Genomic DNA, 57,671 nt, shown 5'->3' on the forward strand with positions numbered 1-57,671 from the left:
TGTCCTCGGCCTGGCAGGTGTGCGGGGCCACCACCCGGCAGACCTCCGGGGAGCTCGTCGTACGGACCCGGCTAGCCCTCGGCGCCGCCGACGGCGGGCGTCCGCTGGGCTCCGGCGAGGCGCTCCTCGTCCAGGGGCCCGACGGGCGCCGCTCGCTGCTCCTGGGCGGCGAACGCCACCTCCTCGACGAGACGACGGGCGCGGCCACCTCCCTCGGCTACGGCTCCGCCGCCGCCCACCCCGTCTCCGCGGCCTTCCTCGTCGCCCTGCCCGCGGCTCCCGACCTCGCCGCGCCCGCCGTACCCGGGCGCGGCGAGGCGGGACCCGCGCTCGACGGGCAGCCGACCCGCGTCGGCCAGGTCTTCAGCGTCGAAGTCCCGGGCGCGGCGGGCCAGTTCCACCTGCTGCGGCGCGAGGGCCTCACCCCGCTGACCGAGACCGAGACCGCCCTGGTCCTCGGCGACCCGCAGACGCGCAAGGACGCGTACGGGGGACAGACCCCGGCCGCGCGCCCGCTCGGCGCCGAGGCCGCCCGGGGCCACCTGGCCTCGGCGGCGGGCCGCCCGGCCGGTGGCGGCCTGCCGGCCTCGCCGCCCCGCCTGGTCCAGATCCCGGGAGGCGCCGAGCCCTGCGCCGTGGTCCGGCCGAGCGACGGCACGGCCATGGGCGTCAGCGTCGCCTTCGCACCGGCCGCCGTCGCCGAGGACCACGTGGCGCAGCCGCCGGCCGACGGGGTCGCCCCGGCCTGCCTGCCCGTGGACCGGGTGGAGGTGCCGCCGGGCAAGGGCGCCCTGATCCAGGCGCTCAGCAGCGCGGGCACCCGGATGGGCGACACCGTCTTCCTCGTCACCGACTCGGGCGTACGCCACCCGGTCGCCCCGGGCGGGGCCCTGGAGGCCCTCGGCTACACGGCCGCGGACGTACGGGGTCTGCCCTCGGCCCTGCTCATGACCCTGCCGACGGGCGCGTCCCTCGACCCGGCGGCCGCGGCCATGCCGCCTGCCGCGGACTCGGGCGCGCCGCAGCGGAGTTGCCCGGGCGCGGCCGACGCCCCCTCCGGCTCCCAGGAACCCACGCAGGCCGTCAACGCCTCTGCGGAGTAAGGGAGTTGACGTAGATCCGGACTCCGGGACGGCAGCTACGTAACGCGACGCATGCGTCCGGGGACGGCCGGAGGCAGGCTCCGATCCCAGGACACGACACGGCACGACCCCACCACGGAAAGGGTGATCCCTATGGCCGATGACATTCCCGGCGGCTCATACAAAACCGTAGCCGAGGCGAACCTCCGGGTCGCCGAGCTGATGCAGGGCGCCCACGACGACATCACCCGGATCCGGGGCATCGTCCGCACCTCGGCCAACGAGCTGGTCGGCCCCGGCGGCTACACGGGCGCCGACGGCAAGGCGTACCAGGACCTCCTCGCCGCGTGGGAGGCCGACGTGACGAAGGTCGAGCGGGGCCTGGAAGGCGTCAAGGAGACCATGATCAGGAACTCCGGCCGGCAGTCGGACCTCCAGGACACCAACACCAGTCAGATCACGCGCATGCAGAACGCCATCTCCGGCCTCAAGGGCTGATCCGCCCCCCCCTGATCCGACCGCCCCCGGCCGATCCGTCCGCCCCTCCCCGCGGACCCGGAACCATCCACGCAGACGAAGGAGGACCTCGTGCCCGAGGCCAGTTACGACCACGGATCCATCAACATCAACTACGCCGCGACCGATGGCGTGACCGCCCAGCTCATCAACGCGAGCGAGGCGATCGACACCGTCCTGAACAACCTCCAGCAGGCCATCACCCAGTGGCAGGACAGCTGCCGGGGTATGGACAAGGGCGCCTTCGGCGAGAAGTTCGTCGAGTGGCACGGCTACGTCGACCACGCGGCGCAGGCCGTCGCCGGCAGCGGCAAGCTGCTCAGCGACATCGCCGAGGGCTACGGCGTGCTCGACCGCGGCCTCGCCTCGGACTGGGGCAACCTCCAGGTCTACTGACCACCCCTCCGGACCCAGGGAGCATCCCGGTGCCCACCCAGGCGCAGCTCACCAAGCTCGACACCCCGGCGATCCAGGCCTTCATCAACGGTCCGCTCACCGAGTTCCTCAACGCGATCGTGGAACTCGGCAAGGACTCGGGCACCGCCCTCTCGCCCCGCAACATCGCGCGTGGCTACACCAACCCGGACACCTTCGCGCTGATGAAGCCGCTGGCCATCGGGCTGATGTCGGGGGACGACACGGTGCACGGATCGACCCTCAACTCCACCACGCTCAAGTTCACCCAGAGCATCGACACGATGCTCCAGCAGATGACGAACCTGTCCGAGGAGATCAGGGACACCCTCCTCAAGATGATCGACGAGTTCCTCAAGAAGCAGGGAGGGACGCTGGACGACATCAAGGCGCAGGAGTTCCTGAACACGATCAAGTCGTCCGGCAGCTCGCCGAACAACCCGACCGGGCTGCCGAACGACCCGACCAAGACCGGCGCCTGAGCCGCCGGACCGGAAGAGAAGGAAGAGCGGAGGGCATCCATGCCTGTCGACCTGTGGGCCACAGCGGTCAGATTGCTGACGGGCTACCCGGTGCCCGAACGCTCCACCCTCTTCCAGGAACTCAACGGCACCGACGACAAGGTGCCGTTGATGAACGTGAAGGTCGAATCGCTCGGCAGCGTCGCCGCGTCCGAGAAGCTGCCGACCGTCGGTCCCAACGTAGAGGGGCACTCCTATGTGCTCGGCTACTACACGACCGGCGGCGGCGCCCTCGACCTCAAGAAGATCACGATCGACTTCCTCTGGAACCCGTCCGAGCGCCCCGCCCAGCCGGGCACCCCGCTCGACAACTACATCTTCGGTCCGTTGAGAATGCTCAACGGGATCGTGAACAACCCCTTCTCCACGCAGGGCAGTTCCTACGGCGGTCTGGTGATCGACCCGCAGAACGCCGTCAACCTGCGGACGTTCTCCGATGTCGCCGGCGCCTACGACCGCTCGTCCCTGTACTTCGGTGAGCAGGAAGCCATCCTCAAGCAGTGGGCCGACTCCCTCGGGCACGAGGACGCGGACATGCGGGGGACGGCCGCCGACGCGTTCGCGGCCCTGATCAGGCGCATGGAGGAGAACTACAAGGGCTACAAGGAGCAGCTGTCGCCGCCCGGCTTCTCGGCCAAGAACTTCGCCCTGCTGCCGGTGAACGGCCGGGGCGGCTCCCTCACCAAGCAGGGTGATGCTCTCATCGGCGCGGCGAACGCCGTCCACCAGTCGGCCTACGACCTGGCCATGGCCTGGTACAGGTGGGCGAGCAACTCCTTGTCCAACCCTATGCAGATCCTGAACACGCTGATCTTCGATGCCGCCCTCTGGATCCACGGGAGCAATCTCAGCCAGGTGAACATGGAGGTCAGCACCTACGACGTCGGATACTCCACCAGCTTCCAGGCCAACGGCTCCTTCCAGCAGAACCACCCGACCTGGGGCGACCTCAGCCAGATCGAGAGCTGGACCAAGATCGGCGAGCACGCGATCTACCGCTGGAACGAACACATCAACGCGGTGCTTGTGCCGGCCGGCAACGAGCAGCTCAGCAAGGTGAACAACGCCTTCGTCGACGCGTCCTCCGTCCTGACCAACCCGATCACGACGCGGAACACCTCCCCGCTCGGCAGTGACGGCAAGGGCGGCGACGACGGCACGGGTGGAAACGGCGAGAACAACCCGGATATCCAGGACATCCTGGACAAGCTGGGGCTCGGCGGGGACGGTGGCGGCGACGGGAGCGGCGGCGACGGCTCCGGCGGGAACAACAGGGACCTCCCGCCGCCCCCGAACCTCAACGATCTCGGAAACGAGGGCGGCAACGGAGCAGGCGACACGGGCGGGAACGACGGTACGGGCGGCCAGGGCGGCGGGAACCGAGGGGTGCCGGACCCCAATACGTTCCTGGCCAACGTGCCCCCGCCCAATCTGAACGGCCCCGGCGGCAACGGCTCCGGGGGCGGGCTCAACGGCTCCGGCCTGAACCTGCCGGACGGTGTGCCGGGCCCCGGAGGCCTGCCGGGGACCACCGGTTCCGGAGGCCCCGGCGGCACCGGGAACCCGACCAGGACCTCGGTGAACGTGCCCGCACCGGACCTCGGCGGCCTGCCGGGGTCGGGCCTGCCCGGTTCCGGCCTCCCCGAGTCGGGTCTCCCCGGTTCCGGTCTCCCCGGCTCGGGACTTCCGAACACGCGCGTCTCCGTGCCGGGCGGCGTACCCGACTTCGGCGGGTCCGGTTCGGGCCTCCCCGGTTCCGGTCTCCCCGGCACGACCGGCCCCGACGGCACCCCCCTCCCCGGCCTCCCCGGACCGAACGGCACGTCGAGCACCGGCGTCAAGCCGCCGAGCCTCAACCGGGACGGCTCGGGTACGCCGGTCGCCTTCCCCGACGGCAGCACCCGTACCGTCCTCCCCGACGGCAGTGTCGTCACCACCAGCCCCGACGGTACGAAGATCACCCGGAGCCCCGACGGCACCACCCTGACGGAGAAGCCCGACGGTACGAAGATCACCGCCGAGCCCAACGGGACCACCACGACCGAGAAGCCGGACGGCAGCAAGAAGGTGCTGCACCCCGGCGGACTCGTCACCCTCACCACACCCGACGGCGACACCTCGTACCTGGGACCGGACGGCAAACCGCTGGGGGAGCGCCCCGACATCCCGCTGACCACGCTCCCCACCCTCAACAGCCCCGGCTTCGACCTCCCCGGTGTCTCCGCGACCGACGGCTACGGCACACCGGGCGGCGGGGTGACCGGCGGCAGCGGCGGTACGTTCGGCGGTGGCGGCGGGGGCTCGCTCCCCGCGAACCCGCCCGCTTACGAGGAGGCGGGCTACGACCTGTCGACCGACTTCCCCGCCTTCGGCGTGGACGCCCTCGGCGGCAGCCCCAACGGGGCCCTCGGCGGCATGCCGAACGGCTCCCCGACCGGGACTCCGCCGATGATGCCCGGCATGGGAGGCGCCGGCATGGGCGGCGCGGGCGGCATGGGTGGCGCGGGTGGCGGCATGGGGGCCGGCGGCGACCGCGTCCGCGAGTTCGTCAACGACCCCGCGGCCTCGCCGAACCGCATGGCCCAGGGGACCGGCGCCCAGGGAACCGGCGGCACACCCCCGTACATGCCCCCGCCCGGCGGCGGCCAGAACGGCGCCGGCCAGCAGACCCAGAGCTCCGACCGCGAGCGGGCCAACTGGCTCGCCGAGGAAGAGGACGTCTGGGGCACCGAGGAAGACGTCAACCCGGCCGTCCTCGGCCGGGAAGAACCCGGCGGAACCGGGGGAGCGAAGAACAACGCCTTCATGACGGGAGAGAGCCGATGAGTTCGCCGAAGCACTCGATCGAGGAGCGCCTCGCCATGGCGATCGCGGACCTGGAGGCCTCGGAGCGCGCGGCCGCCCAGGCCCAGGAACAGGTCCGCGGCATGAAGCTCTCGGCCACGTCCAAGGACCGCAGCGTCGAGGTGACCGTGGCGGGCACGGGCGAGATGGCGGCCATCCGCTTCCTGGAGAGCAAGTACCGGAGCATGGCCGCCCCGCAGCTGGCGGCCTCCGTGATGGAGGCCTTCGGCAACGCCCGGGCCCTCGCCTCCCGGGACGTGACCGAGATGGTCAAGCCGCTCACCGACAGCGTGAACGCCCTCAGCGCCATGCCCGGCATGCCCGACCTGCCCGGCATCCCCGGCACGACGGCCGACTGGGGCGCCCTGATCGGCCAGTTCCTCGGCCCTGCGGCGCCCCCCGAGCCCGAGCGGCAGGCCGACCGCCAGGGCGGCCGGCGCAGGAAGAGCCGCGCCCTCTACGACGAGGTCGACGGCGACCCGCACGACTGAGCGGGGGCCCGGCCGACGTGCCTGAACCTGGTCATGACGTACGTCAACTGACGCAAGCGCCCGGGGACTTCCGCGCGCAGAATTTCCTCACCACCGCACCACCGCACCGCCGCACCGTGGCAGGACACCGGGAGTAGGCCATGCCCTCAAGTTTCGACGCGGACGCCGACGCCGTCATGACCGCGACCAGCATGTTGCGTTCCTTCACGACGCACATCGAGGGCATGAAGCAGCGGTTCAGGAACGGTGTGAACGACACCATCACCTGGTACGGGACGGGCGAGGACGAGTTCGCCAAGAAGCAGGGACCGATCTACCTGGAGACGGTCGACAACACGTTCAAGACGCTGGACGCCCTCACGGAGGCCTTCCTGTCGCTCGCGAACGGCACCATGGAGAACGCCAACGTGTTCCTCAACCGCCAGAGTGACGTCCTCTCTTCCATCAAGCAGGAGAGTGACAGCCAGTCCGGGCCCCGCGGATGAGCCCTTCGCTGGACCCCGGCCTCGGCGGCTGGCCCGACTGGGCCAGAGAACTGATCATGATCCTGACGGGGGACTATCCGCCGAGCGGTCTTCCGCAGATGGCCTTCGACGCCGGCACGCACTACGACCGCCTCGCCCGCGACATCGACAAGATGATGGAGCTGGCCAGGAACGTCACCCTGAAAATCGGTGACGGGATGCCGGAGGAGGCCCGCAAGCAGTTCGAGGGGGTCGTCGACAGCCTCACCTCCGGCCGGGGAAAAAGGTACCTGGACGGCTTCCTGGAGCAATTGGGCGGCGTGCGCCTCGATCTGGAGGACAAGGGCCGCCAGCTCTACGAGATGTACTGGCAGGTCATGGCCGCCCTGATCCAGCTGCTCGCGCTGCTGGCCTGGGTGGCGTTCCTGGCCGCGTTCGGCTTCGGCAGTCTGGGAGGTCTCCAGGCGGCCATCATGAACCGCGCCCGGGTGGCCGTCCTTGCCTCGATCGCCCAGCTGTTGCAGCGCATCAAGATCCTGCCGGGCGTCTTCGAGGCGTTCGAGGAGGCGCTGCTCGCGTTCGCCGTCCAGGTCGGCAACATGGCCTTCGGCAACAAGCTCTTCAGGCGGGAGTCCCTCGACTGGGGGTCGATCGGCAAGGACGCCCTCTTCGGGTTCTTCGCCGGCGCCATCGGCGAGGTGTTCGGCAAGGTGTTCAACAAGGGCGAGGGCTTCCTGTCCAAGTTCGGCCGGGACACTCCTGACTTCGGCGGCAACAGGAACTCGTTGGACTGGGAAGGGTTCAAGAGGGAGGCCTTCGGCAACGCCAACGACTTCGTGTCCGAGGGCTTCGGCGAGAGCCTCGGCGCGGCGGCGATGAGCCTCTTCTTCGGCGGCCCCGGGTTCACCTGGGCGACGTTCCTCTCGGCCGGCGCCAGCTCCGTCGTCGAGCGCAACCTGGAGCAGGGCGCGGAGGAGGCGGCGCGCTGGCTCCGCAGCAAGTTCGTCGACCTGCCGGACACCCCGGACGGGGTGAACTCCGGCCCCGGCACCTGGCCGCCCCGAAGCGCGAACCCGGACGCGAACGCCAACCCGAACGCGAGCCGGGACCCGAACCGGGACTCGAACTCGGGCTCCGGTTCGCCCCGGAACACCGACAGGGACAACGGCAGCAACGGTGGAACGCGCCGTCCGCCCGTCCTGACGTCGGGTCCCGACCGGGACGGGACGGGCGGGGGAATCCCCGCCCGCAACGGAAGCGGCAGCTGGAACGGCAACGGAAACCCGAACACCAGCGGAAGCCCGAACACCAACGGAAACCCGAACACCAACACCAACACCGGTACTGGTTCCGACACCGGCACCGGCTCCAACGGCAACGGATCCGGCCGCCCGCCGGTCGTGGTGACCAGCACCCAGGACGTCCCTGACGTCTCCACGTACCAGCCCGGCGGCGAGACTCCCTCGCAGGCGCCCTCGATGCCCACCCCCGCTCCGGACGTCGTTCGGAGCGGCCCGGGCCAGGACACCTGGCAACTCCCCAACCAGCCGCAGCAGTTCGTCGCGGACCCGGCGGGCACTCCCGGCGCCACGACCCCGCCCAACGGCCAGCAGGGTGACCGTACGCTTCCGGCGGGCACCCCGGGATCCACCGGAACCCTGCCGAATACGAACCCCGCGGGAACGCCGCAGCCGCCACGGATGCCGGAGCCCACGGTCGAGGGGAACAACCCGGTCCGTACGCTCGGCACCGACCCGGTTCCCGCTCCCACGCCCGGTACCACGCCAGGTACGACCCCGGCGAACACGTCGGACCCGGTGACGACTGCCGGACCGCGCCCCGCGCCCGAGCCCAATGTCATCGAGCTCGGCGACCTGACCGTCGAGTTGCTGGATTCCCAGACCGCCAGCGACACCAGCAGCGATACGTCCAGTGACACCGCCAGTGACTTCAGCACACGCACCAGTACCACCGAAGCCACCGATCCCACCCCCGGTACCCCGACCACCACCCCCGGCACGCCGACCATCACCCAAGCGCCCTCCTCAGTCCAAGAGATCCCCGGCCAGCGCGACCTGAGCGTCCGTCAACAGGACGTCATGATCGGCCAGGGTGTGATCCCGCGCGCCTCCGCGCCCGGCGAGGACAGCCTCGTCCTGGCGCTCGGCGCCGGCGCCCCCGACCTCGTCACCGGAACGCCGGGCGACATCCGCGCCCGCCTGTCGGACGCCCTCGTGGCCGAGCTGGACAGGCCCGCCGGCGCCGGTTCCCGCTCGCTGTGGGATGCCGTCGACGCCCAGGCGCAGGCCGCCGTCGCCGACGACCGTACGGCGGACAGGATGCGGCTCGGGGAGACGCTGACGCGTCAGGAGGTCTACGCCCAGGAACTCCTGGCCGTGCACAACACCTGGGGCGACGACGAACGGCGCTCGCTGGCGGAGGCGATGCGCACGTACACCACCGCGTCCGACGCCACGGACGAGATCCTGCCGCTGGTGGCCGGTCAGGTCTACGGCCTTACCGTCAACGTCGTCCAGCCGAACGGCAGCACCATGGTCGTCGGCGCCCCGGACGCCCGCCCCGTGACCGTCGCACGGCTGCCCAGAGCCACCCGCAACAACAAGAAGAGGGGCAAGAACCGCGACCGGTGGCTGGGGGCGGCCAGGCCCGAGGAATCGCCCAGGCCCGCACAGCTGTCGGACGCGGACTTCCAGGCCCGCTGGGAAGAACTCCCCACGGACACCGTCGGGTTCGCACGCGCCGTCGACAAGGCCCGCTCCCTGCTCACCGAGCTCGGCCGGGTCACCGACCCGCTCAGCTCCACGCCGTACGCCCAACTCGGAGGCGACGACCGCGCCCTGCGCCGCCTGGCGGTCCTCCTCTTCGAGGACAGCGACCTCCGTCAGAACGACGCCCGTCGAGACGAGGCCCTGGCCCGGGCCCTGGACCTGCTCGACGACGACCCCGCTCCGGCCCGTCCGGAGACGGAGTCCTCCGTGGAACCCGAAGCGGTGCCCCAAGCGGCGCCCGACGCCGTGTCCACGACCGGGTCGGACCCCGACACCCTCGTGGAGGACGCGCGGGACGAGCGGGACGACGACGCCCCCGGCCCCGGCGGTCGGCTGTCGGAGCGCTCCTTCCAGCGCCGTTGGGACAAACTCAAGTCGAATTCCCCCAGGTTGGCGGCGGCAGCAGCCGCGGCACAGTCCCTGTTCGCCGAACACGGCCGGGTCACCCACCCGCTCTCGGACGCTCCGTTCTCCGACCTCGACCGCGCCGACCGCGCGGCCCGCCGGCTCACGGAGATGCTCCACAGCGACCCCGGTCTCCAGACCGACCCCACCCGTCGTGAGGAGGCCCGCGCCTGGACGCTGCAACTGCTCGAGGACCCCCTGTTCCCGGTCCCCGCGACGGACTCTTCCGGGCTCTCTGACGACGAGAGCGACACCTCTTCCATCTTCTCCTCCGTCCCCTCGGTCTCCTCCGTCTCTTCCGTCTCCTCGGACAAGGGCTGGCAGACGCTCGCCACCGAGCAGGAATCGCCGGCGTACGAGGAGCGCGACACATCGCCCACGGAGCCGGAGCCGAAGCCGGCGCCGGCGCGGGAGCCGGAGCTGCCCGCCTACTCGGAGGGCGACGCGGCGCCCTCGTACCCGGCGCGTGACACGCGCCCCGAGCGTTCTCCCGCTCTGGTTCCGACCATCTCCAAGCACCTGCGGACCGGCCGGCGACGTACGAGCCGGCTGCTCCGGTACGAATGGTTCGACGTCAAGGCCACCGACCGGCTGCGACAGGAGATCGGGCTGCGCAAGAGCACCGACATCCTCGAACTCGCCGAGACCATCGGGCGGATACCCGACGACCTGCCGCGGATCGCCGCCGACCTCGGGCTGACACCCAAGGCGCTCTTCAAGATGGCCGGCGATCTCGGCGCGGACCCCCGCCACCTGTCCATTGTGCTGGGGCCGACCCTCCGCGAGGGCGGGAACGTGGTGATGCGTGACCTGACGCGTCTGGCGCGTTGGAGCTTCGCCAACCGCGACAACCGCCCTCAGGAAGTGGCCGACGCCCGGCGCAGGGCGGGCTGGCTCCTGGCGGTCGCCGCCCACCATCAGGTGGACTGGCGAGAGCTGACGGACCCTGAGCGCGGCCTCGCCCGCTATCTGGACGAGGACCCCCTGTCCTCTCCGGTCCTGACCAGGGCGGACCACCCCGGCCTCACCAACCTGGTGAACGACTGGCGCCGCAGCCCGCGGTTCGACCCGCGCGCCGAAGCCGCCCCGGACCTCACCACCCCGCCCGCCGCCGAGGAAACAGCCCCGTCAGCGCGGGAGCAGGCGGCACAGGTCGCCAGGGTCTCCCAGCAGGCCGGGACCATCGTGAGCGACCTCCTCAAGGACCGGGGCGTCACGGTCCCCCCGGAGCAGCGCGCCACGCTCATCGACACCGCAGCGGCGCACCTCTTCCGCGACCCCGCCGACCCCGAGGGAGCCCGGACGGCCGCCGCGCGGCTCCTCGACGAGGCGGACGACGCCGCGAAGACCGCCGCACGGCGCACGGACCCGCCCTTCGACCCGGTCGCGTTCGACCAGCTCTGGGAGAGCGTCCGGGAGCAGGTTGGCGGGGAGCAGGACCTGGAAGACTCGCTGGCCGACGCGCGCGCCCTGGTGGGCCCGCTGCGCAGGCTCCCCCCGTCGTTCGACCGGGACACCGACCCGTACATCCGGCTCAAGTCCGAGGACCAGGTGGCACGCCGCGTCGCGTACCACCTCTACACCTGGCCCGGCGACACCGAGGGCGCCCGCGTCCTCGCCCAGCGTCTGGTGTCGGACCTGCCCGAGGCCGCGCCGGATCCGCTGCTGCGCGTCGGCGGTGCCAAGGGCAAGTCCAAGAAGAAGCCGAGGAGGCAGGCCACCACCACCGAGTCGGAGAACCAGGAAGCAGGCAGCTCCACCGGGGCCGGTACGACCGCCGCCGATGCCACCAGCTCCGAGGAACCGCCGCCCTACGAGGCGGGGGAGCCGTTCGACAGAGCTCGCCTGACAGCCGAGAACGCCGACGAACTCGTCGGCGACGCCTTCGATCAGTGGCGGGCGTGGAACTCCGGTACCGACCACGCCTTCTCCGAGTCGCGCGAGGACTTCCTCGCCGGTGCGGTGCCGTCCTTGCTGCTCCACGCCGACCAAATGGCCCAAAGCCACCCGGAGTTCGTTTTCGACGGAGCCGTCGTCGCGTTCCTCCTCTCCCACCAGCGGCATCCCGACAGCCCGTACACCGTGTCCCCGGAGACGCTGATCGCGCTCGCCGGGGGCCGGGAGGTCATGGTCGCCGCCGGCCGCTCCGCGGACCTCGCGAAGGCCGTCGCCGACCACCCCGGGCTCATCGCGCTGCTCGGCGTCCATCCGGATCTGCTGGACACGCTCGGAAACCCGGATCTGCAGGCCGATGTCGGGCCGTTGCTGAGCGACGGCGACGCCGTGACACGGATCCTGGGCGACCGGGACGTCCTGCGCGAGCTGGAGTCGGACCGCAACCTGCGCGGCATCGTCCTGCGTAACCACCGCGCGGTCATGGGTCTTGACGGCGACATCGAGCTGGCACGGCTCGTCATGGGGCTCGATCAGCTGTCCCTGACGGGCTACCTCGTGTCCGACGTACCGCAGTTCGCGGCCCTGATCACCGAGCTCGACGACCAAGGCCCGGACGGAAGAGCGGAGTTGTTCCGGGTTCTCGGCGCCGTCAAGGACAACCTGGACCTCCAGTACGAGATGTACGACCGCGCGGGCGGCTTCACCGACTCGAACGAGATCCACCGGCTCCTCACCGACGGGCCCCTGCTGTCCGCGTTGCGCACCCACCCGGCACAGATCAAGGCCGTGTTGAGCGTCCCCGGCATGCTGGCGGCGGCGCATCGCGACCCCGGAACGCTCGCCGTGCTCGCCGGCGATCCCGCCCTCTCGGACATCCTCCTGGACGTGCCTGAGCTGGGTGAGCGGCTGGCCGGTGACCCCGGGCTGCTGCGGACCGCGTACGCCAACCCCCGGCTGGCGGCGACGCTCTCGTACGAGCCGGACGCCCTCGCGAAGGTGCTGTCCCTGAAGGACCGCGCGGCCCTGGAGCGGGCGCTCACCTCGGCAGCCCCGGCCGCCGCACGCAACAGGACCGCTCTCCCGCCGGACGTCGTCGCGAGCCTGAAAGACCAGCCGCGACTGGCGGAGATCCTGACGGGGAACCCCGAACTGCTCACCGCGCCCCACGAATACCGGCGCCTGCTGCATCCGTCGGGCGGCAGGGACGCCCGCTCCCTGCTCGAGAACCACACGGACGCCCTGCTCGTGCCCGGCATGCTCCGGGCACTGCTCCGCCACCCGTGGGTCCAGGGGCTCAGCCATCAGTACTCCGCTCACTTCCTCGTGTTCGCGCAGGTGGTGCGGGGCCGCCCCGATTCGGCGGAGGCGTACCTCCGCAGCGGGGCCTGGATGATCCGGGCCATGATGAGCCCCCACTACTACGCCGTCGCGACCGCGACGGAGGGGTTCGCGGAGGCCGCCGGCCAGGACGGTCTGCTGCTCTCGGTGTTCAACGCGCACGAGGACCTCATGCGCCTGCTGCACGGGGCGCCGGACACCGTGGCCGCGCTGCGGGCGGGAGACGCCGCGCTCCTGGAGCTCGCCGCGCGCTTCCCGCTCGTCGTGAACGCGCTGCTCGGCACGCCCGCCGCCGCCGGGGCGGGCGGCCGGCACGGTCCCGTACTGAAGGCGCTCGCGGCCGCCGCCGCGCGGACGCCCGAGACGGTGCCGACCCCGGGGTCCACCGGGTCCACCGGTCCGACGGGACCCGCGGGGCCCACCCCCACGCGCACGGCGGGACACTGGTCGCGCCTCCTGCTCTCCGACGCACTGCTCGACGCCCTCGCCAAGGAGAAGGCCAGACCTCTCCTGGAACTCCTCGCCGCCGACGCGGAGATCTTCAACGCGGTCGTGGAGCGGCCCTCCCTCGCCCGGATCGTCCGGGAGACCCCCGAGCGCCTCACCTCGCTCGTCGGCGACCGTGCCGGCCTGCTGAGCGAGATCAAGGCCCTCGCCCGGACCATGACCGAGACCGGCCTCGACATCTCGCCGCACGACGCCGTCCGGTTGCGCACCCTCGCCCTGTCCCACGACGCCGCCCGGAACATCCTGAGCGAAGCCCATGACGAGCCCGGCCTGCGGGTCCTGGAATCCCTGCACGAGGCGTACGAGACGGTCCCGGGACTGCGGGAGGCCGTCGCGGCCGACGAAGGCCTCCTCCACCTGCTGTACGCGAACGAGGAACTGCTCCCCACCCTCCGCCACCGGAAGGAGGAGCTCCTCCGCGTCCTCGCCGACCCGTCGAAGCACGCCCAGCGCGCGCTGCACCTCAACACGGAGCTGACGAAGGCGCTGCGCACCAACGACCCGCTCCACCACGCCTTCGTCCACGACTCCTTCCTGGTCGAGGAGTTGGCACGGGACTGGGGCGCGGGGCAGCAGATCGCCCGCAACCGGAACCTCTTCCGGTTCGTGCGGATCCCGCATCTGGCAGGTGCCTTCGGCTACCGGTCGGCGGCCGACCGCTTCGTCGAGCTCAGCGAGGCCCTGACCGACGCGCTGCTGCGCGACGGCGTCCGGCTTCTCCCGCCGCTGCGGGACAACGACGCCTTCTTCGAGGAACTGCTCGAACTCCGGGGCGACGGCGCCCCGGAGCGGGTCCACCGCGTCGACGCGGTCGTGCGTGCGCTGACCGCCGACGCCGACAGCCCGATCCTGGCAGCCGTCGCGGGCACCCCGGGCCTCGCCCGTACGCTCTACGACGCGCCGATCCTGACGGCCACACTCACGGCGCACCCCCGCTCCTTCCGCCACGTCGACGAGGTACGCGGCCTGCTGTCCGACGCCGGCCTCGTGGCCGACCTGGAGCGGGCGCACACCGTGACCCAGCAGATCCTGGCCTCCCGCGACCTGCTGACCGCGGCCGCCGACGAACCGCGGCTGCCCAAGGCCATGCTGACGGTCCCCGGCTTCGCCGACCTGCTCGCCCACCACCCCGAGCTGCACCCCCTCGGCGCCATGGGCCTGGCGACCGACGTCCTCGCCGACCGGAACCTGGTGCCCGCCCTGCACGGCCTGCAGGGCCTGACCGAGGCCCTGATCGCCGTACCGACCCTCTCCGGCCAGCTGCGCAAGCCCGGGGTCCTCGCTCTGGTCCGAGGCCACCGCGTCCTCGTCCACCACGCCCATCAGCAGTCCCGGCTGTGGCGGGCCCTGGACCATCTGCCGGGGCTCGTCACCGCGATCACGGCCGATCCCGCGCTCCTGGCGAAGGCGGCCGGCCGGGCGATGCTGCTCGACAGCCTGGCCGAGGCCTCCCCGGAGCTGACCGGCGAGGACCTGCGCGCCCTCTTCGCCGACCAGGCGTTCACGACCCTCCTGAACAACCAGCCCTTGCTCGCCAAGGCTGTCTTCGGCGACCCCGAACTGCTGCGGTACGCCTTCACGCAGCCCCACTTCGAGGCCGCCGTCCTCGCCCTCGGCACCGGCAAGAAGGGCGGGCTCGGCAAGGCGGCGAAGGCCGGCGCCGCCAGGATCCGGGAGGTCGTCGACGCGTACGGCGAGAAGCTCGCCCAGTCCCGTGTTCCCGCGACCGCGTCGGACCCCCTGCCCGACGCCGGACCGGCCGCCGCCGATCCCGTACCCGCACCGGCGCCGGAACCGGTGGCCGACCGCCAACAGGACGCATCCACCGCGCAGTTGGCGGCCCTCGCCGAGGCCGCCCCGGAGGTCGCCTCCCTGCTGGCCAGGGACCAGGACCTGACCGACTGGCTCGTGGACCGTCCCGCGATCCTGACCCGACTGCCCGGCCAACCGGAACTGGCCGCCCTGCTGCTCCTCCGGCCCGACCTCGTCGAACTCCTGGCGGAGCAGCCCGAGGACGCGTCCATCCTCACCTTCGCCCACCACGCCGCGCGGGAACCCCTCAGCGGCGACCTGGACCGGGACGTGGACGCGTACCTCGGCTCCATCGACGTGGCCCTGGCGGACGGCAACCGCGCGCTCCTGCGCGACGCGGTCCGGCCGGCCTGGCGCCGGGCCGACGACGCGCGCCGCGCGGCGGTGGAGGAGCGGATCGAGCGGGTACGCGCGCGCTTCTCCGCCCTGGACCCGATCGCTCCGACGACCTGGGAGTTCAGCGGCCGGATCCGGTACGCGAACGGGATGCACGAGGGCCTGTTCGGCGGACACGAGGGGCTGCTGTCCCGGCTGGCCTCGGGAGCGAAGGACCCGCAAGAGGGCTCCGCGTACCTCAACGGCTCCCTGCACGCCCACCTGGGTCGCGGCTGGGGCGGCATCTCCTACACGTACGTCGCGAATCCCGAGGACGGCACCGTGGACCTGCTGGTCTACTCGCGGGCCACGCGGCGGGCCCATTCGGGCAATGGCTACGTCTGGGAGAGCGGGGGCGGCACGGCCATGAACGGCCCGTTCCCCGTCGAGAGCGCCGGGGACCCTCCCCAGTGGATCCGCTCCGTCCACCTGGTCAAGCTGCTAGGGACCCGGGGCGGCGTCGACATGCTGGTCGACGCCTACCGCGCCAGGCAGGGCGGGACGGGACTCCGTACCTCGCAGGCTCCGGACTCCGAGCGGACCAGCCAGGGACCTTGGGCGCCCGGGCCCGCCACGACCGCTTTGCGCGCCGACGCCGCGTGGGCCGCGCGCCGGAACGACGCCCCGAAGGTGTCCCTCAACACGGAGCGGTTCGACCCCGCGCGCACCATGGCGGAGGGGCGCAGGACCCTGATCCGGTCGCAGATCCGGCGGATCCAGGTGACCTCGGACCACTGGGTCCGCGACGTGACGCTGGACCTCCCGGTCACCGGCCTGAGCACGGCCGAGCGCGAGGTCTTCGAGCAGCGGCTCCAGGGCATCATGGACCGGGCGCTGAACGACCACGGGCGCAGGCTCCCGGACTCGGGCGACCAGCTGTACGTACGCGTCGAGTTGAAGCGCGGCGACACGGACGACGAGGCGATCACCGTCTCCTCGACCCCGGTGGGGGAGCGCCTGCCACGACCGGACCAGCTGCACCTCGACCTCGGGGACACCGACGGGTTCCTGCTCCACGAACTCCTGCACTACCTCGGTGAGTCGGACCGCTACGTCTCGGACGACGCGGTGTTCCGCTCGTCGACCGACTCGGCGGCCGTGCGGGAGGACGGGGTCATGACGGACCCCGAGAGCGGACTCGTCGTGTCGGACGACGCGCTCGCCGCCATCGAGGCGACGCACGCCTCGGGGCCCGTCCTCGTGGACCACCCGCTGGAAGGGCCCGCCCAGCCGCCGGCGACTGCTCAGGACGAGACCCACAACGTCCTGTTCACCAAGGACGTACGGATCAGCGCCGCGCAGACGAACGCGCTGCGCCCGCTGGCCCGGAGGCTCGCGACCTTCGCCCACCAGCGGGGCGGCGACGAGCGCGGGGCCGTACCGCACATCAGCATCGTCGGCTACGGCAACGGGCAGATGCTCGCCATCAGCTCGGCCGGCGCCCAGCAGAAGGGGGAGCGGCGCGCCCAGACCGCGGGTACGGTGCTGCTCCGTCTGGTGTCGGAGGAGCTCGACGCGCTGGGCGCGGAGCCGGGCTCGGCGGACCGGTTCCGGTTCACCACGAGCGGCGAGGCCACCTCCCACGGCGCGAGCGCCCTCCTCAAGCCGGAGCTGCGTACGAATGGCCGCAGCGCGGTCATCACGGTCGCCTATCCGGCGACGCCGGACCTGGAGGCGGACTCGGTCCTGGGCCTGGGCACGGACCTGGACCTGGACCTGGACCTGGACCTGGACACGGTCCCAGTCCCGGACCCGGTCTCGGACCTGGCCACCGTCTCGGCCGAGCCGGACCCGGATACGGTCACGACCGAGCCGGAGCCAGAGGCCGTCCGCCCGGAGCGCCGCGTCCCGCCCGACACCCCGCTCGTGACGGACGAGGCCGACGCCGAGCAGCACCCCCCGCTGACGGAGCTGACGGAGCCGACCGCGGCGGCCGACCCGAGCCCGCAAGGGCTGTTCCGCGCCCTGGAGGCCCGCGACGCCCTGGAACCCGGGCTGCGCGGGGACGACGGCCGCCCCGACCTGGCCGGCCTGCGCAGCTGGGTCGTCCGCGCGATGACCCAGGACGACCTGTCGCCCGAGCGCGTCGACGTGAGCGGTCCGGCCATCACGGTGAGCGAGCTGAAGGCTGCCGGGATCGGTCTGACCCCGAAGCAGAACGCCCAGGCGCTCCTCACCGCCACCGGCTCCCTCCCGCCGACCGCGCTGGAGGGCCTCCAGCTGACCCGCTACGCCGTGGCCACGGACCCGGAGTGGTCCGACTCCGTCTCCCAGGCCGCGTTCAACACGGCCTCCCGCGTCCATGGCATCCCCCTGGCGGACCTCCACCGCGACTCGGCCGAACCGGACCCCAACCCCACCGATCCCCTCACCGACCCGCTCGGGGCCGTGGGCGACCTCACGCCCGAGACGGCCTCGCACGAGCCCGTCGACGGGGTCGCCGAACAGGACGCCGCCGACGACCTGTTGGTCTTCGCGCCGCCGAGCCACCTCACCGACGCCGACTTCCGCCTCGCCACCGGGAGCGAGGGGTACGAGATCGTCGACGACGCGCTGCTCACCACCGTGCGGGACGAAGTGCTCCAGCTGCTGCCGCAAGCCCTGCGCGCACAGGCCGGGCCCGCCCTCGACCGGCGCCTGAGCGGGCTCGCGTCCGGCAACGACCTGCACGCCGCGATCAGTGACGCGCTCATCCTCCCCATCGGCCGCGGCGATGCCGCCTTCACCCTGATCCTGCGGGCCCGTCCGGCCGGCTGGACGCAGTTGACCAACCCCCGTGGCGAAGTCCTCGCCGGGGCCGACGTGTTCGACACGACCACGCGCGAACTGCGCGAGGAGGACGGGGGCAGGCAGGCCCGGGTCCACGGGATGACCGACCGGCGCGCCACCCAGTTCGCCGTCCGCACCCGGACCGGTACGGCCGAACAGGACGCCTCGATGTCCGGCGCCTCCGGCCTGAGCGGGCCCCTGAGCGGGGTCGGCGCGCTGCTGCGCGGTCCGTGGACGATGGGGAACACCGCCGAGACCACCTTCGCCGGCTCCACCGTGCTCGACCACCAGGGCGTCAAGCACTCCTCCTACCGGGCCGTGACCTTCCTGGCGGGCCTCGGCCTGGACACCGTGGTCCTGCTGCCGGGCGGCGGCCGGAAACAGTGGAACGACTTCAGGCCGAACGCGCTCTTCATCAACGTCGCGCGCGAATCCGCCCGTTCCCGGCCCCGTGGCGAGGACGGACTCGCCTACGCCACCTCGGAGTCCTGGTACGAGCAGACCGGCGCCCGGGAGGCCGACGCCGAGCTGCTGCGCACCGCACTCGCCACCGCCTCCCAGATGCGGCTCGACAGCACGGCGACCGGTCAGCAGGACTGGCAGGCCTGGGAGCCGGCCGACACCCCGGTCCCGGCGCCCCCGACCCCGGCCGCGACCGCCCCCGTACGGCTCGGCAGCCGGGCCCACTTCGAGGTGCTCCAGGGCACCGCCGGCTTCCGGTCCGCCGTGTTCCGGCTCGCCGGGGCCGAGTTCACCGACGTGGGGCACCCCAGCCACGCCGTCCTCATGGAGTTCGCCTCCTTCGACACCCTGATCGCCGGCATGCACGACGCCACCGACGGGTTCTTCCGCTCGCCGGAGTACTTCTCCGCCGACGGCGCCCGGCACGGGGTGATCAGCGTCGCGGCCCGCCACGTGAACCCGAGCGTGGTGCGCGACGACGACTTCAGCCGTACCGAGTTCGAGCGGGCGCACGTCACGACCGCCGGCCGGCAGCTCACCAAGACCGACCGGCTGCAGCTCGGCGGTTCCGCCAACTTCACCGCCGGCACCTCCCAGGCGCGGCTGACCGCCAACCTCGGTCTCACCGGCACCCGTACCGTCCGTACGAGCACGCCCGGGGAATCCGTCACCGGGATCGACACCGCCAAGCTGATGCTCCACGAACGCTCCACGGTGGTCCGGTTCGACACCGAACTGACCCTCACCGACGAGCAGGGCCGTACCGCGACCGTCCCCCTCACCTCGTACGTCCGCATGCTCGCCGCCGAAGTGCCGGACGACTGGCGTTCGGAACCCGCCCCGGAGACCGAGTCGCACGGCGCGGAGCAGCTCGCCCGCACCGCCCCCGAGCGGCACCTCGCGGTTCCGGACAGGTTCCGCGCGTACCTGCCCGGAGCGGCCTGGATCGGCGACCTCGACCCGGAAGGACCCCGGCAGATCCTGCTGCGGACCCTGGCGCTCGTCCGGTCCGAGTTCCCCGGATTCCTGCCGCCCGAGGGGACCCGCGGACCGGGCCCGCGCGCCGACGCGGACACGCTGCGGCTCCACGGCAACCTCACCAAGCTGACGGCGGCCCTCGGCGGCCAGCAACTGCGCGGCCGGCTCCCCGCCATGCTGAACATCGGCGAGTCCGTCGTCCTGACCGGGCACGACGACGAGCACCAGATCCACGTCACCGCGCTCGCCACCTACGACCAGTCGGGCGCCGAGAAGGTACGCACCCTCACGGGCGACATGGAGATCCTGAGCGCGTACGGGCACGACCTGACGACGACCTCCACCCGGGGGAGCGCCTTCAGCGCCGGGGCCGACCTCTCCCTGAACATCGCCGCTGCACAGATCGGGCCGCTCGACGGAGTCGTGCCCCGGGGCAACGCCTCCCGGGCCATGACCCGCACGCAGATCACCCAGAGCGGCGTCACGGCGCGCGCCGGTACGGGAGTTCTCGCGGAGTGGATGACCGAGTTCGAGACCCAGTTCACCGTCCAGGTCAGCGTGGAGCAGAAGCTGCCACGGCCCACCCCGGCGCCCGCCCCCACTCCGGCGGCGCCCGCCACCACCGGGACCATGCCCGGCCACTACGGGGACCCGGACGACTCCGACGCGGAACTCCCCGACCCCCAGGACGACGCCGCAGCGGAACTCCCGCTCCCCGTCACCACCGGAACCGACGCCCCGCCCCGCACTCTCAAGACAGAGCCGGTCTCCTTCACCGGCGCCTTCGTCCTGCCCGACGAACTCCTCGACGAGACGCCGACCGACGGCGAGCAGCCCGTGTCGGCGACCTCCCTGAAGTCCGAGGAAGGACCCGATGGCCGGCCCGTCCGCGTCCCGACCGGACACGCGGACAACGGCCTGGTCGGGACCCCCGACCCCGCCGGAAGCCTGCCCGTCGACACGCTGGCGTACCTGCACACGGGCCCGGCGCTCACCGCGATCGAGACCGGGCTCGCGGGCCTCGGCGTCAGCGGGCTCCACGCGGTCGACCACGCGGCCCTGCGCTCGATCCTGCACACGCTCGGCCAGCGGCTGCCGGACTTCGCCACAGGACCCCAGACCCTGTTCCTGCGCGAGGTCGGCACCCACTGGTCGGGCGCTCGGCAGATGGCGGCCGTCACCCTGCACGCCGACGTCGTGGGGCTGAGCTCCATCGGCCCCAGCACCTCCCTCGGGTACGCCCTGTACGGGCACAGCGCGCGCAGCGTCGTCACCCGGAACAGGAGCAACGCCCTCATCGGCGCCGGCGGAGGCGTGGAACTGCCCCTGGGCGTGGCCGACGACGAGACCCTGCGCGCCCGTGGCGGCTACCAGTACACAGAGGACGCACCCGAGACCTCCATCGAGGGCCTGATCGGCCGTACGGACGTCATCGACGCCTCCATCGGGGCCCAGGTGTGGAGCGACGCCCGGGTGCGTCTGCGGTTCGGCTTCTCCGTCTGGAACGAGACCGGCCTGCCCGAGCTGGTCGGCTCCGCGCTCGGCCTCAGCCGTTTCAACGAGTCGGCGTCGGACGGCGAAGTGACCGTCGACGGCGTGATGATGTTCAACGCCGCGGAGGCCGTGGCCATGAACCTCCTGCCGCGGGACCACCCCCTGGCCGCCCTGCCCGAGGTCCCCGAGGACACCGAGGACGCCGAAGACGGCGCCGAAGGGCCGGCCGAGCAACTGGTCGCGCCCGTCGCGGAGGACGGCGCCGTCGGGATCACGCTGGTCCGTGACGTTCCGGACCTGCGGGCCTTCCTCGCGGGCCAGGTCATGCCATGGATGCGGGCCAACCTCGGGCGCGAGCACGCGGCCGCCGTGGAGCGGGAGTTCTTCAAGCTGGCCTCGCGCACCGGCCTCCGCTCGTCGATCGAGGCCTTGATGGACGGGCTCACCCTGCACGTCCCCGACCGCGGCACGTTCCGTACCGCCGTCGCCGAGATCGTGCTCAAGGCGAACGTCGACCGTGGCGTGCCCCTGGGCACCACGACCGAGGTACGCCTGTGGGACCGGGCCGCGGTCGCGACCCGGCTGCTCCAGACCGCGACCGACGTCGTCTCCTCCCACAGCGCGCAGGGCGTCCTCTCCCTCGCCAGCGCCTCCTTCGCGCCCTGGGACGTCAACCAGGACGCGACAGTCACGCTCCAGGGCAGCGGTACCCGTACCAGTGGCTTCCGGCAGTCGGTGTCGACCGAGCACACCGTCCTTGGCGCGCTGCGCGGCATGGACGTGCTCCGCCTCAGCGAACACACCGTCAGGTTGGCGGTCGACATCCGCGTCCACCGCGCCGTGACGGCGGGGATTCCGGGCGCGGGCTCGTTGCTCCCCGCGACGGCCATTCGGCCGCTCGCCCCCGTCGTCGGCGGGGTCCAGACCCACCGCATCGGCCCGGCCGACCTCAACGGGCGGCTGCGGCTCGCGTTCCCGAAGGAGATCGGCGTACGGTCCGCCACCGGTACGGGAACCGGCGCCGCCCACCGGGCCCGTACCGCGCCCTGGATCACGCCGGTCGCCGAAGTCCCGGCGCGTACCGGACTTCCCCTCACCCCGGTACTGCTCAGGGACACCCACGTCTCCTCGGTCTCCGGGCTCGGGACCCTGCGGGAGGCGGCCCACGGACTGCTGCGCGGCGACCTCTCCCCTGCGGCACACTCCTGGCACGGCATGCCCATCTCCGCCACCGAGACCCTCGAAGCCGTCTTCAGCGCGGCGTCCATGCCGGGCCGCTTCCTGCCGATGACCCAGGCGGGCCTGGAGGTCGCGCTGACGATCCCGGGCGTGCTCGGCGACATGTCCGGGGTGCTCACCGTCTCCGCGGACGTCCAGAGCGTCCACGCCGTGAAGCCCGCGGAGATCACCATCTCGGGAGCGACGAGCCGGGCCTTCGTCCGGGCAGGCAAGAAGGGGTGGAGCAACCAGTACCACGGTGCCTCGGTCCGGGGAGACCTCGCTCTACGCCTCAACCAGCGGGCCGGCGGCCCGGATACGACCCCGCCGACCGGGAACGTGCACGAGGGCGTCACCGGCATCGGCACCCTCGCCACGACCTGGCTCGCGGAGACCGGAGGCGACCGCAACACCTCGGACACCGGCGAGAAGCGCAGCCGGCGCACCTACCGGCTGCTGCGGACCGGCGACGTGGCGTGGACCCTTGCCTGGCGGCCCGAGGGCGGGACGCCCGGCACCGTACGGGTCGTTGTCCCCGAAGGGGCGGTCCTCTACAGCCCCACCGCCGCGGCGCGCGCCCTGACCGAGCTCCGGCCGATCGCCCCGGCCCCGCAGCCGTACGACCTGACCCAGGGCCCGCTGCCCGACCACCTGACCCCGGCATGGACGGCCCCCGCCTCGACCCTCCCGACCTCGGGCTTGGAGACCATCGCCGAGATCGCCGAGGAGGAGGCGGGCGCGGACGGCCCGGTGGAGGCGGATGCGGAGGCGGAGGCTCCGAACGGCGAGCAGCCGCCCGCCTCGGACCAGCCACCCCTCTCGGACCAGCCCACCGTCTCGGATCAGCCCACCGCCCCGGACCAGCCACCCGCCCCGGAGCAGCCCAAGCCCTCCGAACCCCCGGTGACCACCCCCCAGATCGTGCCGCCGGCCTTCGTCCGGGGCGGTGCCGTCGGCTCCATGACCGTGGAGACCGTCCCCGTCTGGACGGAGCAGCGTGCCCGGCTGTGGGCCGCGGCGAGCGCCCACGACCTGGACGCGTCGATCCGCCCGGAGGTGGAGGAGGCCATGGTCCGGCTCCTCCTGAACCACACGCCGGAAGCCTGGTCCGCCCTCTTCCGCGACGGGATCCGGCTGGCCGTCGGGGACAAGCTCGTCTGGCTGCTCCCCACCCCCGCCGACCTCGCGGGCCCGGTGCCCGGCTCCGGGCCCGCGCCGGGCGCCCTCACCCGCTACCGCATCGCCTTCGGCTCCACCAGCCACAGCGGGGAGCGCTCGACGGAGACCACCACCGGCCTGGAGTCGATGCTCCAGTTCGGCTTCCAGCTCGCCTCCTCCTTCGCTTCGGCCGCCACCGCCGGCGTACCGCACCTCGGTCTGTCCTTCGCGCGCGGCCGGTCGCGCAACTGGGAGCAGGAGGTCATCTCCGGCCTGAAGCCCCTCACCAGGGGAACGGCCACCTTCGTCAGCTCACTTCGGATGCAGGTCTTCCTGGACGGTGTCCGGCAGGAGACCTCCGTCGTGGTGCCCCGCGGCATCGGGGTCGAGTTCCCGAAGATCTTCTCGGCGCCGCCCGTGCCCCTGCGGCTCGACAAGGTCAGTTCGCCCGCGGACATCCCGGCCGGCCAGGAGAACGCCACCGACCACACCCAGGGCACCCTGCACGCCCTCGACCTCGTCCCCGTCGTCGCCACGATCCAGTCCAGGCTGCGCGGGGCGGGACTGCGGCCCGACGCGGTGGCCACGGTGTCCGGCGAGATCCAGAAGGTGGTCAGCGAGGCGGCGGCCCTGGACCGCAGCCGCTTCTGGTTCACCAGCGGCGACCGCACCTCGCCGATCCGCCGCCAGCTCACCAGGTTCGGCGAGTTCCGGGGCCACGTCGTCATCCGGGCCGAGGTCGCCGACGCGACGCTGCGCGAGGTGACCGACGCCCTGCGCACCCGGGCCGACCTCGGCCTCGGCGCCACCCGCGGGCAGTCCCGCAGCGGTTCGAGCGGGGCCTCCATCGCCTTCGGCAACTCCGTGCTCGGACTCACCCACCTCCCGGTCGAGGACCGGCCGCGCGGCGTCCTTCCGCTGGCCGCGCTCACCTTCGGATCCACCCGGAGCGACGGCTTCTCGACCTCCGCCAAGTCCCTGAGCCACACCGTGCTCAACACCGCGTCGCAGGAGTACGCGCGGTACGACGCGGACGTCCGGCTCACCGTCACCATCGAGTCCGACACCCACCCGGACATCGAGCCCGTGGTCCAGCAGACGTACGGCGAGATCGGTGTGCCCTGGCGGTACGGGCAGGGCGCGGCCGACTGGGAGACGCGTACCCTCGGCGCCATTCGCACCCCGGGACTCGACACCCACGCCAACCCCGACACCGAGACCGACACCGAGACCGACACCGAGACCCACCCCGACGCGGCCCCCGGGTCCGGCCCCTCGCCCGCGATCCTCGCCCTCCTGGAGGCCGCGGGCCTCCCGGCCCACTCCTCGGAGCCGCTGCCCCTCGCGGCCCGGCGGGAGCAGGCGCAGGGCCTCGGCTTCAGCACGCTCCTCGCGCTGCCGGGCTCGGAGTCCGTACTGGACGAGTTCGCCGAGACCCTGCGGACCATGGCGGGCCCGGAGCAGGTCACGGCTCCCGTCCTGCGTCGGCTCTCCGTCTTCTTCGGCACCCCCGCCCTGGAGGCCTCCCTGGCCGACCTGCTGGTCGGGCGGACGCACGTCCTGCGCCTGAACGGCAAGGAGTACCGGCTCGGTCTGCGGGCGACGCTCGGTCGGAAGCTCGGCGGTGCCGACTACGCGATGTCGGTCAACACCCGGGCCACGGCGGCCTGGGGACTCACCGGCAGCATGTCCACCGGGTGGAGCGTCTCGGGGAGTCTGGGCGCCGCGCTGCGGGTCTCCGTGGGTCCCCGGCTGCGCCTGCAACTGGGGGCGCTCCGTGGCCGCTTGCAGTCCGACGGGGAACGGGGCGACGAGCTCGTCGGCACGGTGAAGGAGACCAACCGCCACGAGACCGGCGGCCAGGTCCACCAGGGGAACTACGAGCTCCGCTGGGAGCTGGCGGTCCACCGGATGTCCTCGACGGGCACCGTCCGACAGGGCAAGGTCTGGGAGATGGCCAGGCCGGGAGGGACCTCGGCGCAGCTCCTCCTGCCGAAGGTGTTCGCACCGTCGGACCCTCTCGCGCCCGGCGCACTTGAGACGGTCGGGAAGGTCACCCCCGACCGGACGCGACCTGCGGACGCGCTGGGGGAGGTCCGCGCCGACTTCACCACCACCGGTTCTTCCGGCGTACGCCCGGCCTTCCTCGGCGTACGCGCCCTCGGCCGGCAGATCGCCGAGGTCTACCAGGGGCTGAACGCGCTGCCGGGACAGTGGCTCGCCGACTCCGCCCTGTGGCCCGAGGAGTTCCTGGAGGCGACAGGGCCCGACACCCTGGCCGCGTACTTCGGGGCGCTGACCTCCGCCGAGGGCTTCGAGGTCGCCCTGCCCGACCGCGACGGCTGGAAGCAGCGCCTGACGCTGCGCATGGACGCGTACAACACCCTTAACCAGGGGACGACTTCGGACGATGTCGAGATCGAGCAGTACAGCCAGCTGACCTCGCGCCGCGCCGTCGAGAACGGCAGGGCCGTCACCGGCGCCCTGGCGTTCCAGCTCGGCCCGCAGGGGAGTTGGGGCGGCCGGGACGAGAGCGCCGCGATGGACGACGAGGAGGACGGCGGCTCCACGGGCCAGGGGCAGCAGGGCGGTGCCACGAAGAACCGCGCGGCCGGGGTCTTCCAGGTGTCGGGCAGTGCGGTGCGCGGTACGTCGCGGAAGACGGCCGAGGGCATGATGAGCATCAGCCGCGCCACGTACGGGGGTACGAAGGACCGTCTCACCGCGGACCCGGTGTTCCACGTACGGATCGATCGCCGCAAGGGGAACCGCACGGAGTCCGGGGAACGGTGGCTGCGGGTCCAGGGCGGGCTCGAGATGCTGATGCCGTCGTACCGCGCGGCGGAGATCCTTCGGCAGCCCGCACCTGCGCCTTCAGTGGTACCGGCGCAGCCGACCCACACCTACGACGGGCAGCTGCTGCGCGTCGGTGTCGCGCATCCCGAGGTGTTCCGCGCGGACGGCGTGCTCGGCGCGATCCAGGGGCTCCTTGACGCCCACGGGGTCACCTCCCCGGGCGTGCTCGACGCCGTGCGCTCCGCGTTCTCCCCGCGCGCGTTGGGCGCGCAGGTGCCGACCCTGCTCGGCTCGGGTGTCCTGCGGGTGATCCCGAAGCCGTCGCCGTTCGGCACGACCGAGTACCTGGCCGTCAGCGTGCGCATGGAGTCCGTGGCCGCCGCCCACGAGCAGGCGGACCACGACGACGTCGAGCTGACGGGCCGCGCCCAGGGCTCCTCCGAGACGGCGGACGACGAGACGATGGGACGCTCGCTGGGAGTCGAGGCCGGGGCCAGGCTCCGGCTCGCCGCCGACGAGTCCGGCGGCGAGTCGGGCGCGAGTCACGGGCACGGCGGGTTCGAGGCGATCGGCGGCTATTCGCGCAGCCGCGGCGCCGGTACGACGAGTTCGGCGACCGAGCTCGACATCCACCGGATGACCCTCGGCGGGGCCACGGCCTTCAGCCACGACTTCACCCTGCGCGTGAGCATCAGCATGTCGAAGCAGCCCATGGAGCTCGTCTCGGCGCCGATCCGGCTCGCGACCGGTGCGTTCGGCGCGGCGATGAACATTCCCATCCTCGCCAAGGGCCTCGGCGTGCCCTTCAACCCGACCCTGGGCACCGGCCTCGGCAGGTACGCGGAATGGAACGAGTCCGCGACCGTCGAAGGCTCGATGCGCCTCCTGGTCCCGACGCGGTTCACCGTGCCGAAGCCGATATCTGCTCCGGCGCCGGACGAGGCGTCGAACCAGGCGCCTGAGCCGACTCCGCTGATCCACCGCCCCAAGGGCGACAACCCGCGCTGGGTCGACCCGGCGCTGCGGGAGGACGACAAGTCCCGTTCGCCGGAGCCCGGCAGCGACATGGCCGCCCTGCTCGCGGACCACGTTCTCCCGCTCGACATGCCCGCGGCCCACGCCGTGGAGCGGTGGGCGCGGTACGCGCCCGCGCCCGTGGGTCGGCGCCCCGACCTCCGTACGCTCGCGGCCGACGGGGACTCCGGGCCGAACCCGTTCGAGCTGACGACGATGGCCGGTCTGCGGTACGCGCACGCCACCAGCACCGAAGTGATGCGGCCGCGCCTGGAGGACCTGCTGCGCGGCGCGTACGAGGTTCCGGTGGGGAACACAGCGCAGACGGTCCGCTTCGAACTCGCCCGAGTCCGGCGGTTCGGGCCCACGGAGGGCACGAACCTCACGGCCCGGCGCTATCAGCAGTCGGACAGCTCCGCCGAGGCGTCCACCCACTCCTCCTCCGGAGTGGAGACCACCCTGGGGCCCGACGGCGGCGCCGACACGGACGGCGTACGGCTCTTCGAGCGGCTCGTCGGCTCGTACGGCAGGTCGACCGGCGACGACACCGCCGGCGGGCAGAGCCGTACCGAGGAGGTCAACGCGGTCTCCCAGTCGGTCTACGGCGGCCTTGAGGCGGACCTGACCGTCACCGTCGGGGGAGCGCTGCGCTTCGACGTCCCCGCCGGTCTGCACCTGCTGATCCGGCTCGACGCCGAGGGCCGCATGGTCGACGAGACCGTCGACGGCCTGCTGTCGGCCCTGAACGACGAGGCCGACGAGGCTGGGGAGGACGGCTCGCCCCGGCAGCCTTCCGAGAAGGCCCTCGGCAAGCGGAGGTCCACGGAGGATTCCGGCACCGAGTCGTCCGGTACGGACGAGAAGGCCGAAGTCCCCGACGGGACGGAGGAGTTCGAGGGCACGGACCAGCTGAGCCCCCTGGCCGTGGAGGCCCTCGCCCGGCTGCGCCGCGATCTGCCCGACACCTGGCAGGATCAGCTCGGCGACGCGTCGAGCCTCCTCGCCCTGCCGTGGGCGGCGACCCCGGAGGACCAGGCCGCGCAGCGCGAGGCGACGGTGCTGACCGCCGCGGCCCTGCACGACACGCTGCACGCGACGATCGCCCTCCTCGGCCACCACGGCGCCCGGCGCCGTGACGAGAGCGAGCCGCCCGCCCGTGACACCGCCCTTCTCGCCGCCCTGCACGAGGTGCTGAGCGACCTCCCCGTGGGCCAATACCCCAAGAAGGGCGGCTCGTTCTCGGGCAGCGGGCAGGCCTACGGCGACATCTTCACCCCGGGCGCCTCGGGCTCCGGCACCCGCCACTCGGAGGAGCGGGACCCCGAGGATGTGGCGCTCCGGCCCAGCGCCTTCATGAGCAGTGAGCCCGACGCCCTGAGGTCCGACCTGGGTCCGGCGGACCGTCCGGCGGAGACCCTCGCGGGCGGCGGCCAGGACCCGGATCCCGGGGACGGGGACCCGGCCCCCGAACCGCTCGCCGTAGCGGCTCCCGGGAAGCTCCCCGATGTGACCCCGACGACTTGGGTGCAGGACCAGGACGCCCTGGACCGGGATCTTCTCTTCGCCCCGCCCGAGGCCTTCACCGCCACGAATCTCAGGCAGTCCGCAGGGGCCGGCACCTTCGACCTGCCGAGCCCGGCCCTCCACACGGCCATCAGCGACGCGATCGTGGCAGCGACCCCCGAGGCCAGGCGCGACGCCGTGCGGCGGGCGCTCGAACAGCGCTTCTCGGTGGAGAACTTCATCAGCGAGCTGCCGCAGGCGATCGGCGACCGCCTCGTCCTCGGCCTGCACGTGGACGGCAGGCACTACGAGGCCGCCGTGCGCGTCCGGGTCGGCGACTGGCTGCAGGTCACCGACCCGCACGGCCGCCCCCTCTCAGGACCCGACGGGGTCCTCCTGCCCACGGTGTCCGAGAAGCGGGAGCCGCGCACCCGCCAGCTCTTCGAGTCGGGAGAGGCGGTCGCCAGCAGCCGGACCCTGGCGCACGGCGTCGCGCTGCCCGCCAGCATGCTGCTCAACCAGACGCTCGAAGCGATCCCGCACCTCGGCTCGGTCGCGGCCGTCTTCAACTCGGTGCTCGCCGGGTACAACGCGTCCTCGACGAGCACGGTCTCCTCCGGAGCCACCACCGCCCGCTACACCAAGGGCACGTACCGCGCCGTCGACTTCCTCTACGACGTCCTGTACGACGTCACCGTCCAGAGCGCCGACGGATCCACGGCACCGAGCCAGCGCCAGGCCGTCCTGGAGCAGGCGCTGGTGGGGCGGCACGACCGCCGACTGCTGCGGAGCCGGCCTCGGCCTTCGATGGAGGTCACCTACGCGACCTCCACGTGGTGGAACGACCCAGACCCGGAGCTGGAGCCGGCGTCGGAGCCCCAGGAGGTGGATCCGACGGACGAAGCACCCGCGACCGACGTCCCGGCCACACCGGACCGCCGGGACACCGGCACCGGTCTGCTCAAGACGGCCCTGCCGACCCTGGGGCTGCACCGGGAGAACGCCGGTCCGAACACCATGGCCTACCAGGAGTGGTGGCCGTTCGGCCGACCGAACGAGGAAGCAGGCGGTACGGACCCGGCCGCCACGAACCCCACCGCGACGGACCCGGCCGCCACGGACACCGACGTCCCCGCCACGAACCAGGCCGCCACCACGCCCCCGACCCCGCCCCCGCCCCCGTCGGTCGTCCCCGTGCACGTCCCCCGTACCTCGGTCGTCGAGTCCTTCGACCACACCGAAGAACTCCGCCGCGCCGTGTTCTCCGTACTACCCGGCTCGATGTCGCGGATCGGGACGCCGGAGAAGGCCGCGATCGACACGTTCACCGGTGTCCACTCGATCGCCGGCGCCCTCCACCGCGCCATGGCGGGCGGCTACTACTCCGTCCCCTTCAACACCAACGGCGGAGCAACCGAGTTCGTCGAACTGAGCACCGTCTTCCACGACGTGGAGGTGGTCACCGAGGAGAACGGCACGCCCCAGGTCGACTGGATGATCCACATCGACACCGAGGACGTGAACGTCGACAACGTCGCCCACCGCAACAGCGGCAGCGACGCCCTGTCCGCCTCCACGGCGGCGCTGTTCGGAGCGGCCTCCGGCCAGTTCGGGTCCACCATCTCCGTCCCCGCGCTCGCCGGCAGCCGCTCGGTGGGGATGTCGGACCCCGGACAGCAGGCGGGCTCCGTGACCCTGCACAAGGTCAAGCTGGAAGAGCCCACCGTCGTCCTCGCCGGACGCACCAGCACCACGGTCAGGGGCCGCGGCGGGCGGACAGTGACCGTGGAAGGCACCGCGCGGGTGCGGATCCTCCTGCAGGACGCCGAGCGGATGCAGCTGATGACCGGACGCGTCCCCCGCGCCACCGTCGACGGACCGCACGCCGGCAATGTCGAACTCCACGCCCGCAGCGCCCCCGACCGGCAGCTGCGCTTCTCCTCGACCCTGGGCACCTGGCTGCCCCAGCTGAGCCGGGTCGACTGGGTCAGCCACGACGACGCCGGGAGGCTGTACGACCGGGTGATGCGTGCCGTACGCGCGGCGGCCCCGGACATGCTGCCGCCGGAGGAGAACAACAGGGCGAACCTGCTGGTCACCCTGGCCAGGGAGGTGCGTGGGGTGAAGGCCCACGAGTACACCAACCTCATGACGATCGCCAACCTCGTGCGTCCCGAACCGCTCGCGGCGCGGCTGCACGACATCCTCAACGGCGGGATCTCCGTCATCCTGAGCAGGATGGGGCCCGGTGGCCCGCAGGAAGTGGTCCTGAACCTCTCCGGCACCCTCGACCCGGCCTCCCTCACCCACCGCAAGGGGATGATGTGGGACGGCAACAGCGAGACGTACTACGGCGGTTTCTACGAGCTCCAGGGCGACCGGTCCACGGCCTACTCCGTGGAGGGCGGCTTCGACGTACCACTGAACTACAGCACGAACCCGGACGACTTCGTCCTCCGTGGCCTGGGCGGCCGCATCGGGCCCCGGATCGGCACCAGTTGGGTGAAGAGCACCGGCGGCGGGTTCTCCGTGGGCGGTGCCTCGGGCGGCGGATCGCGGTTCATGGCCGGCTTCGAGGGCACCGTCGGCATCACCGTCAAGGTGACCCCGTCGCCGCGGCCCGCGCCGGCGCCGGCCGCCCCCACGCAGCAGCCCGCCCAGGTTCTGGACGGCGGCAACACCGTGGAGCTGACGACCTTCACGCCCACGACCGGCACGGCGGGGACACAGGAGACACCGGAGACGACGCCGGCCGCCGCGGAGGAGGGCCGCGCCGAGGACATCACCGCGCCCGTCCCGCTGGCCATGCGCCTGATGGTCGCCGACGACCTGCTGGAGGAGCGGGGGTCAGACGGGGTGTGGCGCGACTCGGTCGCCCTGCGCTCGGAGCTCCACCCCGAGACGGGGGCGCCCCGCCGGTCGGTCGGCCCGGTCCCGAAGGAGCCGCTCCACTACGTGCCCGACGAGAACGAACGGCCGCCGCTGCACACCCTGTTCATGGCGGACACCAGCCAGATGCACACCGCCGTGGACGAACTCCTCACCGATCTGGGCGTGGCCCTGAAGCCCTCGGAACAGGTCGGCCTGCACACGGCGCTCAACGCCATGGGCTCACGCGTCCAGGACTTCATCGGCGGCAGCCGCCCCTTCTGGACCCGCACCATCGGCCGGGACGGCTTCGGCATGCGGGTCCAGCTCGAGCTGAAACTCCGGACCATCGTGCGGGGCATGCGGACCAGGGGGGTCAGCCAGACCTCGTACCAGTACGACCACACGCTGACGACGGCCTCCGTGAGCGACAGCGCCACCCGCGACCTGATCCAGCTGAGCGGATCCATCGGCGCGAACGCCTCCTTCACCTCCGACCCCACGCCCCAGGACTACGGCGGCACCGCGGACGAACGGAACGCGGCGACGGACCACTCCCACACCCCGACGGCCGGATACCGCTACGGAGTGGGAGCACCGCGCACCCTGACGGTCAGCGCCGAGGGGCAGAGCGACCGGGTCGACATCGTCACCGGCCCGCAGGAGCACCTCCGCGCCCGGATGGAGTACCAGTTCGTCGCCGAGCTGACCTCCCGAAGCCCCGTACGGCTGGGGCTCGATCCGGCCGCCCCGCGCTTCTACGGCATGCGCACGGCCGACCGTACGGTCCGCGACGCCCACGCCCTGCTCGTGATCCCGGAAGGCCGCGCGAAGCGGATGCGGGAACAGGGCCGCCGACGCGTGGCCGAGACGGGCGTGCCCGGGCCCTCCCGTCTGGCCCCGGTCCCGGAGGTCGATGAGGGCGCGGCGGTCGAGGAGACCACGGAGGTGACGGAGGTCCCGACCACCGCCGCCGCCGGCCTGATCCCCAGCACCCACCCCTCCGACGGCCTGGGCCACGCGGTGCTGTACGACATCCCCGACCTCATGCCGGTGGTCGAGGGGGCCCGGGACACGCTCTTGCGTGCGCTGGATCCCGATCACGCCGAGGAGGTGATGAGACGGCTGCGCGCCGGCCTGGGCACCCGACAGGGCACCAAGGCCGCCATCGAGCCCATGGCCTCCGGTGTCTTCCGGATCGTCGTGCCGTACCGGGGTGCCGCCTCCACGGCGCTCGCCGTGGTGACGGCCAGGATCGACCTCTCGAACGCGCGCCACACGGGCGACGCGGACACCCTCCACGTCCTCGAGGGCAAGAACGTCCGCAAGGACGACGTCTCCTTCTCGACCTCCCACTCCTGGTCCCACGGCTTCAACGCCGGCTGGAACTACGGGTACAACCCGCACGACGCGAACCCGCCCATCGTCGTGGACGGCGGCGGTGGCGGCGGCTTCTCCGGCACCTACGGGCAGGGCCGCTCCCTCAGCTCGTCCCTCGGCCAGACCCGCAGCTCCGGCATGCTGCACGTGGACAAGAACCCCGCCCTCGTGGAGTACGACATCCGGATCACCATCTCCCTAGACGCCTACTGGGGCGCCACCGCCTCGACCGGCCTGGTCGGACCGCTGCTCTCCCTCGTCGGCAGGCACACCCAGCACACACTCGTCGAGACGGACCTCCCCGGGGCGCTGACACTGGCGCATCCGCAGCAGCTGATGCAGCCCCGAACCCCCGCGGCGAGCGGCAGCCGGCCGGTGCCCCGCACCACCCCCGCCCGCGAGGTCCGGGAGCGGACCGGCCTGCGGCCCGAACCGGCGCACCTGACCGAGTCGTTCATCGGCACCATCGGCGGACTGCGCGAACTCCTGGCCCAAGCCGAGAACCTGCTGGACGAGAACGTGTCCTCGGCGCTCGGCAGCAACAGCTGGCACGGTGCCCGCGCCCACCTCGCAAGCCGCCTCGCCGTCGTGTTCAGCATGGCCTGGCTGCACCAGCGCGCCGTGCACCTGGTGAGCGGCGGCACGATCCGTGTCTCCCTCACCGACCCCGGCATGTTCGTCAACGAACAACTCACCCTCGTCCTCTCCCTCGACCACGACAACCTGGGCCGCACTTCGACGCACGGCTCGGGCGAGGGGACGATCACCGGCACCATCGTCAAGGACTTCCGGCGCTCGCACCGCTCGGTCGGCGGCGCCGTGGACGCCGCCCTCGGCCTGCGGGGATCGGCGGCGCTGCGCTCCGGCTTCGTCACGGAGGGCCCGGACGTCCTGCGGCCCGGCGTCACCGCGGACGCCGGACAGAACCGGGGGACCGGACAGCGTGGCGGTGGCCTCACCAGCATGCTGGAGAGCGGGGACAAGTCGGCGGGCACCTGGGGCGCGGACCTGTCCGACGCGGACCAGCGGAAGTACGTCCACCTCTCCGTGGGCCGTGCCCACTGGAACATCGCCCTGGAGCGGGAGAACGGAACCGCGGTCGGCATCCGGACCACGGTGGAGCAGGACGCCCTCACCTTTTTCGCACCCGAGGAACGGGCGGCCCAGCTCCTCGCGCTCGAACCGACGCCCATCACCGAGCCCCTCGTGGGCTCGGAACCGCCGACGAGCCGCCTCCGGCGGCTGATGCCGGGTGGCTGGCTGTCGGACCCGGACAGCGACACCGAGCCGGAAACGGAGCGGGAGACGAGGACGGAGAGGTCACTCGGCAAGCGCCGGGACACGGGGGACGCCGGTCCCGAGGAGGTCGGCGCTGCCGTGGACCGGGAAACGGCGGACGAGCAGGCGAAGCCCGACGAGACGGGGCCCGACGAGACGGGGCCCGACGAGACGGAGCTGAGCCCGCTGGCCGCGGGCTCCCTGGCCCGGTTGCGCCGCGAGCTCCCCGATACCTGGCAGAGGCACTTGGGCAAGGCCTCCAACCGCCTCGCGCTGCCCTGGGCGGAGACGCCGGAGGAACAGATCGCGCAGCGCGAGGCGACGGTGCTGGCCGCCGCGGCCCTGCACGACACTCCGGGTGAGACGGTGGCCCTCCTGGAGCACCACGGTTCCCAGAACCCCGACAAGGGCGAGCCGCCCGCCCGGGGAACCGCCCTCCTCACCGCCCTGCACGAGGTGCTCAGCGATCTGCCCGTCGGCGAGGCCCCCAAGAAGGGCGGCTCGCAGCCGGACGACGACCCGGCGGATTACGGCCTCGCCACCCCGGGCGCCTCGGGCTCCGGCTCCGACCCGCTTGCCGCACTCGACCCGGTTCCGGTTCCGGTTCCGGACACGTCCCCGGAGGACTGGATACGCGACCGGGACACCCGGGACGAGGAGCTTCTGTTCGCCCCGCCCGCGACCGTCACCTCCGCGAGCCTGAAGCAGTACGGCGGGGCGGGTACGTTCGATCTGCCCGACGGGCGTCTGCACGGGGCGATCCGCGACGCGATCGTTCAGGCGGCCCCCGAGGGCGTGCGTGAGGATGTGCGGCGGGCACTGGACGTCCAGTTCTCGGTGGAGAGTTTCATCAGCGAGTTGCCGCAGGCGATCGGTGACCGTCTCGTCCTGGGTCTGCATGTGGACGGCAGGCACATCGAAGCCGCTGTTCGCGTGCGGGTGGGTGACTGGCGTCAGATCACCGATCCGCACGGCCGCCGCCTGGCCGGAACCGAGGATTATTTGCCGCTGACGGCGTCCGCGAAGTGGGAGCCGCGTACCCGCCAGCTCCTGGAGTCGGGTGAGTCGGTCAGCAGCAGCCGGACCACGGCCCACGGCGTCGCCCTGCCCGCCGCGATGGCGCTCAACTTCACGCTCGACGCGATTCCGCACCTCAGCTCGGCGGCGGCGTTGTTCAGTTCGGTGCTCGCCGGGTACAGCGCGGCTTCGACGAGCACGGTCTCTTCGGGAGCGACCACCGCCCGCTACACCAAGGGCACGTACCGGGCCGTCGATTTCCTCTACGACGTGCTGTACGACGTGACCGTGCAGGGCGCCGGCGGCTCCGTGGCGCCGGGGCAGCGCCAGGCCGTTCTGGAACGGGCGCTGGTGGGCCGGCACGACCGGCGGTTGGTGCAGAGCCGGCCCAGGCCTGCGCAAGGGGTCACCCACGCGACCTCCGAGTGGTGGGACGCACCGGCTCAGGACGGCCGGGACGCCGGCACCGACCTGCTCCGGAGCACCCTGGAGACCCTGGGGCAGCACCGGGGACGCACCGCCCGGGACGCCCTCGCCCATCAGGAGTGGTGGCCGTTCGGCCGGCCGGAGGAGGAAGCCGGCGGTACGGAACCGGCCGTCACGCAGGTGGTTCCCGATCAGTTGCGTGGTCCGTTGCGTGTGCCGCGTACCTCGGTCGTCGAGTCCTTCGACCACACCGAGGCGTTGCGCCAGGCGGTGTTCTCCGTGCTGCCCGCCTCGATGTCGCGGGTCGGGACGCCGGAGAAGAGCGCTGTCGACGCTTTCACGGCCGTCCACTCGATCGCCGGCGCCCTGCACCGGGCCATGGCGGGCGGCTATCTGTCCGTCCCCTTCAACACCCGTGGCGGGGTGATCGAGTCCGTCGAGCTGAGCACCGTCTTCCATGACGTGGAGCTGGTGACCGAGGAGGACGGCACGCCCCAGGTCGACTGGATGATCCACATCGACACCGAGGACGTGAACGTCGACAACGTCGCTCACCGTCACAGCGGCAGTGATGGCCTGTCGCTCTCCGCGGCGGGGCTGTTGGGCACGGGCATCGGGCAGTTCGGCTCCACGTTGTCCGTTCCCGCGCTCGGGGGCAGCCGCTCGGTGGGGGTGTCGGACCCGGGACAGCAGGCGGGCTCGGTGACCTTGCACAAGGTCAAGCTGGAAGAGCCCAGCGTGGTGCTCGCCGGGCGCACCCTGACCACGGTCCAGGGCCGCGACCGGGCGGAGACCGTGGAGGGCACGGCCCGACTGCGGATCCTCCTGCAGGACGCCGTCCGGCTCGGGCTGATGGAAGGACTCCCTGTTCCCCGGGCCACCGTGGACGGGCCGCACGCCGGCAATGTCGAACTGCACGCCCGTACGTCTCGCGACCGGCGGCTGCGTCTCGCCCCGATGCTGGGCAGTTGGCTGCCTCAGCTCAGCCGGGTCGACTCCGTGGATCACGACGATGCCCGACGCCTGATGGAGCGGGTGGTGCGCGCGGTGCGCGCGGCGGCGCCGGACATGCTGCCGCCGGCCGACGCGGTGCAGGGGCTGAAGGCCCACGAGCACACCAACTTCATGACCATCACCAACCTGGTGCGTCCGGAACCGCTCGCCGCGCGGCTGCACGACATCCTCAACGGCGGGATCTCCGTCGTACTGAGCAGGCCCGGACCGACCGGTCCGCAGGAGGTCGTACTGACTCTCTCGGGCACGTTCGACCCGGACGGCCTGACCCACCGGGGAATGTGGGACGGCAACAGCGAGACGTACTACGGCGGTTTCTACGAGCTCCAGGGTGCCCGGTCCACCGCGTCCTCCCTGGAGGGCGGCTTCGACGTGCCGTTGAACTACAGCACGACGCCCGACCAGTTCACCTTCCGTGGTGCGGGCGGTCGTATCGCGCCCCGGGTGGGAACCGGTTGGGTCGCGACCACGGGCGGCGGTTTCTCCGTGGGGGGTGCCTCGGGCGGCGGGTCGCGGTTCATGGCCGGCTTCGAGGGCGCGGTCGGTATCGGCGTCACGGTGACCCGGTCCCGCCCGCCCGCGCCCGAGCCGGCCCAGCCGCCCGCGACGGTCACGGAGGGCGGCGACGTCGTCGAGTTGACGACCATCCGGTCCACGACCGGGGCGCCGGAACATGGCCAGGAGGTGGATCCGGGCGCCGTGGAGGAGGGCCGGGCCGGCGAGGACACCCTCGCGCCGGTCGCGCTGAACGTGCGGCTGATGGTCGCCGACGACCTGCTGGAGGAGTGGGGGCCGGACGAGGAGTGGCACGACTCGGTCGGTATGCGCTCGCAGCTGGACCCCGACACGCGGATCGCCGGCCGAGAGCTCGACCCGGACCGGCAGGAGCTCGTCCACGAGCCGGACGAGAACGAACGCCCGCCGCTGCACACCCTGTTCATGGCGGACACCAGCCTGATGCACGCCAAGGTGGAGGAACTCCTCACCGAACTGGACGTGGATCTGGAGCCCTCGGAGCGGGTCGGTCTGCACACGGCGCTGAACGCGATGGGCTCGCGCGTGGAGGACTTCATCGGCGGCAGCTACCCGTTCTGGACCCGCACGGTCGGCCAGGACGCCTTCGGCGTGCCGACCCGGCTCGAATTCCAACTCCGGGCGACCGTCAAGGACATGACGACCAGGGGAGTCAGCCAGACCTCGTACCAGTACGACCACACCCTGACGACGGCCTCGGTGAGTGACAGTGCCACCCGTGACCTGGTCAACTGGAACGTATCCGCCGGTGCGAACGCCTCCTTCACCTCCGACCCCCGCCCCGAGGGTTACGGCGGCACGGCCGAGGAGCGGAACGCGGCCACCGACCACTCGCACACTCCGGCCGTTGGTTACCGCTACGGGGAAGGAACTCCGCGCACTCTGACGGTGAGCGCCGAGGGGCAGAGCGACCGGGTCGACATCGTCCTCGGTCCTCAGGAGCACATCTACGCCCGGATGGACTACCTGCTCGTCGCCACGCTCTCCTCCCGCAGCCCGGTGCCTCTGGGCGGCGATCCGGCCACCGCGCGTACCTACGGGGAGCGCACGGCCGAGCGTCCGATCGAAAACGCCCACGCCCTGCTGGTGATGCCGGCCGGACTCGCGGAGCAGATGCGCGAGCGAGGTCGGGGGCGCACGTCGACCGGGACTGCCGAGCCGGGGCCCTCGACATCGTCCGAGGGAGTCCCGGCGCTGTCGGTCACGGGCGGCGACGGTCCGTTCCCCACCACCCACCCGGCCGATGGTCTGGGCCACGCGGTGCTGCACGACATCCCCGACCTCAGGCCGGTGGTCGAGCGGACCCGGCGCACGCTCTTCCAGCAACTGGACCCTGATCACGCCGAGCTGGTGCTGACACGTCTGCGTGCCGCTCTGGCGACCCGGCAGGGCACCAAGGCCGCCATGGAGCCGATGGCTTCGGGTGTCTTCCGGATCGTGGTGCCCCATCGGGGTGCTGTGTCCACGGCGCTGGCCGTGGTCACGGCCCGGGTCGACCTGTCCAACCCCCGCCACACGGGCGACGCGGACGCTCTCCACGTCCTCGAGGGCAAGAACGTCCGCCGGGAGGACGTGTCGTACTCGACCTCCTTCGCATGGTCGCATTCCGGCAACGCCGGCTGGAACTACGGGCACGCGCTGCACGACCCGACCCAGCCCGTGGTGGACGGCGGCGGCGGTGTCGGTTTCGGAGGCGCTTACGGGCAGGGACGCAATCTCGGTTCCTCGCTCGGTCAGACACGTAGTTCTGGTCTGCTGCACGTGGACACGCCCGCTCTGGTGGCCTACGACGTCCGGGTCACGCTCTCTCTCGACCACTACTGGGGGGCGACCGCGTCGACCGGTGTGATCGGCCCGTTGCTCTCCCTGGTCGGCAAGCACACCCGGCACCAGCTCGCCGAGTCGAACCTGCAGGGCGAGCTGACGCTGGCGCATGCGCAGCAGTTGATGCAGCCCGAACCTCCCACGGGCACCGACCGGCCGGCACCGCGGACGGTTCCCGCGCACAGGGCCGGGCCGCGCACCGGCCTGCGGCCTGCCCCCGAGAACCTGACCGAGGCGTTCATCGGCACCATCGGCGGACTGCGTGAGCTCGTGGCCCAGGCGGAGAACCTGCTGGACGAGAACGTGTCCCCGGCGCTGGGCAGCACCGGCTGGCACGGGGCCCGCGCCCACCTCGGAAGCCGCTTGGCCGCCGTGTTCAGCATGGCCTTCATGCACCAGGGGGCCGTCCACCTGCTGAGCGGCGGCGCGCTCCGCGTACCCCTCACGGTCCCGGGCATGTTCACCAACCAGGGACTCACCCTCGTCCTCTCCCTCGACCACGACGACCTGCGCGCCATCTCGACGCACGGCACGGGTGAGGGGACGATCACCGGATCCATCGTCAAGGACTTCCGGCGTTCGCACCGCTCGGTCGGCGGCGCCGTCGACGCCGCTCTGCGTCTGTCCGGTTCGGTGTCGTTGCGTTCCGGTCTGGCCTCCGAGGGCCCGGACGTCCTGCGGCCCGGTGTCGGCGCGGACGTGGGACGGAGCCGGGGGACCGGACAGAGCGGCGGGGGCCTCTCCAGCATGCTGGAGAGCGGGGACAAGTCGATGGGCACGCTGGGCGACGAGCTGACCGACCCGGACCAGCGCAGGTTCGCGCACCTCTCCGTGGGACGGGCCCGCTGGAACATCGGGCTGGAGCTGTCCGGCGGCACGGGGGCCGGTGTCCAGGTCACGGTGGAGCAGGACGCCCTCACCTTCTTCGCCCCCGTGGAACGGGCGGCCCAGCTCCTCGCGCTCGAACCGACGCCCATCACCGAGACCCTCGTGGGCGCGGAGCCCCCCGCCCGAGGCGTCGAGCGGCTGATGCCGGGCAGCTGGGGCGCCCCGCGCGGGGACAGCGACGTCGAGTCGGAGACGGGGCGGCCCGCCGCGCCTCGCTCCGAACCCGCCACCATCCCGGCCGAGTCGAACCTGACCGCGGCCGAAGCCCTGACCGACCTGCGCCCGGACGGCGACGTGCAGCCGGGAACCCAGGTGGACACGTTGCACCTGCAGCCGGCGGAGGACGGAGGGGCCGAGCCCGTTCCGGCGCCCTGGGCGGCCGACCGGGTGCGCTTCCTCCTCGTCGAGATCGACGACGACGCCGTGATGCTCAGCGACCAGGACGGGATCACGGAGCAGTACGCCCCCGACCAGGCGGCGCAGCTCATCGAGGACACCCTCCGGCACGGCCGCGAAGCCGGAGCGGTCCCCGAGGCCTACGTCCTGGTCGGAGAGGGGACCGGCGACGGCCGGCCGGACCTCGCCGACCACCTGTCCTACAGGTTCCGGACACCGGTATGGTTCTCCGCCGACCCGTCCAGCCTGGAGGCGGGCGACGACGGTATCGCCCGCGTTCGCACCGAGGCGGGCGCCGAGTGGGAACGCGTCGACCCCCCGACGTCCGAGGACCCCGGGGAGCAGGAGCAGACGGACGGACCCGGGCCCGATGACGACCTCGGAAGCGACCTCGGAAGCGACCTCGAAGCGGAGGATGAAGTCAGTGGCGCCATCGACTCCCCGACGTTCCGGCCGCCCACGAAGGACCGTGTCGTCGACTTCGCCGTGAGCGCGATCGGTGGGCATGCGCTGGATGTGCAGCCGAGGGCGTTGTGGGCGAAGGCGGAGCTGGAGCGGGCGGCGCTGGAGGGGCCGGGTGCGCTGAAGGTGTTGGCGCGGAGGCTGGCCGGGGAGACTCCGAAGCGGAGTCTCGCGGGCGAGGGTCTGACGAATCTCTACCTGACGCCCGACGGGCTCGCCGAGTTGAGGGCGAGGGTCCGTGCGGCGCTCTCCCAGGATTCGTTGTGGGAGCAGGTCGGTGCGGGGCGCCAGGACGCCGCCGTGGAGCTGGTGGCCCACGAGTACTGGTCGCATGGCGTCGGCGCGGCGGCGAAGCTGGCCGACCAGCTGCGGGACGAGGAGGTCCTGCGGACGTCCCTGTCGGATCCGGCGCTGCTCAGGATCGGGTTGGAGGCCGCGTACGAGGTCATCGAACGGCACTACGCGGGATGGTCGACGCTCAGCCTCGGCGATGCCGAGCGGCATCAGAAGCTGATGCGGATCGCCAACGATCTGCATGGGCCCGGGAACTCTCCGGAGGCCGCCGTCGAGCGCGCGACAGGCTGGGACGCGGAGCATCCCGGGTCGCTGACGGCCGAGATGTTCCAGTTGCGGGTGCTGGACACCGCTGTGCCGCACGCCAAGGTGTTCTCGTTGCTCGCGGACAGCGAGGGCGCGTACACCCCCGACCGATGGAGACTGCACAACCCCGACGGGCCGGACTCCGCGGTGTTCCATCTGGGCCCGAAGAACCCGGGCAGTCCGCGCAAGATCCTGGACACCAAGCTGCATCAGTGGAGCGGGCCCACGGCCTATCTTGACCTGCACGCGTATCCGGAGAGCTTCTTCCCTGCAACGTACGAACACGGACACGTCCGGGTGCCGCCCGAGACGATCACCGATCTGCTGCGGAGGATGCCGGCGTTCACGGAATTCGTCGACCACTGGAGGGCGCAGGACAAGGAGCCCAACATTGTCATCGTCGGGTGCCGGGCGGGCAAGCGGACTGTGTCGGCGACCCTTGCGGCGCAGGCGGTCGCCGACGCTCTGGACAGCCCGAACACCTTCGCCGCGCCGTACGAGGTCTTCCTCTTGCCGTCGGGCGAGCTCGCCATCTCCCCGGATGACCCGGCTGCCCGGGTGTCCGAGACACCCTTCGTCCGGTTCAAGGGTGCTTCGCCGGGGCGGAAGCGGGTAAGCGTGGCGTCCGCTCTGTTCTCGGGTGCGATCTCGCTGGACGGTCCGGGGAACTCCCGGATGCGTCTTCCGTTCGTTCCGGACGACAAACTCAAGGAGCTGATCGAGGACCGGACTCCGGGTGGGAGGCCGTTCGTCGTGCACGCCCAGGGTTTCGGTCCGCATGTGAAGGTCTATGACCCCGTCACGAAGAGCTTCGGCGCGGACATCGATAAGCGGGAGTTGGCGCGGTGGATCCGTGAGATCCCGGACGCCGGCGGGCAGTTGTACGTCGAGGGCCAGCCTGTTCTGTTGCTCTGGGACAACGCGGGCGTGGGCGATGTGGCCGAGGTGGCGCCGGAGGGAGCCGACGACGCGGGAGAGGTGCTCACACGGACACCGAGCATGGCGGAGCGTCTCGTCCCGGAACTGAACGCGTACGTCTACGCTCCCGCGGGCCGGGTGCACCAGGGCGACCAGAACCGCCAGTTCGAGACGGTGATCGCCGTACACCGCCCGGGCGACGAGGCCCGGACCGGCAACCAGGACTGGAAGCCCTGGAAGGTCTTCCAGCCGGCCGAGGACGGTCCACGCCCGGAAGGCCCCGGGCCGTCCACCAGCCAGTCCCAGGAATCCGCCCAGGAGTTCACCCCGCCGCAGGGACCCCCTCCGCTCGACCCCACGTCGGCCGGGTGGCTGCGGAGCCGCAACGTGCACCTCCACGAGAACGCGGCACCGCTCACGACGGGCTTCATCCCCCTGCCCGCACCTCGTTCCACACACACGCGGCACAACCCCTGGTCCCGCTACGTTCCCCTGACAGAGGTCGACTTCACGACGATCCGGGCCAACCAGGACGGCACCCCGCCCCAGTACCGCTATGACGAGAGTCTGCTCTTCCTCGACTTCGAAACCGACGACCCGAGAATCCTGGACCAGGTCTTCGCCAACGGGATCCCGCCACTGAGCGAGGGACCCCTGCCGGACCTTGTGTCGTATCTGGTCGACCCCGAAACCATGGGCTATGTCGCCACCAGCCGTTCCGACAGCACCGGCGGCGCGGAGGAGGGCGTGGGCATCCGACTGCTCATCGACGCCCCCGGCGGCTTCGACGTCCTCGCGACCTTCCCGGAGTCGGAGGGGACGGACTTCGAGGACACCGTGCTCCACCCGGACAGCATCGCGCCGCGCTTCATCGTCGGCGCGGAGATCGTGGACGGCGCGGAGCTGGACAGCGCGACGGGCCGGTACACGACGCCGGTCACGTTCGTACCCAATCCGCGGTACTCGCCCACGCACCGCCCGGCGATCAGCATCGCCGCGCTGCCCGTCGGTAGGGTGCTCGACGAACAGCGTCGGTTGCAGGAGACAGAGCCGGGCGCCTTCGCCGATACGTGGGCCGCGGCCGGGCGCATTGTCGAGCGTCACTTCCCGGACGGGCCCTCGGCGACTGCTCGGCGCGACTGGGCGCAGCCATGGGTGGCCTACGCCGTCCACACCTACCGCGCCCACGGCCCGGACATCGCCGAACAGGTGGCCGCACGGCTGAAGGACCGGCTGAGCCTCATCTCTCCCGTCACCACTGAGCAGATGCCGGTGGAGGCGCAGGAGGCGGCTCGCGGCACCGAGCCGGACCCTGCCGCTCGTCGACGAGCGGAGATCGCGGAGGAGGTGCGGCAGAAGGTCGGGCCGCGCATCCCCCGGGCGTTGGATCTGCCGGGCCTTGAGCAGGCGGTCGCGGATGTTCTGGCCGCTCACCCGGGACAGAGGGACGAGGCAGCGGGCGACAGGGACGATTCCGGGCCGGCGACGCGGCTGTCTTCGGACGGCATGACCGAGCAGGAATGCCTGATCCTGCTGCACGCGCTCCGGACCAGGCTGTTCCCGCAGGGCGTCGCCCCCGCCGGGCCGCGCGCCGTGGATGACAGCGTGCTGGACGTCCGTCCGCAGGAAGGCGGCCTGGCTCTCGGCGAGGGCTGGCAGCGCGTCGGCTCCTGGCGGTCCGTGGAGGCCGCCGTCGCGAGGACCGGCCCCGGCAGCGTCGCCTTCGTTCTCGCTCGACGCCTCAACGGCAAGGGACACGCGTTCGCCGCGTACACCCTTCCCGCCGGCGTCGGCCCCGACGGAGAGGAAGAGCCGAGGGTCGTCTGGGTCGACCTCCAGGACGAGCGCCGGCGGTACGTCAGGAGCGCCCCTCCGCTCATCGCGCCCTTCGAGGCGCGCGCGATCGTCGTCGACGCCACAGCCCGGGTCGCGGCCGACGCCCTCCCCGTCCCCGTCGAATCCAGCTCGCTGGAACGCGCACTCGTCGACCCCGCCTCCGACCACCAACTGGGGGCGATCGGCTGGGAGTCCGAGCTCGAATTCATCCTCGTGGGAACCGATCTCCCGGCCAAGAAGGCGGTGGCCAGGCACACCCGCACCGGGTTCGTGATCTTCACCGAGAAGCGGGAGTTCTTCCGCGGCCAGGACGGGAAGCTGTACCGGACGCGGGACGAGGCAGTCGAGAAGGCCGGCGGGGAGCCGACGTCGGAGCCCCAGCTGATCGCCGAGCTGGTCGCCCCGCCGATGGCCGTGCTGGAGGACGACGCCTCGTCGCTCCACCCGGACGAAGGGTTCGAGCTGCAGGCGCGCACCCGCCGGCTCCTGGAGCGGACCAACCGGGAAGGCCGCTCCATCCCGCTGGACGAACTCCTGAAGGACGAGGGCTGGGAGATGAGGCGCAACATTGGCCCCATCCAGGTCCTTCCGTCCCTCTCGGGCGAGGGCCACGCCGCCTACACCCAGTTCACCGTCGGAGTGCCCGTCGCAGGACTCACGTCCCTGCTCGACCAGGTGCGTTCCCGCCTGGAAGGCAGGTGGCTGGCCGGCCTCGTCGACGCCGGACGTGCCTTCGCGGGCCGGCTGGCCGCGGAGTACGCGCAGGAACTGTTCGGACGGCTGGCGCCGGCGCACCGGCGGTCGGCGACGCCGGACGAAGCCCTGTTCCTGACCGATCTCGTCGGCCTGGACGAACTGCACGGCTACGCGTGGCACGGCTTCGGCCACCTCGTCGCGCTGCCCGTGGTCAAGCGGGCCGGGGACCCGGTGCTCGCCAAGAACATGCTTCCTGCCGCGTCCCGGACGCCCTTCGACGTGCTGCGCGGTGCACTGGACGACGGGGTCAAGGACTTCCTCCAGCGCCACGAGGACGGCATCACGGCCTTGTTCGAGAACCATCTGCGCGCTCTCGTGGGCGACTTCGCGAGGGACTACCCCGATTTCCTGGGCGACACCGAGGACATCCTGGAGGAGACCTGGGAGAAGGGGATATCCACGAGGGACTACCTGGAGACGGTGCTGCTCGGCGCCGCCCGCTCCGGTGCCGAGGTCACACAGTACGACCTGGTCGGGATGGTGGACCACCGCGAGCTGGACACCAACGAGGGGCGCATCACCCACCCGCTGGCCCTGATCGAACTGCGCAACTACAGCGCGGATGACCCCGCCCTGCCCGGCCTCGGCCCGGACCGCCGGTATCTGACGGACGACGTGCTCCGGACGGTCTTCAACGAGCTGAGCGACTTCGCCAACGACGCCTACGCTCAGGCCGCACGCCTGCGGCTGTCCCCCGAATCGGCCGCGGACCTTCTCGACCATCCTCTCGTCGTCCAGGTCGCAGCCGTCTTCGCACGCGTGGCCGGTCTGGCGCTTCCCGACTCCGAGGGCAACAAGTATCTCGTTCTGTCCACCCTCGACAAAGCCCTGCTGGCCAAGGACGTATCCGCCCACGCCAGGAACGCCCTGCTCCAGTCGTCGGACGTCGGCCGACGGCTCAATGAGCTCCACACGAATCTCCAGGACGGGCTCGCCTCCATGCCCGGCGGCATCGCCCCCGACATCCGGACGAGTTTCGAGGAGGCCGCGGAGGCCGTGCGAGCAGCCCTCCGCACCTACGTCTCCCTCGCACAACAGCGGCGGCAACCGGCAACCGAGCAGGACTCGACCAGTTCCCACCCGCAAGAAGCCATGATGTCGAACCCGGGTGGACTCGCCGGTCCCTCGGCACTCCCCGTTCCGCCCGGTGAGGTCTCCTCCCCGTCCGACGAGTCGGCCTCAGAGGGCGAGGCCGAGGTGGTGGCCCTCCTGGAAGGCCTGTGGCGCCGGGAGTACGAAGGCGCGCTGGACCTGGACGTGGTGGCCGGAGCCGTACTGCACCTGCGGCCCGGCAGTGCGGTGGACGAATCCCACCGCATCGCCGTGCTCGACCTGGTCGAGGCGATCATCGGTGCGGGCCGGGCAGCCGAGTTGACCTCCCTGGCCGACTTGTCCCTCCACCACCTGATGCCGCTGCTCGAAGGGGGCTCCCTCTTCCGCGACGCCCACGGCCGACCCGGCCGGAACTGGGACCGCTACGACGCCGCGGCGGATCTGGGCGCGCTGGTCACCGACGAGGTCCTGGTCCCCGACCCGGCCCCCGACCAGATCACGTACGACGTGCTGACGCCCGCGCCGTGGGTCCGTGCGAAGGGCAACGCCTACCCCGTCCTGCTGCGACGGGACGAGTTCGGACTCCTGCTGCACCACGCCGGCACCGACTACCACCTGCGCGACGAGGAACTGGCGCAGCTGCTGGCCCTTGATCCACTGCTGGACGACCAGCCCGCCGGTGTGCATGTGGTGCTGGCCGGATCCGGCACGGGCAGCGGCCCGTTGACGGCCCCCCGCGCGGTCGCGAACACGGTGGGCAGGCCCACCTGGTCGTACACGAGCACGCTCTTCCCGCGTGAGGTGGTCCAGACGCCCGCAGACGGAGTGGAGGCCACTCGTCTGCTTTTCGGCGCGCACCGTGAGGACCGTCCGAACGTGCCGACCGGAGTATGGGTCAGGTCCGATGTCGGCGACAGTTACCTGTTCTCCGGCTCGACCGACCCGACCGACCCGAACGGCGCGACCGACCTCATGATCAGCGACCCCATCGTGGACCGCGACGGACACACGATCGGCCGAGCCTCGCTGCCGCCGGACCTCTGGGCCCGGAGCGAGCGCTCCTTCCAAACGCTGAACTCCTGGCGCACCCACCGCGTCGTCAATGCCGCGGCCGACGCGGTCGTACGCTCCGGCGTCCCGCTGCCCTGGGCAGAGCGTGGCGAGCAGCCGTACTACTTCAGTGCCCACGCCGGCAACCAGGCGGTGCACGTCCGGCGCAGCGACGCCGCCGAACTCCCGCTCGACCGTCGGGGCTTCGGGCAGGCGCTGCGCCGTCGGCCCAGTCTGTCCGCACGGCCGGCGGCCGACCCGGTCGTGCTTCTCGCATGCAACGCCGAGCTCCTGCTCCCTGATGAGGATCCGCTCACCCACCTCACCGTCGGCGGGCAGCTCGCCAACGACGTCGGTCGCCGGGTCTATGCCTCGAACGCCACGGTGAGAGTCATCCACCGGTGGCGAGCGCCTGACGGAGGCCTCCGCGACGCGTCCCTGAACCTTCGCAGCGATGTCCCCGCCCCGCGGTGGATCGAACGGCGACCGGAACCCGACCAGGCGCAGCTGCAGCAGCTGGTCGGCAGGAATGGGATCCCCGACGTCGAGACCGCGCTCCGCCTGGTCCGTCTGGTGCGGCACGTCCACGGGGCCGACATCGAGGACCAAGTGGACGTCCACTTGAGGGCGATGACCCAGTACGCGACCTTGGAGACCCAGCGTAGGGCGCACCCACAGTTCGCCGACCGGCCGCTCACCGCCGCGTCCATGTACGAGTACGCGGACTTCCTGCTGTCGCAGGACACCTCCGAGGCCGGGCGCGACAACCCGATGAGGCCGGTGCTGCAGCGGCTCGTGGAAGTCACCCAGCCGGCGCCCGTCCTGCCGCAGGCGGACGCCGGAACCGCCCCTGCCCACGGCGAGCTCCTGCCACCGGGAGACAGTCTGTCCGCGCCCGGGGCGTCCGTGCGGAGCCAGGCCATGGCCCTCGGCGCGGCCGGCATGGTCAACAGCGCGACCTCCCCCATGCTGTGGCCGGACGAACTGACCGTCGCAAGCTACAAGGGGACGACCGTACTGGCGGTATCGGATGGCTCAGAAAACACTGCCGTCATCAAGATCGACGTCGAAGCAGACAGTCCGCACACATTCACCTTCTTCTATGCAAACACCTTTGTGCGGAGAGTCCTGGGGGTACCGACGCCGCACGGCCGCCTGTATTCCGCGAAGTCCCCGAGCGGTCAGAAATTGAATCAAATCCTGCGTCCGATCACCGCCGAAATGTCCGAAGAGTATTGGGGAGAGGATGCCGATCCGGACTCATTCGAAGATGAAATCCGAGACGACATGAACGCCCGGAAAGACCTGATCGTATCCGCCGAGGAAGAAGAGCGGGATACCTTCTTCGTCATGGACCGGGCCCCTGGAGTCGAGATCGAACGCATCGAGGAGGAGGGGCGTCTGGCTCTCCTTGATGATGAAATCTCTCTCAACCAGTACGGTGCGATGCTCGTCGAGGATGCTCTCATGGGTGAGGAAAAACGCTTCGATGCGCTGCGCACGGACAACGTCTTCTACGACCCTGCCGGTTCGCCAGGGAATCGCTTGACGGCGATCGACAGTATGTTCAACCCGCGGGCACAGGGTGAGGATCCCCTGACGTCCAGGCGGCTGCGACTCCTGTTGGGTGTGGTTGACGACCGACAGCTCGCAAGCAACGTCGACGATCTGCTGGATGCGATTCTGGTCAACAGCTTCGGGCGCAGCGTGCGCGAGGAATACCCGGACAGCCTCGTGAGCACGGCAGCGCGGTACATCGCCGAAGGTGCCAGGCGGGCCCTCGCCTCTGTTTATCCCAATTTCATGAGGGTGCGGGATTCGATGAGGGAGGAGGTCCGCAATGTGGGCATAGAGGGTGGGATAGGAGATCCTTCAGGAGGTGACGCGGTAGACGACTCGTTCATTGAGAAACTCACCGAATATGCACACATCGTTTACCACCTCCATGACCGAGGGGTGGCGCAGGAAGTGCTGCACGTATATGAGGACGTCAACGCATCCCTGGGTGCGCCTGTCACTGTCTGGGACTTCGTTCGGGCCATGCGGGACATCCCTCTCGGCGAGGGGGGCGACCCTGCCGCTCGCAGGCTGGCCGTGGAACGTGCCGCCGCAATAATCAGGGGATTCCGTAATTCCAGTATCGATGGTCTTGGCGAGCCGGTGACTGCAATGAGCCTCTTCGATTCAGTGAATTTGACCCTGACCAGGGGCGGAGAAAGCCAAGCCACCGCCGCTGAGTACAATCGCGCCATGGCCGACGTTCTTCCTTTCGGCCTCGGCGACGAGATGGATCTTGATGCTCAATGGCAGGCTGCGGTACGTGCCGCAGCAATGATCCGAGGCTTCCGCGGCGATGCGGCGGCGACGTAGACCGTGAAATTCGCGGCATGATGCCGACACCCGGGACCGCGGTGTCGCGCCCGGCCTCCAGCGGTTCCAGGCGCTCCGCGCGCAAGCGCCCGTGCCCCTTCGGGCGGTGCCGGTACCTGTTGGTGCGGGGTTCTGGCCGAGCCCGCGTCCGGCCCCGGCCCGCCGTGCTTCCCTCCTCCTCGAACCGACGAGTTCTGGAGGACCACATGGGGTACGAGTCTGCGAGTTCGCCCGGCGCCAGATCGGTTTTGCTCGCCGCCCCCAGCGGGTTCTGCGCGGGGGTCTCCCGGGCCGTCGAGACCGTCGAACTCGCCCTCGCCCGCTACGGGGCACCCGTCTACGTCCGCCGCCAGGTCGTGCACAACCGGCAGGTCGTGGAGCGGCTGCAGCGCGCGGGTGCCGTGTTCGTCGCCGAGGTCGACGAGGTGCCGGCGGGGGCGGTCCTCGTCCTCTCCGCCCACGGAGTGGCGCCGGGCGTACGGGAGGCGGCGGGGGAGCGGGGGCTGCGGGCCATCGACGCCACGTGCCCGCTGGTGACCAAGGTGCACCGTGAGGCCAGGCGGTTCGCCGAGCTCGGCTACGACATCCTGCTGATCGGGGCCCCCGGCCACGACGAGGTCGTCGGGACCGCCGGCGTGGCCCCCGGGCGTACGCACGTCGTGGACGGCCTCGACGGCGCACGCGCCGTCGAAGTGGCGGACCCGGAGCGGCTGGTGTGGCTCGCGCAGACCACGCTCACCGTGGAGGAGACCGAGCGGGTCGTGGTGGAGCTGCGGAAGCGGTTCCCGGGGATCCAGGACCCGCCGAGCGACGACATCTGTTACGCCGCCCAGAACCGGCAGGCGGGCGCGAGGCACCTGGCCGGGGCGAGCGACCTCGTCCTGGTCGTGGGCTCCGCGAACTCCCACAACTCCTGCCGCCTGGTGGAGGTGGCGCGGGCCTGCGGCACCCCGGCCCACCTCGTCGAGGACCCGGCCGCGATCGAGGGCGGGTGGCTGGAGGGCGTCGATGTCGTCGGGGTCACGGCGGGGGCCTCGGCGCCCGCGGAGTCGATCGGGGCGCTGCTCGCGGAGCTCGCCTCTCGTGGCTATCAGGACGTGCGGACGGTGGAGGTGGCGCGGGAGGGCCAGCACTTCTCCCTCCCGCGCGAACTGACCGAGTTCAGCGCCTGAGAAGCGTCCCCAGGCCGAACTCGAAGCGGTCGTCGAAGGAGTCGCCGGCCAGGTGGTCGAGGGTGCGGTGGAGGGCGGGGTGGCTCGCCTCGGAGACCGCCTCGGCCAGCCGGTCGCCCAACTGCTGCCGCTCGGCCGCCTGTTCCTCCTGGGTGAGGCCCAGGGTGAAGTAGATCGCCGCCCACGTGGTCCAGGCGGCCTCCCGCTCGCCCCGGCCGCCGTCCAGGAGCGCGCCGACGATCGCCTCGGCCAGGCCCAGAGTGTGCGGCTCGGCGGCGTACGTGCCGACGACCAGGGCCGCCCCGTCGCGGTGGGCGAGCAGGGCGCGGCGGTAGCGCCGGACCAACTCCTCGGCGCGCAGGTCCGGTTCCTCGGGCAGGCCGTCCAGCGAGACCTCGCCGACCACCGCGTCCGCCATCAGCTCCAGCATCCGGGCCTTGGTCTTCACGTGCCACAGCACGGTGTTCATCCGTACGCCGAGCCGCTCGGCCACCGCGCGGGTGGAGAGCGCATCGAGGCCCTTCTCGTCGAGGAGTTCCAGCGCGGCCCGGATCACGGTGCCGGGTGCGAGTCTGCCGCCCGCCGCTTGCCCATTGGTCATTGACCTAGTTTACTGCGAGGAGAAGTTATTGGTCACTGACCAAGGAGGGTTGGATTCGTCATGGAACAACAGCACCAGCGCCACGTCGTCATCGCCGGAGCCGGGCCCGTCGGGCTCTGGCTCGCGGCCGAACTGCGGCTCGGCGGAATCCCCGTGACCGTCGTCGAGCCGCGCACGGAGATCGACCAGCGCTCCAAGGCGCTCACCATCCACCCGCGCACCCTTGAGGTCCTGGCCTCGCGCGGCGCCCTGGAGCCCTTCCTCGCCGAGGGCATGCCGATCCCGAACGGCCACTTCGCGATGCTGGCGAACCGGCTCGACTTACGGGACCTGGACACCCCGTACCCGTACACCCTCTTCCTGCCCCAGGCCCGCACCGAGGAGCTGCTCCAGGAGCGCGCCGTCGCCCTTGGTGCCACCCTCCTGCGCGGGCAGCGCGTCACCGGGTACAGCGAGGACTCCGCATCCGTGACCGTCCTGGTGGACGGACCGCAGGGGGCGTACGAGGTACGGGCGGCGTACCTCGTCGGGTGCGACGGTGTACGCAGCACCGTGCGCGCCGCCGCCGGCATCGACTTCCCCGGCACCCCGTCCACGGTCCTCGGCTGGCTCGGCGACGTCGCCCTCGACAGCCCGCCTCCGCCCGGCTTCAGCGCCTTCACCGTCCAGGGCGGGCTGATGGTCGCGCCGCTGCCCGGCGGACGCTTCCGCGTCGTCGGGACCAGCCCCGACAGCCTCACCACCGAGTGGCCCGGCGACCTCACGCTGGACGAGCTGCGGAAGAAGACCGTCGCCGTCGTCGGCGAGGACTTCGGCATGCGCGACCCGTCCTGGCTCTCCCGCTTCGGCAACGCGACCCGGCTCGCCGCCACGTACCGGCGCGGCCGCGTCCTGCTGGCGGGCGACGCCGCCCACCAGCACTACCCGACCGGGGGAGTCGGCATGAACGTCGGCATCCAGGACGCGCACAACCTCGGCTGGAAGCTGGCCGCGACCCTCAACGGCCGTGCGCCCGAAGGACTCTTGGACACGTACCACTCCGAACGCCACCCGGTGGGAGCCCAGTTGATGGAGCACAGCCGAGCCCAGACCGCCCTGGTGACCACCTTCACCCCCGAAGGGCTCGCCCTGCGTTCTCTGCTCAGTGAACTGATCGTCGCCCGGCCGGAGTTCGGCCGCGAACTGGCCGAGCGGCTCACCGGTCTCTCCGTCGGCCACCCGCCCGCCGACCACGAAGCGCACCCGCTCACCGGCACCCGCGCGCCCGACCTGGCCCTCACCGGTACGGACCGGGGACTGCTGAGCCACCTGCGCCCGGACGCGTACCTCCTGCTCGACTTCACCCCCGACGGCTCACTCACCGCCCGCTCGACGGAGGCCAAGCCCGCCGTCCACGCATCGACCCCTGACGGCCTCCCGGCCGCCTGGCACGGCGTGCGCGCCGTGCTCGTCCGCCCCGACGGGCACGTGGCCTGGGCGAGCACCGAACCGGACGACAACCGGCTCGCAGCCGCTGCGGACGCGGCGGTCAAGGCGGCCGTGGCGTAGGAACCCCGCGCCCACGGGCAACTGGCGTGCGCCGGGGCGAAAGAGATCCCGGGCGCGGCGGCCGAGAGTGGGACGGGCGACACCGTCCCACCAGATCAGGCCGCGGTCCTTCGGGCTCCGGCGCGAGCCCGAAGGACCCGCCCTATGACCTTGTCCCCCTCCGTCCACACCGTCCGCGGCCCCGTGCCGGTCGCCGACCTGGGCACCGTCCTCATGCACGAGCACGTCTTCGTTCTCAGCGAGGAGTTCCGGCGGAGCATGCCGGAGACCTGGGACGAGGAGGAGCGCGTCGCCGACGCCGTGACCCGGCTGAAGGCCCTGGCCGCCACCGGCGTCACCACGCTCGTCGACCCCACCGTCATCGGCCTCGGGAGGGACGTCAGCCGCGTCGCCCTGGTCAACGAGCAGGTGGACCTGCACATCGTCGCCGCCACCGGCATCTACACCCTGTCCGACGTACCGGACTTCTTTCGCTCTCACGGGCCGGGGACGATGCTCGGCGGCCCCGAGGGCATGACCGAGCTGTTCGTCCGCGAGATCGAGCAGGGCATCGCCGACACCGGCATCCGGGCCGCGTTCCTCAAGTGCGCCATCGACGCCGACCTCACCCCGGGCGTCGAGCGGGTGATGCGGGCGGTCGCCCAGGCCCACCTCCGTACCGGAGCGCCGATCACCGTGCACACCAACGCGGCCGCCCGCACCGGCCTGACCGCCCAGGAGGTCCTGCGCAGTGAAGGCGTGGACCTCGGAGCGGTCGTCATCGGGCACAGTGGCGACACCGCCGACCTGGACTACCTGCACCAGCTGATCGACAACGGCTCGTACGTCGGCATGGACCGCTTCGGTCTCGACATCCTGCTCCCCGCCGACCAGCGGGTGGCGACCGTCGCGGCGCTCGCCCGCGAGGGTCTTGCCGACCGGATGGTCCTGTCGCACGACGCCTCATGCCACATCGACTGGTTCCCGCCGGGCGTGCGCGAGGCCGTCGCCCCGGACTGGCACCACACCCACCTGCACGACCAGGTGCTCCCCGGGCTGCGCCGGGCGGGCGTCACCAAGGCGGAGATCACGACCATGCTGGTCGACAACCCGCGCCGCTACTTCACCCCGCCCGGCGCCTGACCCGCCGCCGACGGGAGGAGGGCGCCGTGCCGCGCCTCGCGCGGTGTCATGCCGAACTCCTGCCGGAACGCCGTGCTGAACGACGCGTGGCTGCCGAAACCGCAGGCGTGCGCGATCCCCGCGATCGACTGCCCCGCCCAGCCCGGACTGGACAGCCGGGTCCGGGCCAGGAGCAGCCGTTCGCGGCGGATGAGGTCGCGCGAGGTCGTTCCCGCGTCCCGCAGGACCTGCTGGATGTAGCGGGTCGACCAGCCCAGGGCGCGGGCGATACCCATGACGTCAAGGCCGTCGTCGCCTGCGTGGCGGCGGACGTAGCGCCTGACGTCGGCCTCGACCGTTGCTCGCTGCCCGGCGGGGGCCGAGTCGACGGCGCCCTCCGCAGCCAGGCACACCAGGTCGAGCAGCCGCTCGCAGGCGAGGTCGAACGTCGCCTCCGAGAGCTCCTCCCGCTCCTCCTGCAGCGCGGTCACCATGGTCCTGACCACCCGGCCGAGACCGCCGGCTCCGCCGAACAGCCGCGGCTCGCGCGAGAGCGCCGGGCTGCGGGCGAGTACCTCCCGACCCGGCACGATCAGCGAGATCGAGCGGAACCCGGCATCGTGCGCGAAGGCCATCGGCCGGTCGATGGAGCACAGGGCCATGACACCGGGCGCGATCTCGCCGGACTCCGGCCCCTGCTCCACCCAGGCGGTCCCGGCCAGCGGGACAAGGAGTTCGTACGTGCCCCTGGGGTCGCTCCCGATGTGCCGGGCCGTCCGGGTGACCGTCTGCCGCCCGCCGGTGCACAGGGCGATGGCGTAGCTCGGCGAACGCTGGCAGTCGAGCCGCCCGGTCCACGGGGCGGTGCGATCCGGCACCGAGACGCGGCTCGCGCCGTGCAGACCGGTGAACGCGTCGTTCCATTCGCTCACCGAGGGAACGGGGCCGACCGCCGTCAACTCGTACATGCCTCCATCCTCGCCCACGGGCCGCGGGGAGTCCTCCCGTCCGGGCAGAGGGCTCCGGTGAACGGGCAGGCCCCCACCGGCTTTTGGGCCCTTGGCCGATGACCGAGGCAATCATGAATCCCAGGAACGACGAAGCCCCAGGAAGGGACAGACCATGAACCTGACCTCATCCATGAAGCGCGCCGCAGCCTCCGCCGGAGCCACGGTGATCGCCACCGCGGGCGTGGTGATGGGGGTAGCGGCGCCGGCGTCCGCCGCCAGCGGTACGACCACCATCTGCGCGTCCGGCAACTACAACGTCCGCTTCGAGGTTCCCCAGCAGGGCAACTCCGGCTACGTCGCGCGCGGAGCGTGCTCGACCGTGGCGCTGTATCCCGGCACCAGCTACGTCAAGATCTGGGGCTACTGGAATACCAGCGACGGCACGTTCTACGTCGGCACCGGGCACCCCCAGAACCCGGGTTCGACCTGGTTCCACGCCAAGGGGACCACGGCCAACCCCTACCTCACCTTCAACTGACCGGTCGGGCCGCCCGGGGTGGGGTGCCCCGGGCGGTTCGGCCTCAGGCTCGTTCTCAAGCCCCGCCTCAGGCCCGGCCTCAGGCTCGGCCCAGCACGTCCGCCGCCACCGACGCCGCGTACTCCAGCGCTTCCCGGGCCTGCGCGGCGGTCATGGCGGCAGGGCCGCCGCCCCGAAGCGCCCCGCCGCGGACGAGCACCGCCAGGACGGCCGCCATGAAGGCGTCGCCCGCCCCGATCGTGCTGGTCACGGTCACCGGCACGGCCGGCACGGAGACGTGGACGTCACCCGGCAGGAACGCCGAGCTGCCCCGCGCACCCCGGGTCAGAAGCACCAAGCGCCCCTCGGCCGCGAGCTTGCGACACGGCACCTCCGGTGCGTCGCCGGGCCAGAGCAGGCGGGCGTCCTCGTCGCTGACCTTGACGACATGGGCGAGCGCGCACAGCTCGCGCAGCCGGCGCAGACTGCTCTCCGGGTCGAGCGTGCGGTCCGTGCGGACGTTGGGGTCCACCGCGAGCATCGAGTGGCGTGCCGCCGCCCGCGCCGTGGCGAGCACCACGTCCGCCGCCGGCGGCACGACAGCGGCGAGCCCACCCACGTACACGGCGGAGAAGTCCCGCAACCTCCCCACCACGTCCGGCAGTTCGAACGTCGCCGTGTCCCGGAGATGGAAGTGGTAGCGCGTCCCTTCCTCGCTCGGGTCCGCCACGGCGAGGGCCGTGGGCCGGCCGGAGCGCCCGCAGAGGTCGAGCTCCACGCCGAAACCGCGCAGACGCCGTTCGTTCCGGCGCCCGAAGTCGTCCTCGCCCAGCGTTCCGGCGAACGCCGTGCGGACGCCCAGACGGGCCAGCTGCGCCGCCACGTTGGCGGGCGCGCCCCCGGGCTGCGGACGCAGCGTGCCGTTCTCCTCCGGTACGAGATCGGTCAGCGCCTCGCCCATGACGAGGACCGCGTCCTCCCGCCCCTGGTCGGGACCGCTCACGGCTGCACCACGATCTTGCGTCCCTGGCCCGCCTTGAAGCGGTCGATCGCCTCGGGGTACTGCTCCAGCGGCAGCCGGTCGCTGATGAAGACGGCGGGGTCGAGGACACCGGTGGCGAAGAGCGCCGCGGCCCGCTCGAAGCTGTGCAGGACGGCCATGGAGCCGGTGATGGTGATCTCCTGGTTGTAGATCCGGTACGGCTCGATGACCGCCCTCGTCGCGTAGTCGGCGACGCCGAACTGCAGGAACGTACCCCCCTTGGCGACGCGGCCGAGGCCGTCCTGGATGGCCGCCGCGTTGCCCGTCGCGTCGATCACCACGTCCCAGCCGCCCGGCCGCTCCAGCTCGGCCGCGGCCGATGCGGAGTCCGTGACGCCCAACAGCTCTGCCGTGGCGAGGCGTTCGGGGTTGATGTCGACGACGTCGACCGTGGCGGCGCCGGTGCGCTTGGCCAGCTCCAGCATCATCAGGCCCATGGTGCCGGAGCCGTAGATCAGCACCTGCGCCCCGAGCGTGCCGCTGAGCACGTCGTAGCCGCGCACCGCGCAGGACAGCGGCTCGATGAGGGCTGCGTCGCGCGCGTCGATGTGCTCGGGCAGCCGTACGCAGTTGGCCACCGGCGCGAGGGCGTACTCGGCGGCGCCGCCGGGGACGGTGACGCCGATCGCCGCCCACCGGTCGCAGAGGTTTCCGCGTCCGGCGCGGCAGAAGCGGCATTCGTGGCAGGGCAGGGAGGGGTCGACGGCGACCTGGTCGCCGATCGACACTTCGGTCACCTCGGAGCCGATGCCGACCACCTCGCCCGCGAACTCGTGGCCAGGGACGATGGGCAGCGTCGGCGCGAACTCGCCCTGCAGGATGTGCAGATCGGTCCCGCACAGCCCGCACGCGGCCACCTCGACGACCACGTCACGGGGCCCCGGCGTGGGGTCGGGGAGCGTGGTGACCGAGACCTTGCCGGGCGCCTCGACGATTGCTGCCCTCATTTGACGGCTCCAAGGGAGAGGCCCTGGACGAGCTTGTCCTGGGCGGCGAAGCCGGCTGCGAGCACCGGCAGGGACACGACGACCGAGGCGGCACAGAGCTGGGCGAGGAACAGGCCCTGGCTGGTGACGAATCCGGTCAGGAAGACGGGCGCCGTCTGCGCGGTGACCCCGGTCAGGACGCGGGCGAACAGCATCTCGTTCCAGCTGAAGATGAAGCAGATCAGCGCGGTGGCCGCGATGCCCGGCGCGGCGATGGGCGCGACGATCCGGGCGAGGA

General features: G+C 71.9%; 17 protein-coding genes (2 of these 17 cut by a window edge). 12 read left to right on the top strand and 5 right to left on the bottom strand.

The annotated features are described in order from the left end of the window. From eccB to ispH, 9 genes are all read left to right on the top strand, one after another. On the top strand, nucleotides 1–1,103 hold the 3' portion of the coding sequence (gene eccB, locus ACFWRO_RS03335; RefSeq protein WP_384503838.1) for a type VII secretion protein EccB. The gene continues 430 nt to the left of window position 1, outside the view; only the last 1,103 of its 1,533 coding nucleotides appear in the window; its start codon lies off the left edge, out of view; the stop codon is at nucleotides 1,101–1,103. 132 nt (nucleotides 1,104–1,235) lie between these two features. Beyond that, nucleotides 1,236–1,580, top strand: a complete 345-nt coding sequence (locus tag ACFWRO_RS03340; RefSeq protein WP_384503839.1) for a WXG100 family type VII secretion target — start codon at nucleotides 1,236–1,238, stop codon at nucleotides 1,578–1,580. A gap of 90 nt (nucleotides 1,581–1,670) precedes the next feature. Next, complete coding sequence (locus tag ACFWRO_RS03345) at nucleotides 1,671–1,994, top strand: WXG100 family type VII secretion target (RefSeq protein WP_384503840.1); 324 nt, start codon at nucleotides 1,671–1,673, stop codon at nucleotides 1,992–1,994. Nucleotides 1,995–2,023: 29 nt separating this feature from the next. Continuing rightward, complete coding sequence (locus tag ACFWRO_RS03350) at nucleotides 2,024–2,494, top strand: type VII secretion system-associated protein (RefSeq protein ID WP_384503842.1); 471 nt, start codon at nucleotides 2,024–2,026, stop codon at nucleotides 2,492–2,494. Nucleotides 2,495–2,533: 39 nt separating this feature from the next. Beyond that, nucleotides 2,534–5,359, top strand: coding sequence for an AAWKG family protein (locus ACFWRO_RS03355; RefSeq protein WP_384503844.1), 2,826 nt, complete (start codon nucleotides 2,534–2,536; stop codon nucleotides 5,357–5,359). Continuing rightward, on the top strand, nucleotides 5,356–5,868 hold the full coding sequence (locus tag ACFWRO_RS03360) for a YbaB/EbfC family nucleoid-associated protein (protein WP_384503845.1): 513 nt from the start codon (nucleotides 5,356–5,358) through the stop codon (nucleotides 5,866–5,868). Before ACFWRO_RS03355 ends, ACFWRO_RS03360 begins: the two co-directional genes overlap by 4 nt. A 140-nt stretch (nucleotides 5,869–6,008) precedes the next feature. Continuing rightward, nucleotides 6,009–6,353: a hypothetical protein gene (locus ACFWRO_RS03365; protein ID WP_384503847.1), complete on the top strand. Its 345-nt coding sequence runs from the start codon at nucleotides 6,009–6,011 to the stop codon at nucleotides 6,351–6,353. Further along, nucleotides 6,350–49,516 (top strand): hypothetical protein, encoded by a 43,167-nt coding sequence (locus tag ACFWRO_RS03370; protein WP_384503848.1) that lies wholly within the window; start codon nucleotides 6,350–6,352, stop codon nucleotides 49,514–49,516. The genes ACFWRO_RS03365 and ACFWRO_RS03370 overlap by 4 nt, the downstream gene beginning before the upstream one ends. A gap of 206 nt (nucleotides 49,517–49,722) precedes the next feature. After that, on the top strand, nucleotides 49,723–50,688 hold the full coding sequence (gene ispH / locus ACFWRO_RS03375; RefSeq protein ID WP_384503849.1) for a 4-hydroxy-3-methylbut-2-enyl diphosphate reductase: 966 nt from the start codon (nucleotides 49,723–49,725) through the stop codon (nucleotides 50,686–50,688). Here the strand turns inward: ispH and ACFWRO_RS03380 are convergent. Further along, nucleotides 50,678–51,289: a TetR/AcrR family transcriptional regulator C-terminal domain-containing protein gene (locus ACFWRO_RS03380; RefSeq protein WP_384503850.1), complete on the bottom strand. Its 612-nt coding sequence runs from the start codon at nucleotides 51,287–51,289 to the stop codon at nucleotides 50,678–50,680. The genes ispH and ACFWRO_RS03380 overlap by 11 nt on opposite strands. A gap of 60 nt (nucleotides 51,290–51,349) precedes the next feature. Here ACFWRO_RS03380 and ACFWRO_RS03385 point away from each other — a divergent pair, with 60 nt between their 5' ends. Both ACFWRO_RS03385 and ACFWRO_RS03390 read left to right on the top strand, forming a co-directional pair. Continuing rightward, nucleotides 51,350–52,837 carry an FAD-dependent monooxygenase gene (locus ACFWRO_RS03385; RefSeq protein WP_384503852.1) on the top strand — a complete coding sequence of 496 codons (1,488 nt, stop codon included), beginning with the start codon at nucleotides 51,350–51,352 and terminating at the stop codon, nucleotides 52,835–52,837. A 144-nt stretch (nucleotides 52,838–52,981) separates the two neighbouring features. Continuing rightward, nucleotides 52,982–53,959: a phosphotriesterase gene (locus ACFWRO_RS03390; RefSeq protein ID WP_384503854.1), complete on the top strand. Its 978-nt coding sequence runs from the start codon at nucleotides 52,982–52,984 to the stop codon at nucleotides 53,957–53,959. Here ACFWRO_RS03390 and ACFWRO_RS03395 read toward each other — a convergent pair. After that, on the bottom strand, nucleotides 53,935–54,906 hold the full coding sequence (locus tag ACFWRO_RS03395) for an AraC family transcriptional regulator (RefSeq protein WP_384503856.1): 972 nt from the start codon (nucleotides 54,904–54,906) through the stop codon (nucleotides 53,935–53,937). The genes ACFWRO_RS03390 and ACFWRO_RS03395 overlap by 25 nt on opposite strands. A 154-nt stretch (nucleotides 54,907–55,060) precedes the next feature. Here ACFWRO_RS03395 and ACFWRO_RS03400 point away from each other — a divergent pair, with 154 nt between their 5' ends. Then, nucleotides 55,061–55,426, top strand: coding sequence for a hypothetical protein (locus ACFWRO_RS03400; RefSeq protein ID WP_384503858.1), 366 nt, complete (start codon nucleotides 55,061–55,063; stop codon nucleotides 55,424–55,426). A gap of 79 nt (nucleotides 55,427–55,505) precedes the next feature. Here the strand turns inward: ACFWRO_RS03400 and ACFWRO_RS03405 are convergent, their stop codons facing one another. The 3 genes in view from ACFWRO_RS03405 to ACFWRO_RS03415 are tightly spaced (each overlapping or abutting the next) and all read right to left on the bottom strand, a layout consistent with a single transcriptional unit that may run on beyond the window. After that, a complete protein-coding gene (locus ACFWRO_RS03405; protein ID WP_384503860.1) occupies nucleotides 55,506–56,408 on the bottom strand; it encodes a carbohydrate kinase in 903 nt (300 codons plus the stop codon). Continuing rightward, nucleotides 56,405–57,394 (bottom strand): zinc-dependent alcohol dehydrogenase family protein, encoded by a 990-nt coding sequence (locus ACFWRO_RS03410; protein WP_384503862.1) that lies wholly within the window; start codon nucleotides 57,392–57,394, stop codon nucleotides 56,405–56,407. The genes ACFWRO_RS03405 and ACFWRO_RS03410 overlap by 4 nt, the downstream gene beginning before the upstream one ends. Beyond that, a protein-coding gene (locus ACFWRO_RS03415; RefSeq protein ID WP_384503864.1) for a carbohydrate ABC transporter permease crosses the window boundary here: on the bottom strand, nucleotides 57,391–57,671 show its end. The gene runs 607 nt beyond the window's last position; 281 of the gene's 888 nt are visible here — the last part of the coding sequence; its start codon lies off the right edge, out of view; it ends in the stop codon at nucleotides 57,391–57,393. Before ACFWRO_RS03415 ends, ACFWRO_RS03410 begins: the two co-directional genes overlap by 4 nt.

The sequence above is a fragment of the Streptomyces sp. NPDC058579 genome, from assembly GCF_042718575.1.
Classification (GTDB): Bacteria; Actinomycetota; Actinomycetes; order Streptomycetales; family Streptomycetaceae; genus Streptomyces.

Excerpts from the sequence above, each read along its gene's own strand:
- ACFWRO_RS03400 (WP_384503858.1), top strand. The coding sequence starts at position 55,061 with ATGAACCTGACCTCATCCATGAAGCGCGCCGCAGCCTCCGCCGGAGCC.
- ispH (WP_384503849.1), top strand. The coding sequence starts at position 49,723 with ATGGGGTACGAGTCTGCGAGTTCGCCCGGCGCCAGATCGGTTTTGCTC.
- ACFWRO_RS03410 (WP_384503862.1), bottom strand. The coding sequence starts at position 57,394 with ATGAGGGCAGCAATCGTCGAGGCGCCCGGCAAGGTCTCGGTCACCACG.
- ACFWRO_RS03390 (WP_384503854.1), top strand. The coding sequence starts at position 52,982 with ATGACCTTGTCCCCCTCCGTCCACACCGTCCGCGGCCCCGTGCCGGTC.
- ACFWRO_RS03355 (WP_384503844.1), top strand. The coding sequence starts at position 2,534 with ATGCCTGTCGACCTGTGGGCCACAGCGGTCAGATTGCTGACGGGCTAC.
- ACFWRO_RS03365 (WP_384503847.1), top strand. The coding sequence starts at position 6,009 with ATGCCCTCAAGTTTCGACGCGGACGCCGACGCCGTCATGACCGCGACC.
- ACFWRO_RS03395 (WP_384503856.1), bottom strand. The coding sequence starts at position 54,906 with ATGTACGAGTTGACGGCGGTCGGCCCCGTTCCCTCGGTGAGCGAATGG.
- ACFWRO_RS03360 (WP_384503845.1), top strand. The coding sequence starts at position 5,356 with ATGAGTTCGCCGAAGCACTCGATCGAGGAGCGCCTCGCCATGGCGATC.
- ACFWRO_RS03340 (WP_384503839.1), top strand. The coding sequence starts at position 1,236 with ATGGCCGATGACATTCCCGGCGGCTCATACAAAACCGTAGCCGAGGCG.
- ACFWRO_RS03370 (WP_384503848.1), top strand. The coding sequence starts at position 6,350 with ATGAGCCCTTCGCTGGACCCCGGCCTCGGCGGCTGGCCCGACTGGGCC.
- ACFWRO_RS03380 (WP_384503850.1), bottom strand. The coding sequence starts at position 51,289 with ATGACCAATGGGCAAGCGGCGGGCGGCAGACTCGCACCCGGCACCGTG.
- ACFWRO_RS03385 (WP_384503852.1), top strand. The coding sequence starts at position 51,350 with ATGGAACAACAGCACCAGCGCCACGTCGTCATCGCCGGAGCCGGGCCC.